The following is a 55,459-nucleotide window of genomic DNA, read 5'->3' as shown; positions in this document are numbered from 1 at the left end:
GCAGGGTGGGCCCGGCCGGCGCGCGCCGGGGGGGCCCCCCCGGGGGGGGGGGCCCCGGGCCACCTGTAAGCATCGGCCGACTCAGAAGTCAGGCGTCAGCGGTCCCGGACTAGGCGGGGACGATGTTCTCCGCCTGCGGGCCCTTCTGGCCCTGCGTGACGTCGAACGTCACCTTCTGGCCTTCCTGCAGCTCGCGGAAGCCCTGGGTGGCGATGTTCGAGTAGTGGGCGAAGACGTCAGCGCCGCCGCCGTCCTGCTCGATGAAGCCGAAACCCTTTTCCGCGTTGAACCACTTCACGGTGCCAGTAGCCATGTCAAATCTCCTTCGGGGCAAAGCTCGAGAGCCCACACTGTGTGGACTCGCGTCGCCGCAATGATTGCCCCATCCGGAAAATGCACCGGAAAAACTTTGGGAACCACAACTGCAACTGAAATCGACAGTAGCACGATGTGAGGCGCGGAGGGGGCGCACTATCTCACCCGGACCTGGGGAATAAGAAATTCTGGCGGCAACGTGAGCCAAATTCTGCGCCGGCGGAAACAGATATTCGCGCCTGCCCGCGCGCCCCCCCATGCCCCACCGTGCCTGACCGCACCCCACCGGGCCTGACCCCGGCACGGCCGGGCTCACCCGGACGGCGCGGTGCGCTGGTGGGTACGCGTGCCCGGTGATGGCGTGGGAGGACAGACCCCGCCTCGGGAGGCTCACGTCATGAACCGTCCATCGTCGTCCTGTCTCCTCGCGTCCGCCCTGACCGCGGGCATGCTGCTGTCGACGGCCGGGTGCGGCGACAGTGGTGGCGGTTCCGGTCGTACGGACGTCTCCGCGTCCGCCGCGGCCAAAGAGGTGCCCGCCGCCTCTCCCACCGTGTCCGCCGGTCCCACGCTGAACGAGGTCCAGGCCCGCTCCGCGCTGATCACCAACACCGACCTGGGGTCGGAGTGGGACGAGACGCAGGGCGCGGCGACCTGGCGGGACGCGCTGCTCAAGAGCAAGGTCGACGCCTCCGCCTTCGTCACGGACAAGGGGGACGCCGCCGACTGCCAGCGGCTCCTCGACGGCCTGTACGCCGAGGACCTGCTGGGCAAGCCGAAGGGGGCCCAGGCGGTCACCGGCTTCGACGACAGCGACAACGAGGCGCAGATGCGCTACCAGGTCGCCACCTACGGGCGGTCCGAGCTGGACGCGAAGCTGGCGTGGCTGAAGACGCTGCCGACGAAGTGCGACCAGTTCACGGCCGTCGACAACACGGGCGGCCGGCAGACCGTGCAGGTCATCAGCGCCTCGCTGCCCGGCGTGGGTGACGCCCGTGAGGGGCTGCAGATGACCATGAACGGTGAACTGGACGGCGAGCCCACGACGTTGACCCTGGACATCGCCGCCGTACGGGTCGGCGACAGCGCCGCCTCCCTCACCAACGGCGGGCTCGGCGGCGCCGACTCCAACTCCACCCAACAGGCCGTCGAGGCAGGTGCCCAACGCCTGACGGACGTCCTTGCGGGCAAGACTCCCCCGCCCACCGCCACCCCGTGACAGGGGCCTGGCCCGTCAGCCCGTCCGGCATTTCCGGCGTCTCCGGCGTCTCCGGCGTCTCCGGCGTTCGAGGACGAGACCTCAGCCCCCCGACGGCGCCCCAGGCGTCGGCGCCGTCCCCGCGATCTCGATCACGGAGCCGAGCCGCAGCCGCTCGTACAGCCACTTCGCGTCGGTCGGGCGCAGACCGATCCATCCGGTGGTGCGGTCGTAGTGGCCGGGCGCCTTCTCGTCGTACGAGAGGGCGGCGATGTAGTTCGCCGTCCCGTCGGCGGCGCCGAGTTCGATGACCCAGGACACCTTGAGGCGGTAGTCGTTCTTGATGCCGGCCTCGCTGCCGGGCATCGTCTTGGCGGACTCCTTCGCGGTGACCGTCATCCGGCCCGTCCCCGTGGGCGTCCGCTCGGCGCCGGAGGAGAGCGGCAGTTCGCGCCCCGCGACGGAGATCACCCGCCGGGACAGGTCGACCGAGGCGTCAGGTGTCGCCGGAAGGCTGGGCGCGCCGGTGGGGCTCGCGGCCGGGGCGGGGCGCCGGTCCGAGCCGTCCCCGCCGAGGTGCACCGCGACGACCAGGGCGAGTGCCGCCGCGGCCGAGGCGCCGGCCACGGTCATGGTCGTACGGCGGCGACGTCGACGGCGTACCGCCCTGGCGCGGATCTCCGCACCGGACAGCGCCGGGAGGGCCTCGCCCTCGGCGGCCAACTCCCGGAGATCCGAGGTGAGTTCATCGGACACGGCCGCCCTCCTTCTCGCCCTGGTCCGCGGAATCCGGCCCCGCCGCCGAGTCCGGCGCGGCTGCCGCGCCCGGCACATGCGCCGCGTCCGGCGCAACTGTCGCTTCCGGCGCAACCGTCGCTTCGGGCGCATCCGCCGAGAGCACCCGTGCCAGTGCCGCCCGGCCACGGGACAGGCGGGCCTTGACCGTGCCCACGGGGGCACCGGTTTCGGAGGCTACCTGCTCGACACTCAGGTCGCACAGATGGTGCAGGACCAGCGCCATCCGCTGCGCCTCGGGCAGCGTGCGCAGCGCGGCGACCAGGGCGGTGCGCTCGGGGCCGGGGCCCGGCGTGTGCTCGGGCGGCGGAGTGTGCCGTACGAGCTCCAGCCAGCGGCGCGCCCGGCGCCAGCGGCTCACCGCGAGCCGCATCGCCACCGTGCGTATCCACGCCTCGGGCGCACCCTCGGCGAGGAACTCCCGCCGCCGGTCCCAGGCGCGTACGAACGCCTCCTGGACGACGTCCTGCGCCTCGCCGTGGTCCCCGGTGAAGGCGTAGAGCTGGCCGGTCAGCCGGGGGAACGCGGTCGCGTAGAACGCGTCGAACTCTTCCTCGGTCATGCCCGGTCAAGCCCCCCGCCGGAGTTTCCGGATTTTCCGCGGCCCGGTGCAACCCGGCCGTCCGTGCCATGCGTACAGGTCCCGTACGCCGCACATCGAAACACACCACAGGGGGACCATGATGACCACGGGGAGCATGGGGACGGGGAGCAAGAGGGGTCGGCTCAGGCGGGCTTGGGGCGCGGCGGCCGTGTGCGCACTCGCGCTGGCGCTGGCGGGCTGCTCGGCGAAGGCCGTCGCCGACGGGAGCGGTGGTACGGGGACGGGGACCGGCCCGGCGGGGCACGGGGGCGGCGCGGGGCGGACCTCCACCGGTACGGCCCGTCCAGAGCCGAAGCCCACGTCCACGCCCCTCAAGTCCCTGACGGGCGCGCGCGTCAACATCGCCGACGGGCAGACCGTGGGCGTCGGCATGCCCATATCCGTGACCTTCGACCACGTGATACCGACCGCCGAACGTCCTGACGTCGAGCGGCAGTTGAAGGTCACGGCGGATGCCGAGGGTTCCTGGAGCTGGGTCAGGGACCGAAATCTGCTCGACGGGCAGCGCGTCGACTTCCGGCCGCGGGCGTACTGGAAGCCCGGCACGCGGGTCACCGTCCGGGCCGGCGCCGGGATCACCCGCCACTTCACGGTGGGCCGCTCGCTGGTCGCCACGGTCGACGTCCGCACCCACACCATGACCGTGAAGAAGGCCGGTTCGACACGCCATGTCCCGGTCACCGCGGGCGCCCCGGGCATGGACACCTGGAACGGCACCATGGTCGTCTCCGACAAGGCGACCAAGGTGTTCATGAACTCGCGGACAGTCGGCTACGGCGACGCGTACGCCGGCTATTACTACTACGCCGTGCACCTCACCACCTCGGGCACGTACCTCCACCAGAACCCGAAGGCGAACACCTACGCCGGGCACCAGAACGTCACCCACGGGTGCGTCGGTCTCGCCACCGACGGCACGGCGAAGGCCTTCTACGACGAGGTCATCCCCGGCGACGTCGTCACGGTCGTCGGCTCCAAGGAGACGGTGGCCGTCGGCAACGGATACGGCGACTGGAACCTGAGCTGGGAGCAGTGGCGGGCGGGCAGCGCGCTCGACTGATGTGACACCCGGGAAAGAAAACCGGCCGCCGGTGTCATCCGGCGTACCCCCGCCGGGAGTTTGAAGGGGTGGAGAGGCGCCCTCCCATCCGTTCACCCAGTCGCCACTCATTCCATTCATTCCATCCCGTTCGTACGTCGCAAGGAGTTGTCCGTTCAATGACACGGATACGGATCCAGAAGTACGTGGCCGCGACCGCGGTCGCCGTCGCGCTGGTCGGGGCGCCGACGGTGTCGTACGCCGCCTCACAGGGGAAGGCGGCGCACGGCACCCTCCAGCGGGTCGCGGCCGAGAAGGCCCCTTCGGCCCGGATCGTCGCCCCCGGCGAGCACGTGAAGGTCCCCGGCGGTGCCGAGATCTGGCTCACGGAGGAGGGCAAGCACTGGACGACGCCCGACAACCCCGAGCCGCAGTTCCGCAGTGTGGTGGACGGGAACATCGACCGCGGCATGCCCGGTGTGTCGCTGCAGACGGAGGGCGTGGCCGGCCACTACTTCCTCTCCGGCCTGTACTACGGCGGCAAGGGCACCGCCTCCCGCGTCGAGGTGCAGACGAAGGACGGTGTCGTGCACGGCAAGCTTCTCGAGCTGCCGGGCAAGCCCGGCTGGGGCGTCTGGTACGCCACCGCCGAGGTGCCGACGACGGGGGACGACGGCGGCCTCGACTACTTCGGCAGCGTCACCGTCCACGACACCAAGGGCAAGATCTACGCCCGGCTGAAGCTGAACTGAGCGGGTGAGTGGGGGAGCCGGGGGATCGGGGATCTCGGGATCGCGAAGTCGGGCCGCTCAGGTCCGGCGTCCGGCTCACAGCTCCCGGGCCCCGGCCCTCCCGGCCCCTCCCGGCCCTGCAGCGCCCCATCCCCCCATCCCCCCGTATCCCCGACCACGTACCCGACCCGAGGGACCGCCGGACGTGCCGCTCCACCCCACCGACGCCTCCCAAGTCCCGTCCGACAGCGGGGACTTCGCCGCGTACGCCACCGCGGCCTGGCCCCGCCTGGTCCGCACCGCGCACATGCTCACCGGTGACTTCCACGAGGCCGAGGATCTCGTCCAGACCACACTGGCCAAGGTCTACGCCCGCTGGCGGCGGATCCCGCACGACGACGTCGACTTCTACGTACGGCGCTCGCTGGTCAACAACAACCTCAGCCGGGTGCGCAAAAGACGGGTCGCGCATCTGCTGATGCCGTTCGTGCCCGAGCGGGTGCACCAGCGCGAGCCCGGGCACGCGGAGGCCGTGGAGCAGCGGGCGGCCCTGGACCAGGCGCTGGCCGCGTTGTCGGCGCGGCAGCGGGCCGTGATGGTGCTGCGCTACTGGGAGGACCTGGGCGAGGCCGAGATCGCCGAAGTGCTCGGCTGCTCGGTCGGCACGGTGAAGACGCATGCCCGGCGCGGCCTGGAGGCGCTGCGCGCCCATCCCCTGTTCGCCGGCCGCCACCCCGTTTCCGGAGCCCGCCCATGAACCACCCGTTCCGTTCCCCGCGCCCCCCGGCCGAGGCCGAGCGGCTGCGCGAGGTGTTCGCCGAGGCCGCGTACGACGTCACGCCCTCCGCGGTGCCGCTGGCCGCCATCGAGCGTGAGGGCCGCCGGCGCGGGCGGCGCCGCACGACCGCCGTGCTGGGGGCCGCCTGCGGGGCGCTGCTGGTGCCGCTGGCCGTGGTGGTCCTCCGCGACGGCGCGCCCGCGGCGCCCTCGGAACCGAGCGACCGCGTGAAACCACCCGCCGCGAGCACCGGCACCCCGAGCCCCTCCCCCTCCCCCTCTCCTTCGGGGAGGGTGCGGGTCGTCACACCCGGCGAACGGGTGCAGGTCGCTCCCGGCACCAAGATCTGGCTGGCGGAGGACGGCAAGCACTGGCTGGAGCCGGGGGCACCCGAAGCCCAGTTCCGCAGCGTGACCGACGGCAATCTCGACCTGAGCGCACCCGGCGTCGGCCTCCAGGAGTCCGGTCAGCAGGACGGCACGTCCTTCCTCTCCGGCATCTTCCACGGCCCGGGCAAGCCGGCACGCGTCGAGGTCCGGACCCGCGCCGGCAACCTGAACGGCACCGCTCTCACCCTCCCCGGCAACCCCGACTGGGGCGTCTGGTACGCACTGGTGAAGGTCCCGCACTCCGCGGCGCCGGGCACCACCTCGACCAGCGTCACCAGGAAGGTCACGGTGTACGACGCGGCGGGCGGCGTGCTCGCGAGCCAGGAGTTCGGACCGTGAGAAGCGGGGCGGGAACCCGGGAGCGGCCCGGCCTCCGACGGCCCGGGAAGCCCGGCCCCCGGCGGCCGGTCCGTCCACGGACCCCTCACCCGCGAGGGGCCGGGAACCTCCAGCCCGCCGAGCCCGGGATCCCCGAGTCGGAGCGGGATCGAGACCATCAAGCCCTACCGCCCGCCGAAATAGGGCTCATACTGAACTCACGATGACGAAATCCTCCGCGCCCCGGCGCCACCTGCCCACCAGCCCCTTCGCCGCCCCGGTCGTCCCCGTGGCCAAGGAGTTCAGCCTCGGAGACCGCGTCTCCCACGACCAGTACGGCCTGGGCACGATCGTCGGCGTCGAAGAGGGCATCGCGATGCTCGTCGACTTCGGCGCCCGCCAGGTCCGCGTCCTCAGCCCCTACACCCGGATGGACCGACTCTGATCCGCGCTTTGTGACAAAGCCGCGCACCCGGCCACCTCACCCTGCGGCAGCGGCCCTCACAGGTTGCCGGGTCTGCGGTGTGCGGCGGTCCAGGTGAAGGACCACCTGCGTGTGGAAGCGGTGGACGGAGTCGTCGACGCTTCGGATGAAGCCGGTCTCGGTGTTGCCGCGGGTGTTTCCCATGCCTCGGAAGAGGGACAGCCGGAAGCCTGTGATCTGGGCGCCGTTCTTGGGGAGGATGTCAGCCGGTTCGGGGCGCAGGCGTTCCAGGGTGCCGCGCGGGCCACCTGGCTCACCCGCGACGAGGGTCTCGACGTGCAGATCGGCCGGGGCGTCGTCGAGCTGTCGGACGAGCCGCTTGGCCCAGGTGAGCGGATAGCCCTGATCGGGTGCCGCGATCTCGATGGACGTACGCAGCTTGCCCGTGCGCAGGTCCGCGCAGAGCGCGAGGACGCCGGGCGTTCCCTCGATGCGCAGCTCGGCGTCCAGCTTTCCGTCCCGGCACAGCTGGTCCGCCAGGGCCGCACGCCGCGCCCGAGGGTCCGTACCTCGCTTGGCCCGCTGGACGGGGAGCACCTTCTCACCCAGTTCGCCGCCCAGCCGTAGGCACACCTGCCGCACGAGCCGTTCCCAGCTTTCGACGACGTCCGCGGCCCGCGGGTCGCCCTGGCACAGCGTTTCGTCATCAATGCCGTTGCGCACGGGCACCCAGGCAGGGCCCATGTTCTGGAAGCCGTGGCACCCGGAGTTCTCGTGCTGGAGGTAGTGCAGCAGCTCCTGCAGCAGCCAGGCGTGCGCGGCGTTGGCCAGGCCCTCGTGGCGGATCAACATCTGCGCCTGGTGTGTCACTTCGGCCCAGGACAGATGCCAGCGGGCCACCTTGTGCTTCCGTCGGCCGTCTGTCTTCACCTCGACGAGCGGACTTCCGTCGAGCTCCACATCGTTGGACAGGGTGATCACGGCCTCGTAGCCCCGCCGGGCGGCGATGTCGACGTACGCCTGCACCTGGTCCGGCTTGAGAGAGTTCCCGTTCGTCTTCGTTTCCACGAGCGCGGTCCACAGCTTGCCGGCGCGCTCGACGCGGATCACACCGTCCGGCCGCCTCGGGGAGTCACCGTTCGGCAGCGAGACTTCGGTGAAGGTCTCCATACGACCAGCCGGTGCCCCGAAGGCCGCCGTCAGCCTGCGGCCGAACTCCGGCACCTGCGCCATCACCGACAGCAGCACCGAGGTGGCCCGCGTCTCCCGCTCTCGGTCGCTCTTCAGCGCAGAGGCAGGGAAGAGCCGGGCCATGCGCCAGGAGTCGTTGTCGGCGAGGGACTTCTTGGCCACCTTGGGCAGCGTGACCTTCTTCTTCGCGGTACGGGGGCGGGGAACGGCCTTTGCGGATATGGCCTCCACCGGTGCGGGAACCGTATGCGCTACGACGACCGGCTCAGGGACTTCGGCGTACACCGCGTCGCCCGCCGGCTCCCCCGCCTCCGGCCGGGGGTCCGCGTCGTCGTCGATGTCGACGCCGAAATCGGTGGCCAGACCGGCCAGGCCGGATTCGTATCCCTGACCGATCGCGCGGAACTTCCAGTCCCCTCCTCGTCTGTAGAACTCACCGAAGAGGAGCGCGCCGACCCCACCCGCGTCGTCGATGGAGTACCGCAGCAGGCTCTCCCCGGAGCCGTCCGCGAGCGTCAGCCGCAGGTCGGTGAGGTCTCCGAATCCGGCCCCCTCGTACCGGCTGGCCGCCACGACGATCTGCTCGACCCTCGGCGGAATCGCGGTGAGGTCGAAAGTGATCCGGTCCTCGTTGCCGTCGGCCGTCGGCGCCTTGCCCAAGAGCTGCACGCTCCCGTCGGGCGCGACCGGGTTGTTGTAGAAGTAGAAGTCGGCGTCTGTGCGCACTTTGCCATCGGCACCCAGCAACAACACGGAGACATCCGCGTCGCCCACTCCCGTCGGACTGCTCCAGCTCAGGCTCACCATCACAGAGCCGACGTCCGCGCTCAGGGACGCCAGACCGACATTGGCGCCCTTGATCATCTCGTGCATGAGGCCCCCCAGATGCACAGCCGCGCAGGAGCCCCCGGCGGCCTGTTCTCGTAGCGATGTGTGACGCGCCCCACACCCCGGCGCATCACGGGAACCTTAGCGCCCACCTCGGGACATCGGCGGCGGTTCGTCACTGCCGTTGTCCGTACCACGCAACGATCCGCTCCTCGCGGACCTCTGGACGAGCCACCTCGCGCGCACCACGCGAGGCCCCTCGATCGGCCCACAGAGTCACGGGGGACGGGGAGGAGTAGTCATCCGGCGCTTCCGGTCCGGGCCGGGCCTTGCCGCTCGGCATGCCGTGCCGCGTCGGCCCTAACGCCTCTCGTACGGGTTCGCCGGCTGCTTCACCGTCTTCACCCCCGTCGCGTCCAGCACGGGCGGCCATGCCTCCTCCGAGCCCAGCTTGCCCTTGGGGTGCCAGGTGCCGGTGACGGTGACCCAGGTGTCGTTCACGGGGGCGTCGGCGCCCTTGACCTGGATCTTGTACGTACTCGCGTCGGCCGCGCAGCACGTGATGAGGAGCCGGGCCAGGTACCAGGTCCCGTTGGCGCCCCGGGTGACGAATCCCGTCATCCGGACCGTGCGCCCCTTCAACGACCTGCCGCTGTCGTAGATCGCGCGGGAGGTGAACTGGCCGAGGGTCAGGTCCACCGGATCCCCGGCGGGCAGCGCCGGAAAGGTCCCGACCCCCTGTGCGGCCCGCTGCGCCGCCTCCCGCCCGGCGCTGTACGAGCCGAGCGCCGGGGGTGGGAAGAGCAGCAGGGCTGCGGCGGGGACGGCTAGGAGCCATGCCATGCGCGGGGTACGGGCGTGGTCGTGGTTGGGGTTGTGGTTGGGGTTGTGGTTGTGGTTGGGGGTGTGATCCGGATCGTCGCCCCCCTCGTGTTCCCCGTCGTACGTCCCTGTCGTTGCGGTGGTCTCGGTGGGGGGCTCGGTGGTCGTTGTGGTCCTCGCGCGTACGGCGGCCAGCAGGCCCAGGACGACCAGCGCCAGCCCGGAGACGACCAGGTACACCCGCAGGCCCGCCTGCACATAGCGCAGGTACAGGTCGCTGAAGAGGGAGATCCGCAGCACCGCCGCCCCGCTCAGCAGGAGCAGCAGCGCGGCTCCGTATCGCCTCACAGGAGCCACCACCCGATCAGCGAACTGCTCAGCAGGGCCACCACCCAGGTCACGGACGAGAAGCGCGCCGCGAAGGCCTTGCCGAAGGTGCCGGCCTGGAGCGCGATCAGCTTGAGGTCGACCATCGGTCCGACCACCATGAACGCCAGTCGCGCCGTCGGGGAGAAGCCCGTCAGGGACGCGGCGACGAAGGCGTCGGCCTCGCTGCACACGCACAGCACGACGGCGAGGACGGCGAGAAGCAGGACCGACAGCCAGGTCGAGCCGGTGAAGACGTCGAGGACCGAGCGGGGCACGACGATGTTGAACGTCGCCGCCGCGGCCGCCCCGAGCACCAGGAACCCGCCCGCGTGCAGGAAGTCGTGCTGGAGTCCGGCGCGAAAGCCGTCCCAGCGGGAGCCGGTGGAGGAACCGGTGGAGGCGGTGGAGGCGGTGGAGGAATCGGTGGAGCCGGAGGCGGCGGCACGGTTCGGCGGGGTCCGGAGCCATGCGTCGTGGCCGAAGCGGACCCACAGCCAGCCCATCACGACGGCCGTCGCGAGGGAGGCGGCGAGGCGGGCGACCACCATCATCGGCTGCCCCGGGAAGGCGATGGACGTGGCGACCAGCACGACCGGGTTGATCGCGGGTGCGGAGAGCAGGAAGGCGAGGGCGGCGGCCGGGGTGACCCCGCGCCGCATCAGGCTCCGGGCGACGGGGACGGAGGCGCACTCGCAGCCGGGGAGTACGACGCCGGCCGCTCCGGCGACGGGGACGGCGAGCGCCGGGTTGCGGGGGAGGATCTTGGTGAAGACCCGTTCGGGGACGAAGGCGCCGATCGCCGCCGAGACCAGGGTGCCGAGGAGGAGGAAGGGGACGCCCTGGACGGCGACGGCCGTGAAGACCGTCCACCAGGCCGCCATCGCGGGGGTGGCGATGTCGAGGGCGAGCGTCGGGCCGAGGACGGAGACGACGGTGGCGATGGCGATCAGGGCGAGAGTGCCGAGCACCAGGTGAACGAGGGTGCGGGCGGCGATGCGGGCCCCGTCGGCGAGACCGCGCCGGGGCGCCGGGTACTCCTGGTTCTCCACGCGCGCCCGTCCCGCCTGACCTCGTGTGCACTCCCTGTACGCGTCCGGAGGTTAGCGACGGGTGCTGTGCGGGGGCGCGGAAACGGCAAAGAGGGGGCTGTGCGGGCGGGGGCGGCCCGAGGGGTTGGTACCCGTCCCGCAGTCCGTCCCGCAATCCGTCCCGCAATCCGTCCCGCAATCCGTCCCGTACCCGGGGGCGCCGCCCCGGCCCCCCTCTCCTCAGCCGCCGGAGGGGCTGAAACAGGGCGCGATCAGAGCGGAGGCTGGGCCGGGGCGGGGCCCAGGGTCGTCGTGCCGGGCGCCGTGCGGTGGCCCAGTCCCGTGCGGTACGCGTCGAGCGCGGCCTCCACCCGTCCCGTACGGCGAAGAAGGTCACCCAGCAGCCGGCACAGGTCGGCAAGATCCCCCGCCGCCCCGGCCCGCTCCAGCAGGCTCAGCGCCCGCACGTAGTGCTCCTCGGCGGCCTCCGTGTCCCGCGCGTCCTCGGCGATGATGCCGAGCAGGCGGTGCGCACCGGCCGAGTGGATGGCCCCGCGCTCGGGACTCAGATCGCCGAGCACCCCACGGAGCAGCCCGGCGGCCTCGTCGGACTTGCCGCGCCGGTGCAGCACATCGGCCAGTTCGACCGCGACCTGGCTGGTGTAGAGGGCGGCCCGCTTGGCGGAGAGCATGGTCTGCGCCTCGCGCAACTCGCCCTCGGCACGCTCCAGTTCGCCGTTCTGGACGTACAAGTACCCGCGCATCCAGTGGCAGTTGGCCAGCTCGGTGCGGATCTGGAGCTGGCGGTAGAGCTCGGCGGCCTTGGCGAGGGAGACGTCGGCCTCGGCGACGCGCCCCTCGGCGATCATCGTCCGCGCCACCGAACGGTGCATCCGGGCCACCAGCGCCGGGTCGCCGACCTGGGGTGCGAGGGCGAGCGCGAACTCGGCCGCCTGGGCGGCCCGGGCGTGCGCGCCCATGTCCATGTAGGGCCCTATGACCCCGGTGTACAACAGCAGGAGCGCGTCCGGGTCGTGCAGCCCCGTCCGATTGAGTTCGTCGAGGGTGGTCTCGAACAGGTAGCAGGCGTAACGGAGTTCACCGGCGAGGTAGTGGGAGACGGCGCGTCCCCGGATCGCGGGTACGCGTTGCGGTAAGGGTGCGTCGCCCATCCTCCGCTCGGATTCCTCGAAGCGCTCACGCGCCGTGGCGAGGTCGCCCGTCTCCAGGGCGCATTCGCCGAGCCCGAGGAGGGACGCGGCCTGCTCGGCGGCCAGCCCGTGCGCGTCCGCCTCCGCCAGCAGCCCGGTGTACTGCTCCGCCGCGACCTCGGCCTCCCCGGTGGCGAGCGTGCGCTGGGCGTCGGTCAGGCGCAGCCGTAGTTCGGTGGCGAGGTGGGCGGGGCGGCCGGTGGTGATCTCCTCGTAGGCCACCCCGAGCCGCTCGGCGATGTGCCGCAGCGCGGGCTCGGAGGCCCGGACCCGCCCCGCCTCCACGGTGGAGATGTACGCGGGCGTGTACACGGGTTCCGCCAGTTGCCGCTGGGTCAGCCCGCGTGCCGTACGAAGCTGTTGCACCCTGCGCCCGATGATCTCCGGGTCGTCACGCTCCGCCATGGATTAAGCATGCCATTAAGTCGACTTACATTCAGTCAACTCCCGACTATGATCCAACTCTCCTTGACCCTCTTGCTCTTGGGCGCCGGGAGCCCCTACGTTAAGCGGCGGATTAAGCTCGCTTAATACTGCGCTGTTGTTGCGAGGTCGCCGTGCTCCGACGTGTTTTCGCGCGCTACTCCAGAGGGTTCGGCGCGGCCGTCATCGCGGTCGCCGCCCTGGTGACGGCGGCCAACGCGGGCCCGGCACGGGCCGAACAGCCCCACCCCGCCTCGCAGGCCCAGTACGCCGACGATTCCGCGCCCGCGTCCACCCCCTGACCGGCAGGCGCGGGCATACCCTGACCGGGTGACCTCTGCCGCCGCTCGTGTCGCCCTCGACCTCACCGCCGACCTTCCGGTTCCGGCCCTGGAGGAGCTCTACCGGGATCTGCATCGGCACCCGGAGCTTTCCCTGCGGGAGAACCGCACGGCGGGGGTTCTCGCCGGGCGGCTGCGGAAGGCCGGGTACGACACCGCCGACGGGGTGGGCGGTACGGGGGTGGTCGGCGTCCTTCGGAACGGGGACGGGCCGACGGTTCTTCTCCGGGCCGACATGGACGCGCTCCCGGTCCAGGAGGAGACCGGGCTGCCGTACGCCTCCGAGACATCCGGCGTCATGCACGCCTGCGGTCACGATCTGCACGTCACCTGGCTGGCCGGTGCCGCCGACGCGCTCGCGGCCGGGCGCGACACCTGGTCCGGCACGCTGGTCGTCCTCGGGCAGCCCGCCGAGGAGACGGGCGAGGGGGCGGCCGGGATGCTCGCGGACCGCCTCTACGAGCGGTTTCCGCGGCCCGACGTCCTGCTCGCGCAGCACGCCGTGCCCGGTCCCGCCGGGCTCTACGCGCACTCTCCCGGGCTGATCATGTCCGCCTCCACCGACATCGACATCGTCGTGCACGGGCGCGGCGGGCACGGCTCGCGTCCGGAGACGACCGTCGACCCGGTGGTGACGGCGGCGTACATCGTGACCCGGCTGCAGACCGTGGTGAGCCGGGAGATCGCGGCACGCGAGTCGGCGGTCCTGACCGTGGGGAGGATCGAGGCGGGATCGCGGCACAACATCATTCCGTCCGAGGCCCGCCTCGCCCTCAACCTCCGTACGCAGTCCGAAGAGGTGCGGGAGCGGATGATCGCCGCCGTGCGCCGCATCGCGGTCGGCGAGTGCGCGGCCGCCGGCTGCCCGCGCGAGCCCGGGATCACCGTCGGCAGCAGCTTCCCGATGACCGTCAACGACCCCGACACCGACCGCCGTATCGCCGCCGTGCACGGCGAGGTCTTCGGCGCCGGGACGGTCCTCGACCCCGGTCCGGCCATGGGCAGCGAGGACTTCCCGCGCCTCGCGGAGGGCGGACTGCCGTACTCCTACTGGTTCGTGACGAGCACTCCGGCCGATGTCTGGAGCGCGGCCTCGGGCGACGACCTCCTGGAGCGGCTCATGGCCGTGCCCAGTAATCACAGTCCGCACTTCGCGCCCGACCTGTCCACGGTCGCGCCGGGCGTACGGACGCTGGTGTCGGGGGCGCTGGCCTCGCTGTCGGTGGAGTGAGTCTCAGCCCTGCGTCTGGAGCTGGAGCCGGCGCAGCTGCTGCTGGATGTGGTCCAGCGCGCCTTCCCGGCGGCCGGGTACCCGCAGCCTCAAGTCGGCCAGTGCGGAGCCGAGTTCACGGGCCCGCTCCGGATCGTCGACGCGGCCCCACTGGTGGTGGGCGCGGTCCACTGCCGACTCCACGGCCGGGGCGTCGGCGGCCTGCCGCGCGCCGAGGCGGGCGCTCGCGATCGCCAGCCAGGTACGGCAGCTGAGCTCCGCGTCCCCGGCGAACATCGCCAGGTCCGCGCGCACCTCCATCCAGTGCAGCACCTGCTCGGAGCCGGGCCCGTACGTCCGCAGCGCCTCCCGTTCCCGCCGACCGGCCAGCTCGGCGGCCTCACCGTGCCGTCCGGCCTGCACGGCGGTCGAGATGGCCTCGTGCGGGTCCATGGAATCCACGCGATCCAAGGAAGGCTCGGAAAGCTCGGAGTCCGCGGGATACAAGTCCGCGGGATACATGGGATACACGGGATCCACCGAGGTCAAAGGCGCCGCGGGCGGCTGGACGGGCAGCGGCGGTGGCGCCGGGAACCCCATGGTGGGCGCCAGCACCAGGTCCCTGATTCCGCCGTCGCCCGACACCCGGGTCAGCGCCTGCTGGTGAAGCTGCGCAGGCGGCGGCCGGTAACCGCTGCGGAGGATGGTGGCGACGGCGCGCATGTACGCCGGTGACGCCACCGTACGGCGCGGCGGGGGCGGGGCGATCCGCCCGTACAGGGCGGTGGCCGGACCCGCCGTCAGCGGGCGGGCGATGAGCTGGTCCCAGGTTTCCGCGTCGGTGTGCAGGTCGACGAAGAGGGTGGTCGTGCCCGGCGGCCGCAGCCGGAGTTCCTCGGTGATCCAGTGCCAGGGGAAGGCGGTGTAGCGGACCGTCGCCGGGGTGGTACGGGCGAGGGCCAGGTGAGGCAGGTGCTGGCGGCGGTCCCGTTGCAGCTGGCCTGTCACGAACATCGTGAGCGGGCCGGGGGCCGTGGCCGCCGCGCGCAGGCGGGTGAGCACCGCCTGGGGCTCCAGCGGGTCGGCCAGTTCGACGACGTTCGCGGTGTCGGTGCCCGACAGTACGGCGGGCGACACCGCCGCCAGGACGGGGAGCACGGACGCCGCGTCCACCAGACACCCCTTGCCCACCGGCGAGGCCGCGAGGAGCAGCACGGTTCCGGGCATAGGTTCCCTCCCCATCGATCACGTACGGCAGCACCGTAACCGCTGCGGGTGCAAAGGGGGGACGCGAGGACCGCAGACGGCCGCCCGTCGCCGGACGGTCCCGGCCGTCTCGGGCGCTATCGGCGTCGTACGGCGAAGATCGTCGTGTCGTCGGCCAAGTGCCCCCCGCTGTGCCGCAGCGTGCCGTCCCGGACGAGTCCCACGAGCAGGCGAGGGTCGACGATGCGCGGGTCCCTGGCCAGGGCGCGGGCGAGTCTGTCGCGCAGCGGGAAGAAGGCGCCGGTGGCGTCGCGGGCCTCCGTCACACCGTCGGTGACCAGCAGCAGCGTCTCGCCGGGGGCCAGCGGGACGCGCAGCACGGGCGGCGACCCGTACCCCAACTCGCTGAGCCCGAGCGGCAGTCCCTCGCCGGGCGGCAGCACGCGCACGCCGTCGGGGGCGACCACGAGCGGCGGCTCATGGCCGAAGTTGACGACCTCGACGGTGTCCTGGGTGCTCGCGGTGCCCGCGGTGTCCGCGGTGTCCGGGGATGTGGCCGGGAAGCCGATCAGGACTCCGGTGGCGAAGCGGTCGCCGTGGTCCCGCCCGAGCTCCGCGCTGTAGCGCAGGTGCCGCTGCATCCGGATCTCCAGACGGTCGGCGACGGTGTGCAGGAGGGGTTCGTGGTACGCCGTCTCGCGGAACGTGCCGAGCAGCGCCGCCGCCGTCTCCACCGCGGCGAGCCCCTTGCCCTGGACGTCGCCGAGCAGGACGCGGGTGCCGTGCAGGCCCGGCTGGATGTCGTAGAAGTCGCCGCCGACCCGGGCCTCGCTGTCGGCGGCCAGATACACGGCCGCGTGGTCGAGGTCGCCCCAGCCGGGCGCCAGCGGGCGCAGCACGGTGCGCCGGGTGGTCTCGGCGATGTCCTGCATGTGCAGCATGCGCTGCTCGCCGCGGACCCGGACCGCGCAGGCGAGGACGGCGAGGACGCCGCCGATGGCGACGAGGATGAAGTCGGGCAGGCCCGTCTGGTACTGGTGCGGCCAGGAGGTGTCCACGGTGACGTAGGTGATCAGCGACAGCACCGCGAGCGCCGCCGTGCCCCACACCCCGCAGATCGCCGCCGCGATACCGGGCACGAGCACGATCCAGGAGATGATCCGGAACTCGCCCGAGGTGTTCCAGTCGAGCACCGCGATGACGACGAGCAGGAGCAGCGGCGGCAGCCATGCCACGCTGCGGCCACGCACCCGCAGCAGCTGCTGCCGCTGCACGGCGTCCGGCCGCTCGTCGGGCGGCGGCGGGGCGAGTAAGGGTCTTCGGGTACCCACCTCGCCGTACCGCCTCGTCCTCGTGCGCTTCAGTACGCGACCGACATCCGGGCCCGTGGGTGGGCGTCCTTCTCCAGCTCGTCGACGAAGGCGATCGCGTAGTCCTCGGCGCTGATCCGGCTGTTGCCGCGGTCGTCGGTGAGCATCCGGTCGCCGCCGATACGGAACGTGCCCGTACGCTCGCCCGGGGCGATCTCCGCGGCGGGTGAGACGTAGGTCCAGTCCAGGCCGTCCTCACCGTTGTCACCGTCGCCGCCGAGCGAGCGGTAGAAGGCGAGGACGTCGCGGTGGGCGAGGGCCTCCGGGAGGTAGGCGTCGGGGAAGCCGGGCTGGTCGGTCGCCGTCTGGCCGGGCGCGACCTCCAGGCTGCCCGCGCCGCCGACGACCAGCAGCCGCCGCACTCCGGCCTGCCGTACGCCCTCCACCAGCCCCTCGTTGAGCGCCAGGAACCGCCCGCGGGGATCCTTGCCGTCGCGCGGCGGCACGCAGGCCGACGCCACCGCGTCCGCGCCTGCCGCCAGCTCCGCCACCTTCGCGGCGTCCGAGGCGTCCCCGGCCGTCGCGACGACCCCGGGGACCGGGGACTGACCGGACCGGCTCACCGCGATGACCTGGTGTCCGCGCGCCGACGCCTCTGTGGCGATACGGGTGCCGACCATGCCGGTGGCGCCGAAGAGAACGAGCTTCATGAAACTCAGCGAAACACGGGGTCAGAGCCGCCGCATCCCGACTTGCCAGGCGTGCCGGCGAGGTGTGCTCTGGAAGGCGGAGGGGGCGAGGAGAGAGGAGTGCTCCCATGGCTCATGCGGCACCGGCGTCACCCGCCCCGAGGACACCAGGGACCAACGAGACCGATGTCTTCGACGCGCGCACCCACGCCATCGCGAGGTGGGCGGTGCCCGTCGTCGGCGGGCTCATCTACGGCTACTGGGCCGCGGCCATCAACCGCAGCGGCGGCCCGATCACGGGCTGGAACATCCTGTTCGGTTTCGTGTGCGCCATCGTCGTCGCGGCGTTCTACATCGGCATACGCATGATGGCGCCGCTGATGAGGCGCGAACTGCACGCGCTGCTGTGGACCGCGTTCGCGGGCATCACGTTCGGATTCCTGTACAGCCAGACCGGCGCGACCGTCCTGCGGTCCACGGTCATGGCGCTGGCGGTCGCGGCGGGCGTGTTCGCGGTGGCCTTCTACCGCTACTACACGCACGAGGACGCGGAGGGGCATCCCGCTCCGCACTAGGTGCGTCGTCCCGAGAGACCAGGTGTGTCGTCCGGAGAGGTCGCTGACGCGGCCGGAGCCGACGCGCCGGGCGCCGGGGCGTGAACCATGGCGCACGGGGTCCCGGCATCACGCCGGGACCCCGTGCGTCTCCCTCACTCACCTACCCCCTGGGACGCGAGTCCCAGGAGCTGGAAGCGCCGCTCCTCGGGCTCCGGCTCCACGGGCCGAAGAGGAGGGCCGGAGTGGTGCGCCTCTCGGCCTCCTTGTCCTCAGAACCAGGAAACACCCGTTCGGGCGAGGCCTCCACCGGAGCGGGCGAGAGCCCGGTGCCGACCAGGTCCCCGTTCGGCTTGTCATATGCGCCCATTTGCAGTCAAACCGCTCGCACAAGGCGGCCTTTGGGCCTTGCCTGGGGGAGTGTCCCCACGTGTCAGGAGCGCTCTGTCGGCCGTACTGATCGTCCTCGCCTGCCTGCTCACGCCGCTCGGCGCGCTGTCGACCTGGGCGATGTACGGGATCGGCGACTCCGGGCGGTACGAGGAGACGATGGCGCCGCTCGCCACCGACGCCGACGTACGCGACGCGATCGCGGCCAACGTCACCGACGGGATCCTGCGCGAAGTCCACGTACGGCCCCGGCTCCAGGGACCGGTGAACCACTTCGTACGGGACGCGGTGCGCTCGTTCACCGAGACCGAGGCGTACCGCACGGCGTGGGAGGCCGCCAACATGGCCGCGCACGACGCCGTGATGCGGGCGCTGCGCGACGACAGCGAGGGGCCGGTGACCGTCGACCTCGCACCCGTCACCGAGCGGGTGAAGCGTGAACTCACCCATGGCCACATGCCGTTGGCGAACCGGATCCCCGTCGAGCACACCGAGTTCACGGTGCTGGAGGCGGAGGATCTGGCGCGGTTCCGGAAGGGGTTCCACGTGCTCGAAGTCGCTGGTTTCTGGCTGCCCGTCGCCGCGGTCGTCTTCGCCCTCACGGGCATCCTCGTCGCGGTGTGCCGCCGCCGCGCCGTGCTGGCGACCGGGCTCGGCACCGCGCTGGGCGCGGCCCTCCTCGGCGTCGCGATCGCCGTGGGGCGCCGGCTCACCCTCGCCGACCTGCCGCCCGACGTGTCCCGCACGGCCGCGGGCGCGGTGTACGACGCCCTCACGGACACCCTCCGGCTGGTCTCCTGGCTGCTGTTGGCCCTGGGCCTCGCGGTGGCTGTGACCGCCCTGGTCACGGGCGTGTACGCGCGATACCGGCGAGCGTCCGAAGCGCTCGCGCAAGCTCCGGCGGAGGAGTCGACGCGAGTCCGAGCCTGACACAGTCCCGCGTCCGCGTGCCGGGCGCCGGGACGGTGAAGGCGGAACCCGGCGTGATCGCCATCCCCCGCTCGGCCGCCGCCGCGACGAAGGGGTCCGCCCGCCAGCGGGACGGCAGCTCCCACCAGGCGTGATACCCACGCGGATCGGAGTGCACGATGTACTCGCCGAGATGTTCGGCGACCAGCAGCTGCCGGGCCGCCGCGTCCGCCCGCTTGGCGTGCACCAGGTGCTCCACCGTGCCGTCGGCGATCCAGCGCACCGCCGCCTCCAGGGCGAAGCGGCTCGCGGTCCACCCGCCCGAGCGCAGCGCGGCGGACACGCGCTCGACCCGCTCCTGCGGGGCGACGAGAAAGCCGACCGTGAGTCCCGGGGCGACGCGCTTGGAGAGGCCGTCGACGACGTACGTGCGCTCGGGGGCGTACGCGGCGAGCGGGTCGAGCGGGCCGTCGTGGAGGAAGGACCAGATGCGGTCCTCGACGACCGGGAGGTCCATGTCCCGTACGACAGCGGCCAGTTGGCGTCTGCGGCGGTCCCCCATCGTCACCGACGTCGGGTTGTGCAGGGTCGGCTGGACGTACACGGCGGAGAGCGGCGTCGAGCGGTGGGCGGCCGCGACCGCCTCCGGGCGCAGCCCGTCCGCGTCCATGCGCAGCGGGACCAGCGTGATGCCCAGACGCGTCGCGATCTCTTTGACCAGGGGATACGTCAGGGACTCGATGCCGAGGCGGCCTCCGGGCCGTACGAGGGAGGCGAGCGCGGCGGCGATGGCCTGCCGGGCGTTGCCCGCGAAGGCCAGCCGGGACGGCTCGGGGCGCCAGCGCGGGGTGGCGAGGAGGGAGGCAGCGGCCTCGCGGGCGGCGGGCGTGCCGGTGGCGGGCGCGGGGCGCAGCGCCTCCGTGAGGACGTCGGGGCGCAGCAGCGGGGCCAGGGCGGCGGCGAGGAGCTCCGACTGGCCGGGCGCGGAAGGGTAGTTGAGCTCCAGGTTGACCGACGCGGTGGTCGCCGGTTCGGCGAGCGCGCGGCCCGAGGCGGGCGGCGCGGCCCGGACGAAGGTGCCGCGCCCGACCTCGCCGACGACCAGTCCGCGCCGCACCAGCTCGCCGTACACCCGCCCCGCCGTCGATCCGGCGATCCCGCGGCGGCGCGCGAACACCCGCTGCGGGGGCAGCCGTTCACCGGGCCTGAGCCGCCCGGCGGCGATGTCGTCGGCGATCCGGTCGGCGATCCGCCGGTAGTCCTTCATCCCTGGTCCTTCATCCCTCGTCCTTCATCCCTCGTCCTTCACCCCTGGCCCTCGGCCCCTGGTCCTCCACCGCATTCCCCCTTCCCCCTTCCCCCTTCCCGCGCCCCGGAACGGGATTGCACCGAGGGCAAGGATCTTATTGCACCGAGGAGTTGGGCGTGCCTAGGGTCGTGGCCATGGCACCCTTCCTCGCATACGAGGACCGAGGGGGCGCCGGCTCGACGGCGCTGCCCCTCGTCCTGATCCACGGCCACCCCTTCGACCACACCATGTGGGCTCCGCAGATCACCGCGTTCGCCGCAGGGCGGCGCGTGATCGCCCCGGATCTGCGCGGCTACGGCGCGTCCCCCGTGATCCCCGGGGTCACTCCCCTGTCGGCCTTCGCGGAGGACGTCGCGGCGCTGCTGGACGAGCTGGGCGTGGCGGAATTCGTCCTGGCCGGGCTCTCCATGGGCGGCCAGATCGTCATGGAGTGCTACCGGCAGTTCCCCGCGCGGATCCGGGGGCTGGTCCTCGCGGACACCTTCGCGTCGGCCGAGACACCGGAGGGCAAGAAGGTCCGGAACGAGATGGCGGACCGGCTGCTGCGCGAGGGGATGCGCGGGTACGCCGACGAGGTGCTGCACAAGATGGTGGCGCCGTACGCGGACGCGGAGGTCGCGGCGCACGTGCACCGCATGATGACCTCGACGCCCCCCGAGGGCGCGGCGGCCGCCCTGCGGGGCCGGGCGGAACGCCCCGACTACCGCGACCTGCTGACCCGGGTCACCGTCCCCGCCCTAGTCGTCGTGGGCGCCGACGACGAGTACACCCCCGTCGCCGACGCGGCGGCGCTGCACGCGGCGCTCCCCGACTCCACGCTCCACGTCGTCGAGTCGGCGGCCCACATGCCGAACCTGGAGCGGGCGGAGGAGTTCAACGGGGTGCTGGCGGACTTCCTGGCCGGGCTCGAAAGCCGTCCCTGACCCGGAAGGCCCCCATGACCGGGAAGTCCCCTTGCCCGGGAGGCCCTCATGCCCCGGAAGTCCCCCGGCCCGGGAAGCCTTCATGCCCCGGAAGCCGCCAGGCCCAGGAAGCCCTCCATCACCCGGAAGCCCCCATGATCCGGTGGACGGGGCAACCCTCCGCCGCCGCACCCCGTCTTTGAGGGAGGATTCGGGCACCCCCACGGACGGGCGGACGAGCGGAGGGCCGGGCCTTGGACACTGCGGCGGCCGAGTGGACGAGCTCGGAGAGACCGGTCGGGGGGCGCCGGCACACCGGGCGGTCGGTCGCGCCCTGGGCGGCCGGGCTTTCGCTGGCCGGGGTGAGTGTCGTCGTCGGGTGCCGGGCGGCCGACACCGACGGGATCACGCCCGTACCGCAGCTACTGGCCTTTCTGCCGTGGCTGCTGGTGCCCACGGGGTTCGGACTGCTGCTGGCGCTGCTCGCGCGGTGGCGGGTCGGCATGGTGTGGGGAGTGGCCGTGCTGGGCTGCGTCGCCTGGTTCGTCGAGCCGTACGGGAAGACCGGCGAGCCCGGCGGAACTCCCCTCGCCGAGCTGCGGGTCATGACCTCCAACGTGGAGTTCGGACGGGGGACGGACGCGCTGATCCCCGTCGTACGGCGGGAGAAGCCCGACATCCTGTTCGTGGAGGAGTGCGAGTACGGGTGTTCGCGGGCGCTGCGGGACGCCTTCGGGGGGAGCGGCGGGGCCTATCCGTACCGGGAGGCCGTCGAGGGCGCCGGGTCCGACGGGTCCGTCATCATGAGCCGGTTCCCGCTGAAGGCGGCCGACGGCGTGCGCGGGACCATGGGCATGCCGGGAGCCGTCGCCGACGTGCGCGGACACGCCGTGCGGCTGCAACTCGCCCATCCCATGCCCCCGCTCCCCGGACAGCTCGACGTCTGGCGGCGCGAACTCGGCGAGCTGCGCGACTACGCCGCGGCGAGCGAGGACCCCACGATCCTCGCCGGGGACTTCAACGCCTCCCAGGACCACGCGGCGTTCCGCCGCATCCTCGACACCGGTCTGCGCGACGGCGCCCGCCTCGCCGGGGACCCGCGCACCCCGAGCTGGCCCGCACGGACCACCCCCACGCTGGGCGCGCAGATCGACCATGTCCTCGTCTCCGCGGACCTCTCCGCGGACGGGGCGACGTTCCCGCGCGTCACGGGCACCGACCACCGCGCCCTCGTCGTCGATCTCACGCTCCACCAGCGCACATGAGGCAGGAATGCGACGAGGGCGGCCCCGCCGGGTGAGCCGGGGCCGCCCCGCACGACAGCCATACTTGGGGACATGCCCAGAGAGTTCCCCATCGGCCTCACGCCTCCCGACTGGCTGGTCAGGAACCTCCAACCGCAGCGGGCGTCCGTCAACTGGGCCGCCGTCGCCCGTGCCGCCGTCGCCCTGGCCCTCCCGCTCGCCATCGGCCTCGCCGCCGGACAGCCGGCCTACGGCGCGCTCGGCTCCATGGGCGCCCTGTCCGGGGTCATCAGTGACACCGCGGACGCCTACCGCATGCGGATCCTCAACATCGCCGTACCGCAGCTGTTCGGCGCGGTCGGCGTCACGATCGGCGCGCTCGCCCTCGGGCGCGGCTGGCTCACCGTCGCCGCCGTCACCGCGGTCGCGCTGGTCTCCGGGATGATCTCGACGATCGGCGCCGTGGCCTCCGTGTCCGGACTGCTGCTGCTCCTGAACTGCTCGATCGGCACCGGACTTCCGCTGCCCGGGCAGTGGTGGCTGGCGCCGCTGCTGATGTCCGGCGGCGGGCTCCTCGTCCTCGCCCTGGCGCTGCTCGCCTGGCCGCTGCGGTCGGGGGTGCCGGAGCGGGCCGCCGTCGCGAGCACCTACCGGACGGTCGCCGACCTGCTCGCCGCGAGCGGCACCGACGCCTACGACGACCTGCGCTTCACCGTCACCGAGTCCCTCAACCAGTCGTACGACCTCGTCCTCGCCCGGCGCGCCTTCCACCACGGCCGCAGCCCCGACCTCGTCCGGCTGCTCGCCCAGCTGAACGCCCTCACACCCGTCGTCGAGGCCGCCCCCGCCGCCCACCACTACGGCGAACCGATGGCCGCCGCGATCCCCGCCGCCGTACGCCGTCTCGCCGACGCCGTGGAGACCGGCTGCACGGGACCGACAGGGCTCCACCTGCCCACCCCCGTCAACGAGACCGCGCGCGCCGTCGACCACGCCCTGCGGCACGCCGCCGACGTCGTGACCGACCAGGCACCGGACCCGCACATCCTCGACGACCGCCTCGGCCGGCCCGCCGGCCTGCGCGTCCGCGCCGCCCGCGCCGCCCGCAACGTCGCGCTGTCCGCCGCCTCCTGGCGCTACGGCCTTCGGCTGGCCCTGTGCATCGGCCTCGCCCAGGTACTGGTCTCGACCCTCCCGGTGCCCCGCTCGTACTGGGTAACCCTCACCATCACCTTCGTGATGAAGCCCGACTTCGGGTCGGTGTTCTCCCGGGCGCTGCTGCGCGCGCTGGGCACGGTCGTCGGGCTCGTCGTCGCCGCCGCGGTCCTCACCGTCGTGCCGCCCGGCTGGTGGGACGTGTCCGTCCTGCTCCTCCTCGGGCCGCTCATCCCGGCGTTCACCCCGCGCGGCTACGGCTATCAGACCGCCGCCATCACCCCGGTGATCCTGCTGCTCTCCGACGTCCTCAACAACCAGGGCACCGGGCTGCTCGTCCCGCGCCTGGTCGACTCCCTCATCGGCTGCGCGATCGCCCTCGTCGCCGGGTATCTGCTGTGGCCGGAGAGCTGGCACAGCCGCGTCGGCGACCGGCTCGCGGACACCGTCGCGGACACCGCCGGTTATGTGGAGCTGGCGTTCGCGGACGGCGCCGACCCGGCCGCCCGCGCCCGCCGAAGGCGCCGCCTCTACCGCGACCTCTCCGCCATCCGCACCGAGTTCCAGCGCGCCCTGACCGAACCGCCGCACACCGGGCGCCGCGCCGCCGCCTGGTGGCCGCTCGTGGTCGCCGCCGAACGGATCGTGGACGCGACCACCGCGGCCCGCGTCCGCGTCAAACAGGGCGCACCCGGGCCGTCCGCCGCCGAGGTCGCCCACGTCGCCCTCCAGCTCCGGGAGCTGGCCGAGGGCCTGCGCGAGACCGAAGTCCTCGTCGCCGTCCGCACGGATCTCACCGGCCCCTCGGGCAGCGTGCTCGAACCGCTCCGCCAGGAGGTCGCGGCGGCACGGGCGATCGCGTCACCGCACTGATCCCGCGTACGAAAGGCGGGGGCACCCCTCGGTACAAGGCGCGCCCCCGCCGTCGTACGTACTCCGTCTCCGTACCGCTAGACCCCCACGTCGCAGCCGTCCGTGCGCCACACCGCGACCACGGCCGGGCGGACGATCTTCCCGGGCCCGTCGGGCCAGACGCTCGCCGGCTTCTCGACGGAGGCGCCGTCGATCTCACCCGGGTGCTGGACGGCGACGAGCACGCGCCGGTCCTGGACGATCGGCCCGCAGGTCTCCGCGCCGGTCGGCACGGTCAGGAACTGCTTGAGCTCACCCCGCCGCTCGCCCTTGGTCGCGACGCCGAACAGACCGTCGTGCGAGCCGAGTTGGTTGCCGTCGGTGGAGATCCACAGGTTGCCGTGCGGGTCGAAGGCCACATTGTCCGGGCAGGAGATCGGGCTGACCTTGTCCTTCGGGAAGCCCGCGAAGTAGGTGGCCGGGTCGTTCGGGTCGCCCGCGACCAGGAAGAGCGACCAGCCGAAGGCGGTGGCCTCGGCGCGGCCGCGGGCCTCGGTCAGCTCCAGGATGTGCCCGTGCTTGTTGGAGTTGCGCGGGTTGGCCTCGTCGGCGGCGGCGAATCCGGTCCTGCCGCGGTTGGTGTTGTTGGTGAGCACGACATAGACCTTGCCGGTGTGCGGCGAGGGCTGGATGTCCTCGGGCCGGTCCATCTTGGTCGCGCCGACCTTGTCACCGGCGAGCCGGGTGAAGACGAAGACCTCGTCGGCCGTCATCCCGTCGACGTGCGACACGGCGCCGTCGGCGGTCGCGGTGGCCAGCGGGATCCACTCCCCGCTCCCGTCGAACGCGCCGTCGGCCGGCAGCTTCCCGCTGCCGTCGATGTCGGTGGCCGGGGAGTCGCCGGTCAGCCGGGCGACGTACAGCGTGCCCTCGTCGAGAAGCGAGAGATTGTGCTCGCGGACGGCCCTGCTCGCCCCCTTCTTCATGCGCTTGCTGCCGACGAACTTGTAGAAGTAGTCGAAACGCTCGTCGTCGCCGGTGTAGACGACCGGACGGCCGTCCTCCGTCAGCCGGACGGTCGCGGCCTCGTGCTTGAAGCGGCCGAGCGCGGTGTGCTTGCGGGGCGTCGAGGCCGGGTCGTACGGGTCGAACTCGACGACGTACCCGAAGCGGTGCACCTCGTTGGGCTCCTGGGCGACGTCGAACCGCCGGTCGAAACGCTCCCACTTGCGCTCGGTGGCGCCCGTCCCGATCCCGTACCGCTTGTCCGTGGCTCGGCTGCTGTTGGCGAAGTACTGGTTGAAGTTCTCCTCGCCGTGGAGGGTGGTCCCCCACGGTGTGGTCCCGCCCGAGCAGTTGTTGAGGGTGCCGAGGACCTTGCGCCCGGTCGGATCGGCGGAGGTCTTCAGCAGATCCGAGCCGGCGGCGGGGCCGGTGAGCCGGAACTCGGTGGTGGCGGTGACGCGACGGTTGAGGGGATGGCGGGGGACGGCGGTGAGCCTGCCGGTGCGGTGGTCGCCCTCGACGACGACGGCGGACAGACCATGCGCGGCCCAGGCGACCTCGACCTGGTCACGGGTGGGGTTCTCGGCGTCGTAGCCACGGAACATCAGGATCTCGTCGGTGTACTCGTGGTTGGCGACGAGAAGCTGCCGGCCGCGCTCACCGGGCAGCGGGAGGAGTGCGAGGAAGTCGTTGTTGTAGCCGAACTGGCCCGCCTGGGCCTCGCCGGTCTGGTTCTCCGGGTCGAAGGCGGGGGCACCGCGGAGGATGGGCTCGCCCCATCGGACGACGACGTTCTGTCCGTATCCGGGAGGGATGACGACGGCGTCGGTGGTGTTCGGAGCGACGGGCGCGAAGCGCAGCCCGCGCGCGCCCTTGGTGGTGGCGGCGGTGCGAGCGCCGGACGCCTCGGCGGCTGCCGCCTCGGCGGCGCCGGTGCCGACGACCGCCGCGCCCGTCGCCGTGGCCACCGTCACGACGGCCGCGGCGCGCATCATCGAGCGGCGGCTGAGCGCGCCGGCGATGACGTCGCCGACGTACGTGTTGTCGCTGGTGTTGGGCACCTCGTCGAAGCAGGCGTCACCACAGCGGAACCGACAGGTCAGGGCGGAGCGCCCGCCGGGATGTGTTCCTGTCGTTCCCGGCGTTCCGATCAACGGCAGCAGTTTGCGCACTTTACTCTCCCCATACGATCCCTTGGTGTGAGCGTGACGCTAGGGGGACGTGCGTGCAGGAAGGCTGCACTCCGGTTAACGAAGAGTGAACCCGAGGGAGCGGTAGGGGTGTTGACACGACGGCGTCACGGGCCCCCGCCCCTGCCCAAGATCACTGGCGACGGCCGCTAACCTTACGTGTCCGTCCTGGCCAGGGATTGACGGGCATCAACTCACGCGAAGGGTTGCGCACATGGGCATTCTCACTCTCCTGCGGAATGCGTTCGGCCGCTCACGCAAGGGTCGTGACGCCGACGCGGAGACCTCGCGAGAGGCGACGTCCCCGACGGTTCCGTCCCCGTCCACCGAGCCGGCCCCCTCCGAGGAGGCCGAGCTGACCCCCGCACGGGAGGCCGAGCTGACCCCCGCACGGAAGGCCGAACCCGAGACCAAGCCGAAGATTCCGTCCCCTTCGTCCGAGCCGAAGTCGTCGGTCGTGGACGAGCTGGTGTCGGCCGCCTTCGACAACGTGACGGTCCCGAAGCAGACAGCACCGACGGAGCCGGCGGCGAAGGCCGAGCCTGAGCCGGTGGCCGAGGCTGAGCCGGTGGCCGAGGCCCAGCCCGAGCCGGATCTCGCGGCGGAGGCCGAGCCTGAGCCGGTGGCGAAGGCCGAGCCCGAGCCGGTGGCGGAGCCCGCGGCCGAGGTCGAGCCTGAGCCTGTGGCCGAGCCCGAGCCGGTGGCGGAGGCCGAGCCCGTGGTGGAGCCGGTCGCCGCTGAGGAGCCCGAGCCGGTCGCCGCAAAGGCGGACCAGCCGGTCGCCGCTGAGGCGGACCAGCCGGTCACCGCGGAGGCGGACGAGTCGGCAGCCGCCGACGGCGATCAGGCCCCACAGGGGCCACCCGCACCCGACGACGAAAGCAGCACGGGCGGTGCGGGCGGGAAAGACGACCAGGCCGAAGGCGAAGCCGAGGCCGCACCGGAGCCCGCACCGGCACCCGCACCGGAGCCCGACGCCGCACCCGAGGCAGAGGCCGAGCCCGACGCAGAGGCAGAGGCAGACGTGGAGGCGGACACCCCCGTCAAGCCCGCCGTCCCCCTCACCCGCGTGAAGTCCCGAGCCCCAGGCCTGGTAACGGCGTACAAGGAAGCGGGTACCGCGCTCAAGACGCGGGACCTCACCGGCACCCGCGCCAAGACCTACCTCGTCCTCGACCGCTCCGCCAGCATGCGCCCGTACTACAAGGACGGCTCCGCCCAGGCCCTCGGCGAGCAGGCCCTCGCCCTCGCCGCCCACCTCGACCCGGAGTCGACCGTCCACGTCGTCTTCTTCTCCACGGAGCTGGACGGCACCGGCGAGCTCACCCTCACCGAGTACGAGAACAAGATCGACGACCTGCACGCGGGGCTCGGCCGTATGGGCCGTACCAGCTACCACGCCGCCGTCGAAGAGATCCTCACCCACCACCAGAAGTCCGGCACCACGGACCCGGCGTTGGTGATCTTCCAGACGGACGGCGCCCCCGACGCCAAGACCCCCGCCACCCAGTCCCTCACGGACGCGGCGAAGGACCACCCGGGCGTCTTCTTCTCCTTCGTCGCCTTCGGCGAGCACGACAACAAGGCCTTCGACTACCTCCGCAAACTGAAGACCGACAACACCGCCTTCTTCCACGCGGGCCCGACCCCGCGCGAGCTGACGGACGCCGAGGTCTACGAGGGCGTGCTGGAGAACTGGCGCCCCTGACCCCCAGCCGCCACCCGCCACACCCATGGCAGACCGGGCCGCTCCCTTCCCACCCATCAGAACGGGAAGCGGGCGGCCCACCCATGTCGGCTACGATTTCAAGGTTCACCGACGACGACCCGCCGACCCGAAAACCGACGATCGTCACCCCACGTAGCGACTTGGGAGCAGCCCGCGATGGCTCGACACCTCATCACCAGCGCCCTTCCGTACATCAACGGGATCAAGCACCTGGGCAACATGGTGGGGTCCATGCTCCCGGCGGACGTGTACTCCCGGTACCTCCGCCAGCGCGGCCACGACGTCCTCTACATCTGCGCGACGGACGAGCACGGCACCCCCGCCGAGCTGGCGGCGAAGGAGCAGGGCCTGCCGGTCGACGCGTTCTGCGCACAGGCGCACGACGCGCAGAAGGCGGTGTACGACGGTTTCGAGCTGGCCTTCGACTACTTCGGCCGCAGCTCCAGCCCGCAGAACCGCGAGATCACCCAGCACTTCGCCCGCCGCCTGAACGAGAACGGCTTCATCGAGGAGCGAGCCATCCGCCAGGTGTACTCGCCTGCCGACGGCCGCTTCCTCCCGGACCGCTATGTGGAGGGCACCTGCCCCCACTGCGGCTACGACAAGGCGCGCGGCGACCAGTGCGAGAACTGCACCCGCGTCCTCGACCCGACCGACCTGATCAACCCGCGCTCGGCCATCTCCGGCTCGACGGACCTGGAGGTCCGCGAGACGAAGCACCTCTTCCTCCTCCAGTCGAAGCTCCAGCACGAGGTCGAGGAGTGGGTGGCCCGGCACGAGGAGGAGTGGCCGCAGCTCGCCTCCTCCATCGCCCGCAAGTGGCTGACCGAGGGCCTGCACGACCGCGCGATCACCCGTGACCTGGACTGGGGCGTCCCGGTCCCGGCCGACACCTGGCCGGAGCTGGCCGCCGAGGGCAAGGTCTTCTACGTCTGGTTCGACGCCCCGATCGAGTACATCGGCGCGACGAAGGAGTGGTCGGACCAGGACCCGGAGAACCGCGACTGGAAGTCCTGGTGGTACGAAGCCGATGACACCGTGCGCTACACGGAGTTCATGGCGAAGGACAACGTGCCCTTCCACACCGTGATGTTCCCGGCCACTGAGCTGGGCGTGCGCGAGCCCTGGAAGAAGGTCGACTACGTCAAGGCCTTCAACTGGCTGACGTACTACGGCGGGAAGTTCTCCACGTCCCAGAAGCGCGGCGTCTTCACCGACCACGCGCTGGACATCCTGCCCGCGGACTACTGGCGCTACTTCCTGATCGCCAACGCCCCCGAGTCGGACGACTCGTCCTTCACCTGGGAGCACTTCACGGCCACGGTGAACAAGGACCTGGCCGACACCCTCGGCAACTTCGTCAACCGCGTCCTGTCCTTCTCCAAGAAGCGCTTCGGGGAAGAGGTCCCGGCGGGCGCGGAGGCCGGCGAGGCGGAGGCGAAGCTCGGCGAGGAGATCGCGAGCCTGCTGGCCGAGTACGAGACCCAGATGGAGGCCCTCCAGTTCCGCAAGGCGGCGGCCGCCCTGCGCGCCCTGTGGTCGGCGGGCAACTCCTACCTGGAGGAGAAGGCCCCCTGGCTGGAGATCAAGACCAACCCCGAGGGCGCGGCCCTGACCCTGCGTACGGCGATGAACCTGATCCACCTCTACTCGGTGGTCTCGGAGCCCTTCATCCCGGCGTCGTCCCGAGCGATGCGCTCGGCGTTCGCGCTGCCGGACGACACGGCGACGTGGGTCACGCCGGCCGAGGCGAAGTCCCTGAACTCGGTCCCCGCCGGTACCCCCTTCACGGTCCCCCCGGTTCTCTTCGCCAAGATCACGGACGAGGACCTGGAGACGTACAAGGAGCGCTTCGGCGGCGCCCCGGAGTAGCGGCAGCCACGCAACCGAGGGCCGGGAACGAGCAGGTCCACGCCGCGTACCTGCTGATACGCGACACCATCCTGTTCACCGACCGCCGCCTGATCCTCGTCGACAAGCAGGGCATCACGGGCAAGAAGGTGGAGTACCACTCCATCCCGTACCGCAGCATCACCCACTTCTCTGTGGAGACCGCCGGCACCTTCGACCTCGACGCCGAGCTCAAGATCTGGATCTCCGGCACCGCGGCCCCCGCCGAGAAGACCTTCACCAAGGGCGTCGGCATCTACGAAGTCCAGGCGATCCTCACACAGTTCGTGGCGAAGTAGCGCCGCGCGCCGCGACCCGGCGCGTTCCGGCTCCATCTGCGACGACGCGGCACCCTCCCCGCGATGACCCCGCCAACCCCTGCTAGCATCCGCACACTTGTGCGAGGGTGGGGACCCTCGCGGGGAGGGAAACTTCACGTGGGCAGAGACGCCCTGAGACGGGGCGGGCCGACCGCCCTCGTCTCCGCACTCGTGGTCGCCGTCGCGGCCGGATCCATCACCTTGTTCTCCGGTACGCAGGACGGCGGCGGCGCCGCGCGGGCCGCCACCACGGCAGCCACGGCCGATTCCGCGGCCGGGGCCACGGAGATCGTCCTGGACGATCCGCGAACCGCGAACATCCGCAGCGACCGGCTGCTCGCCGCGGGCGAGACCGGCTTCCTGCACCGGCAGGGCGGTGTCGCGGGGCTGCTCTGGACGGACTACGACGACGGAACGACCGTCACGGTCGAGGGCCCGTCCGGGGTTTACAAGCCGACCACCACCACCTGCTGGGACATCTCGATGCGCTGCGCCTCGGGCATGTACGGGCAGTCCGCCGACACCGTGGCCCTGCCGGACCGTACCTACGGCGACCCGGTGTCGCTGTGGAGCCCGGACGGCAGTGCGCTCAGGACCGTCGACCTGCGGCAGTCGGCCGACTACATGGGCACGTACGGCAACACGCTCGTCACGACCGAGTGGAACGGCGTCGTCGACGGCCAACAGCTGGACGGCTACTGGCTGCACCTCGTCGACTTCGTCGACGGCAAGCAGCGCGACCGCGTGGTGAGCGGCTACCCGACCGGCGGGTCCAGGGGCTCGGGCGTCCCGCGCACTGGTGACGAGAACGGCTTCCTGCTGTCGTACGGCGTCGACGACCCGAACAGCGACGTCGACACGTACACCGTCAGCTACCTCGACTTCGCCACCGGTCAGCTCACCCCGGTCTTCACCGGCCTGGACGCCGCGCCGGAGCTGGTCCTCACCGACGACCGCGTCGGCTGGTACACGGTCGGCTCCGGTCTGCACGTCAAGCCCCGCACCGACTTCACCGCCGCGGAGACAGTGGTCGTGCCCGAGGTGACGACCGTCGACGCCCCTGTCCCGGTCCTCGTCGGCGACTGGGTCGTACTGACCGCACCCGACGCCGTCACCGCCGTCTCGCTGACCGACGGCTCCACCCGCAGACTCCTGAGCCGCTCGTTCGGCACCCCGCTGGCCACCCCCGAGGGCGGCGCCCTCATCACGGGCGGCACGAACACGAGCGATTGGTGGATCCACCGGATCACCGCCGGCACGGACGGCACCCCGCAGCTGAAGAAGCTGTACAAGGTCGCGCCGTACGAGAACCCCAAGACCGGTCTGGCGCTCAGCCGCGGCAGCCTGCGCATCGCGGAGGAGAACCCCAGCAGCACCCTGGACACCACCTCGCTGCGCACGCTCACCACCGACGGCGGAACCGAACTGACCGTGTCCGCCGCCACGGACGGATCCTCGATCGGCCCGGTGTGCCCGTACCCGGGAGCCGACTGCTCGGCGATGTGGGGCAACTACGACGGCAAGCCCCGGGACGTCCACCTGGAGACGTTCTACGACGGCGACGAAGGCGGCACCGGGCTGAGCCACGCGGACCGGCTGGCCCGTATCGGCGACGGCGCGGGCGTGGCCGACCTGGAGTTCGGCACCGAGGGCGGCGCGATCGTCGACGTCTCCGACGACTACGCCGTCTACAACTCCGGTGGCTCGACCCCCATGCAGTACGTCGGCGAGTTCGGCCAGGGCCAGAAGCTGAAGCGCTCCATCCGCGCCGCCGCCCTGAACGGCACCATCCTCTGGAGCGCCACCTCCACCGCCGGCCGGCTCACCTCGTACAGCCTCACCACCGACAAGGCCCTCGCCACCGTGACGGTCCCGAATCTCGCCTGCGTACCGAGCGAGCTGCAGGCGGCGGGCCGCTGGGTGTACTGGGCGTGCGGCACGAGCTCGGCGGGCGTGTACGACACCAAGGCGCGTACGTCCGTGGCCGTCACCCCCGGTGACGTTCTCCTCGGCGACGGCTTCACTGTCCGCCACGACCACGACGCCGACCGGCTGGTCCTGACCGAGGCGGCCACTGGCACCACCCGCGTGATCGCCTCCGGCCTGCCCGACAGCGGGCTCGCCGTCGACCGCCGCTACCGCTGGACGGTCGACGAGTACACGGGTCTGGTCGCGTGGTTCGACACGTACGAGCAGACGCACGTCGCCACCACCGGCGTCACCCCGTCCGCGGTGACGGCCTTCGAGACGGCGGCCGGCGGCTACGTGGACCCGAACGTGCCCTTCGAGGGCCGGTGGCTGCTGTCCCGCCCAGTCACCTCCTGGTCCCTGACCTTCACCTCGATCCAGAGCGGCGCGAACGGCAAGGCCACCCGCACCATGACGGGCGGCGCCTCCTCGGCGTGGACGTCGGCGAACTGGAACGGCAAGACGGCGAGCGGGAGTTACTTCCCCAACGGCCACTTCACCTGGACCCTCAAGGCGACGGGCCTCGGCACCTCCACCGCGACCACGGTGGCCACCGGCAAGGGCTTCCTCACCCGGGGGGCCGCCGTACGCCACGACTTCACCAGCCCCGACGGCCCGGACGGCCGCGGCGACCTGCTGACCCTGAACTCCTCCGGCGGCCTCACCTTCCAGAGCGGCACCGGCACGGGCAAGTTCAACTCGAAGTACACCGGCACCGGCTGGTCCACCACCGTCACGGCGGTCCCCTTCGGCGACCTGAGCGGCGACCGCTGCAACGACGTCCTGGTGCGCTACAGCAGCGGGGCGCTCCGCCTGTACAAGCCGGGCTGCGGCAAGGCGGTCACGCCGTCGACGTCCTACACGACCCTCGCCACCAGCGGCTGGACCCAGTACAACGCGCTCACCTCGCCCGGTGACGTGAGCGGCGACGGCCGCCCGGACCTCATCGCGCGGGGCGCGTCGACCGGGACCGTCTACCTCTACAAGGGCACGAGCGAGGGCAAGCTCGCCGCCCGCGTGAAGCTCTACGACAACTGGAAGGGCTACAAGAAGATCGTCGGCGTCGGGGACATCACGGGCGACGGCAAGGCCGACCTGCTCGCCCAGGACACCGCGAACACCCTCTACCGATACGACGGCAAGGGCGACGGCACCTTCGCCGCCCGCGTGAAGCTGTTCACCAACTGGGGTGGCTCCTACAACGCCGTCGTCGGCGTCGGCGACATCACCGACGACGGCAAGGCCGACCTGGTCTCCCGGGACACCAACGGCAACCTGTACCGCAACAGCGGGGACGGCAAGGGGTCGTTCGGTTCGCGTACGACGATCGCGACGGGGTGGGGCGGATACAAGTCCCTCTCCTGAGGGACCTCACCTGCTGTAGGGCGCCCGGGACTGCACGTCCCGGGCGCCCTCGTCGTCGTACGGGCAACCACGACGCCGCGGCCGACGCCGGCACGAACACTTCCCGGGCCCTCTCGGCAGCCGGTCCGAGGGTGGCCCCCGCTTCTGGCATGTCCCCGCTCACCCGTATGGTTTCCGCCATGGCAGTCCCAGTCCCCGAGGTCATTCCGATCGCCTACGAGCCGAAGCACCGCACCGAGACCATCGGCCGGTACGCGGACGGTCAGTTCCTGGCGTCGATCACGTACGCCTTCCCCGAAGGGTTCCGTCCCGACGACGGCTGGGAAGAGCACAAGCGCCTCTACACGGTGCTCCACACCTTCGACGCCGAGGGGCGCTACCGCGACTCGGAGGTCTGGTGTGCCGGCACCTGGGCCGAGCAGCAGCGCGACCCGCACGGCGACAACTCGGTGCTCTCCCGCGCCCGCGTCCACCTGGCGAAGCTCCTGCGCAGCCTCCCCCGCCGCTCCTACACGGAGATCGCGATCCGTCCCTTCCAACTCACCGTCGACGGCGTGCTGTTCGGCCTGGTTACGGGAGAGGACGACGGCGAGGCCTGGGCCGAGCTCTACCCGGACCGCCTCGGCTTCGCCGAGCCGTGGGACGGCACGTACGACACCTGAGCAACCCTTCACAGTCGGCAACTCGCCCACTCTGGTGGAGAGTTGTCCGCTCCAAAGTTTGATGGATCTCGGCGCGGACGATCTTCGCGTATCGTCCGCCCTGCTCCACGTCGTTGCCCTCGACGGCGCCAGGAGCGTCGGTCCGCGTCGTTGCCGTCATCCCTCCTCCACGGCCGGCCCACGGGGGCCGGTGTCCCCCACGGTGGGAAGGTCGCCGATACGGGCGGCGTGAACGTTCCTTCCCGTCTCGAAGGAGTGAACGTTCTAAATCGCCCGGACGCCCCGGCCCTTGATCCACCTAGGTTGCCCACATGGTCACATCAGCTCACGAGGCCTCGCACCGGATCTTCCAGGAGCGACCGGAGATCCTCACGCCTGTCTTCGGAATCCTGGGCATCCCGCTGCCCGAGAAGGCAACAGTGGACGTACTCACTCCCGACGCAACGGAGTTACGCCCCCTCGAACGCCGAGTTGACAGTGTGCTGCGGATCGGCCCGTCCGACGGAGACGGTTTCCTGCTCGCCATCGAGGCGCAGGGCCGTCGGGACGCGGACAAGGAGTCGAGCTGGGCGTACTACGTGTCGTACCTCTGGGCGAAATACCGCCTCCCGGTACTGCTGCTCGTCGTCTGCCAGGACCGGGGCACGGCGAAGTGGGCGGCGGGTCCCTTCTCCTGCGGGGCTCGGGGCTGGACCGCACAGACCACAAACCCCCTGGTCGTCGGGCCGGACAACCTACCGGTGATCACGGAACGGAGGGTCGTGGCGGAGAACGTCGCGATGGCGGCCTTTTCCGCTGTCGTACACGGCCGCAGCACGGAGGGCACAGCCATACTGGATCCACTGGCCCGCGTGCTCCAGTCAATGGACGGGGAGTCCGCCGAGTACTACTACGAGTTTGTGGAAGTCGGTCTGGGGGCCACCCCCGCCGGAGACAAGTGGAGGGAAATCTTGAGTTTCGTCAGCTACTTCCCCGGCCGGGGCACCGTTCGCGAGACGGCGTACCTCGAAGGCAAGGCCGAAGGAAAGGCCGAAGGAAAGGCCGAAGGCAAGGCCGAAGATCGGGCCTCGCTGATTCTGCGTGTGCTGGACAAGCACGGCATCCCCGTCTCCGAGGACACCCGCGACCGCATCACCTCCTGCACCGACCTCGACACCCTCGCCCTCTGGTTCGACCGCGCGCTGACGGCCACCACTGCCGAGGCCTTGTTCGCCGAGGAGCCGGAAACCGACCAGGACCAGGCCTGACCCTCACCGGGACGCAGCGTCGAGGCATGGCGAAAGGGCCCGGAGCCAGTGGAGTTCCGGGCCCTTCGTGCGTACGGGGCGCTACGACGCCGACGCCGAGGCCGACGCGGTCGGCTGGGTGTCCGTGCTGTCGTGGGTCTCGTCCGGGGCGACGCCCATCGTCAGGTGGGCGTGGACGCCCTTGGCGATGTGCTTCTTGTCGTACGTGAGGTGGAGGAGACCGCCCTCGTGGCCGTTCTGGGGGTAGATCGTGTCCTCGGTGAGGGTCGTACGGGTGGTGGCGTTCGTGGAGTACGGGGACACCTCCGCCGAAGCCAGGACCGCCTTCTCGGCGAAGAAGAGCTGGCCGGTGTGGCAGGTGTGGCCGCCCTCGTAGCCGGCGGAGGTCCACTCGCCGTCCACGTGGACCTTCACATGGATGTGCACGCAGCGGCCCTGGTACCAGCCCGGGAAGACCGTCTGGAAGGTGACGTAGCCGTGCTTGTCGGTCTTCCCGGTGCCGCGCAGGTAGCGCTCGTCGTCGGTGGGCTCCGAGTGGCCCCCACCGGTGCCGCCGGAGGGCGCGCCGGACGGGGGCTCGCCCGTGGGCGTGCCCGAGGGGGCGTCGGAGGGCGAGCCGGACGGCGGGGTGCCACCGCCACCGCCGCTGCCCATCGCCTCGTAGCCGGAGTACACGCCCAGCGCCGTGCAGTGCCAGATGTCGACGGCCGCGTCCTTCACGGGCTTGCAGGTGTCCGCGTCGATCACCTTGAGCTTGAGGGTCAGGGGGATGCCCTCCTGGTCCTCGGTGATGTCCTGGCGGATCTTGTCCGCGTCGATGTAGTACGGGCCCTCGGTGGTCTCCGAGGTGAGCTTGTAACACGTCTCGGCGCTCGACGTCGATGACGCTGACGATGACGTCGAGGTGTCCGTGCTCGTCTCGCCCGCGAACGCGCTCACGGCGATACCGCCGCCCACGCCCACGGCCGCGACGGCCGCTCCACCTGCGACGACGACCTTGCGTCGGGTCATGTTCCGTTTGTGTGCCGGTCCTTGGGTCTCAGTCATGGGCCGGACGGTAGGGACGGCACCTGTGACGGACGTGGGTAAGGACTGTGGTTTTGCGTGCTCACGCACAAGTGGCTCGGAACCGGCGTAGGTTCCGAGCCACTCCCACGTACAGGGCCTACTTCGGCTGCGGCTTCCGTACGGAGATGTGCAGCTCCCGCAGACGCGTCTCGTCGAGCTCCGTCGGCGCGCCCATCATCAGGTCCTGCGCGTTGCCGTTGAGCGGGAACGCGATGGTCTCGCGGATGTTCGGCTCGTCCGCGAGCAGCATGACGATGCGGTCGACGCCCGGGGCGATGCCGCCGTGCGGCGGGGCGCCGAAGCGGAAGGCGCGCAGCATGCCGGCGAACTGCTCCTCGACCGTCTCACGGTCGTAGCCCGCGATCTCGAAGGCCTTGAGCATGATCTCGGGCTCGTGGTTCCGGATCGCGCCGGAGGACAGCTCGACGCCGTTGCAGACGATGTCGTACTGCCAGCCCAGGATGTCCAGCGGGTCCTGGGTCTCCAGGGCCTCCAGGCCGCCCTGCGGCATCGAGAACGGGTTGTGCGAGAAGTCGATCTTCCCGGTGTCCTCGTCCTTCTCGTACATCGGGAAGTCGACGATCCAGCAGAAGCGGAAGACGTTCTCCTCGAAGTGGCCGGCACGCTTGGCGGCCTCGACCCGCACCGCGCCCATGATCTTCGAGACCTCGTCGAACTCGCCCGCGCCGAAGAACACCGCGTGGCCGGGGGCCAGCGACAGACGCTTGGTCAGCTCCGCGACGTTCTCCTCCGTCAGGAACTTCGCGATCGGGCCCGTCAGCGAGCCGTCCTCGGCGACCCGGACCCAGGCCAGGCCCTTCGCGCCGAGCGTGACCGCGAAGTCACCGAGCTGGTCGAAGAACTTCCGGGGCTGCGACGCCACGTCCGGCACCGGCAGCGCGCGGACGTGCTTGCCCGCGAACGCCTTGAACTCCGAGCCCTCGAAGACGTCGGTGATGTCGACGAGCTCCAGCTTGGCGCGCAGGTCCGGCTTGTCGGAGCCGTACTTCAGCATCGCCTCGCGGAACGGGATGCGCGGGAAGGGGGACGTCACGTGACGGCCGTTCCCGAACTCCTCGAACAGCTCGGTCATGAGCTTCTCGATGGGCTGGAAGACGTCTTCCTGCTCCACGAAGCTCATCTCGACGTCGAGCTGGTAGAACTCGCCCGGCGAGCGGTCCGCCCGCGCGTCCTCGTCGCGGAAGCAGGGCGCGATCTGGAAGTAGCGGTCGAAGCCGGAGATCATCAGCAGCTGCTTGAACTGCTGCGGGGCCTGCGGGAGGGCGTAGAACTTGCCCGGGTTCAGGCGGGAGGGGACCACGAAGTCACGCGCGCCCTCGGGGGAGGTCGCGGACAGGATCGGGGTCGCCATCTCGTTGAAGCCCAGCGCCGTCATCTTGTGACGGATCGCGGAGATCACAGCCGTACGCAGCATGATGTTGCGGTGCATGCGCTCCCGGCGCAGGTCGAGGAAGCGGTACTCCAGGCGCCGCTCCTCGTTGACCCCGTCCTCGGCGTTGATCGTGAAGGGGAGCGGCTGGGCGGCGCCCAGGAGCTCCACCTCGCTCACCTCGACCTCGATCTCGCCGGTGGGCAGGTCCGGGTTCACGTTCTCCGCGCCGCGCGAGACGACCTTGCCGTCGACGCGGACCGTCGACTCCTTGGAGACCTTGTCGAGGGCCTCGTAGGCGGGCGTGCCGGGGCGTGCGACCAGCTGCGTGATGCCGTAGTGGTCGCGCAGATCGATGAAGAGGATGCCACCCAGGTCTCGGCGATTGTGCAGCCAGCCGCTCAGCCGGACGTCGCTTTCGACGTCAGAGGCGCGGAGCTCGCCGCAGGTGTGGGACCTGTACCGATGCATCGTCGTTCATCCAGTCTTCGCGGATTGGGGTCTGATGATCCGGATCTGCTCACCCGGGTCTGTTTCACGTGAAACGCCGGGGCCGAGGCCCGGACCCCCCAAGGGTACCGGCCACCCCAAGATCGCAACCCCCCATACTCTCGGTGGCAGCTACCGATCACCTCTTCTTACAGTGGGGCCATGCGCACTGGTGAGCCCCTGCCCGCCGTGGGGGACGTCCTGGCCGCCCTCGCCACCGGCCTGTGGCGCTGGAACAACGCGACGGGCCTGGTCACGCTCGATGCCGAGGCCGCCCGACTCATCGGTCTGCCCGCGGAGCCGGCCACGCTCACCGAGGCGGGCGCGCGCTCCCATTTCCATCCCGTCGACTGGAACGAGATCGACGGCGTCGTGCAGCTCGCCGTCGCCGAGGGCACCCTCGCCGAGGCCCGGATGCGGATCATGGACGAGCACGGCCGGGTGATCCGCACCGTCCGCAGCCGCTCCAAGCCGATCGTCGACCCGGAGAGCGGCCAGTACGAGCTGATCGGCACCCTCCAGGAGGTCAGCGAGCAGCCGCCGGGCGCCGCCGCGCGCACCCCCGTCACCGGGGACTGGCGCCGCTCGCGCGAGGCGTTCCTGCTGGACGCGGGCCGGGCACTGGCCGAGGCACGCTCCACGACGGAGGTGCTGCGGGTCGCGGCAGGCCTCTCGATGCCCGGGTTCTCGCCGGACGGGCTCGCCGTCTTCGGCGCGGAGGGCGACCGGCTGACGATCATCGGCCACCACGGGCACCAGCCGGGGGCCGAGGGCCCTTTCTCGCACATGTCCCTGGCCACGGACTACCCGGCCGCGGAAGTCGTCCGTACGGGCCGTGCCGTCTATCTCTCCTCCCCCGAGGAGTACAAAGAGCGCTACCCGGCCTCCTGGCCGCTGGCCCAGACCTTCGGCCGGCAGTCCTGGGCGTTCCTGCCGCTCACCGTCGCGGGCCGCACCATGGGCGCGTGGATGGCGGCCTTCACGTACCCCGTCAGCTTCACCCCCGATGAGCGCTCGGTCCTCACCACCGTCGCCCGCATGCTCGCGCAGGCCCTTTCGCGCGCCGGGGCCGCCGAGACCGAGCGGGAGCTGACCGACGGCCTCCAGCGCTCGATGATGCCCACCCTGGGCCCTCGCATACCGGGCATGAACGTCGCCGCCCGCTATGTGCCGACCGGCGGTGGCCTCCAGGTCGGCGGCGACTGGTACGACATGATCCCGCTGCCCACCGGCCGCTTCGCCCTGGTCATCGGCGACGTCCAGGGGCATGACGTCCGCGCCGCCGGGCTGATGGGCCAGCTCCGCATCGCGCTGCGCGCCTACGCCTCCGAGGGCCACCGCCCGGACGCGGTGCTGTCCCGGGCCTCGCGCTTCCTGTACGGGATCACGGAGTCGGTGACGTACGGGTCGAGCGGCGCAGACCAGGACGCCGGCCATGGCGAGAGCGGCGACCTCCGCTTCGCGACCTGCCTGTACGTGGAGGTCGACCCGGCGACCGGGACGCTCGACATCGCCCGCGCCGGGCATCCGGACCCCGCGATACGCATGGCGGACGGGACGGTGCTGATGCGGCCGACGGCGGGCGGGCTGCCCCTCGGCATCGACCCGGACGCCGACTATCCGACGACCCGGCTCGTCCTGGAGCCCGCCGAGACCATGCTGATCTGCACCGACGGGCTCATCGAGACCGGCGGCCACGACCTCGACACCGGCTGGCGGCGCATCCGCAAGATCCTCGAATCCCACGCCGGCGACATGGAGACGCTGGCCGACGCCCTGGTCCAGGCCGTGCACGGGCCCTCCTCGCACCACACCACCGGACCGCTCGCCGACCGGCGCGAGGACGACATAGCCGTCCTGCTGCTGTGTCGGCAGGGTCCGGGCTGCGGCTGCGGAGACCCGGTCACGACCGTACGGCCGACCGTGCGCCGCACGATGCTGACCGTGGCGCAGGCCGAGCCCGAGCGGATCGCGGGCGGCCGCCAGCAACTGCGCGAGCTGCTGCACGACTGGGCCTCCGAGGACCAGCTGGACTCCGCGGTCCTCCTCGTCTCCGAGATCGTCACCAACGTCCTCGTGCACACCGACGCCGACGCGCTGCTCGTGGCCGAGGTGACCGGCGAGCCGGGCAAGCGGCGGATGCGGGTGGAGGTCACCGACGCCAGCGACGACCTGCCGCACCGGCGCCACCCCGGCGAACTCGCCTCCTCCGGACGCGGCCTGGTCCTCGTCGAACTCCTCGCCGACTCCTGGGGCGTCGACCCGCGGGGCGAGGGCAAGAGCATCTGGTTCGAGTTCTACGAGCCGGCCGAACCCTCCGCCGAGGGGTAACGCGTGCGCAGCTCGGAGACGACCCCGAACGCGGCTGCCGTGAGGGGGACGGCGAGCAGCATGCCCAGGATGCCCGCGACGGACGCGCCCGCCGTGATCGCCAGCATGACCGCCGCCGGATGCATCTGCACGGTCCGGCTCTGGATCGCCGGCTGGAGCACATGCCCCTCCAGGACCTGCACGGCGAGCACGACCCCCAGCGCCCACAGCGCGATGACGAACCCCCGGTCCGCGAGCGCGACGAGCACCGCCACCGCGCCCGAGAGGAACGCGCCGAGATAGGGGATGTACGCCCCGACGAAGACGAGCGCGCCGAGCCCGAGCGCGCCCGGCACCCGCAGGATGAGCAGCCCGACGGTGATGCACAGGGCGTCGATGAGCGCGATGAGCGTCGTCCCGCGCATGAACCCCTCGACGGCCTCGAAGGCCCGGCGGGCCATGGCCTCGACGGTGTCGGCGGTGCCGCGTGGCGCGAGCGATCTGAGCATGCCGGCCGCCCGGTGCGAGTCCCGCAGAAAGAAGAAGACGAGCAGCAGCGCCAGTACGGCCATGGCGATGGACTCGCCCACGACGCTCACGCCACTGATGACGTTGGACGCGGCCGTACCGCCGAACTTGGTCAGCAGGTCCTTGGAGTTGGTGGCGAGGTCGTCCAGCGACGTGCCCGCCGCCCCGAAGTGCTCGGCGACGGACTTCGCGGCCTGTTTGAGCGAGGAGACGATCTCGTGGCCGGTGTCGATGAGCGCGGCGACCACGATGTAGACGGCGCCCCCGACCACCACGACCACGGCGACACAGGTGAGTCCGGCCGCGAGCGACGGGTTGACCCTCACCTTCACCAGCTGCCGGTACAGCGGCCCGAGCAGCGCGGTCCCGAGCAGCGCGAGCAGCACCGGCACCACCGCGGTACGGAACTCCCCGCACAGCCGGATCCCGACCCACACGACGCCGGCGACGAGCAGGACCACGACGCACCACGCGGCCAGCCGTCGGGCACCTTCGGGAAGTAGCTGCACGCTTCCAGCCCAACACGCGCCGGACGGACCGTCCTGTGGGGAGGGCCCGCCCGGGTGACGCAGCGTCAGAGATCCGCTGTACGGGCCGCGGTCCGGACCGTGAGGCCGGCTCGGCTCAGGCGGTGGTGCGGGCTCGGCTCAGGCCGGACACCGGGCTGGAGGCCGGACGCCGGCTCGGTTCAGGCAGTGGTGTCGGCTCAGCTCAGGCCGGACACCGGCTCGGAGGCCGGACGCCGGCTCGGTTCAGGCGGTGGCGCTGGTGATGACGGCGAACGGCGCACCGAACGGGTCCAGGAACATGGCGAGGCGTCCGACGCCCTCGGCGTCGACGGCGGGGATGATGACCGTGGCTCCCAGTTCCTGGGCCCTGGCCACCACGGCGTCACAGTCCTCGACCTCGAAGTACGGGTGCCATTCGGAGGTCGACCCCCGCTGCACGTTCTCTTCCGGGAGCTGCATGATGCCGCCGTGCATGGTCGTCTCGCCGCCGCCCGCGGGCCCGGCGATGGCGTAGACGATGTCCGGGCCCATGGGCATGTCGCGTGTCTCCCACGACAGGACCGTGCGGTAGAAGTCCTTCGCCGCCGCGGCGTTCGTGGTGTAGAGCTCGATCCAGCTGACGGTGCCCGGCTCGTTGACGACCTCCAGACCGTCCATGTCCCGGGGTTCCCACACCGCGAACTCGGCGCCCGTGGGGTCCGTGAAGCCGGCCATCCGCCCCTCGGTGAACACGTCCGAGGGCGGGAAGCGGACCGAGCCGCCGGCCTGTTCCACCGCTTTCGCGGTGGCGTCGGCGTCCTGGGTACGGAAGTAGACCGTCCAGGCGGACGACGCCCCCTCCTCGGTCAGCGGGCCGACGGCGGCCAGGGTCTTGCCGTCCTTCTGCAGAAAGCCGTAGCCCCCGGCCTCCGGTCCCGCGGACTGGAACCGCCAGCCGAACGTGCCCTCGTAGAAGGCGACGGCCGCGTCGATGTCCGGTGTCCCGAGGTCGAGCCAGTTCAGGCCGCCCGGAACATTCGTCGAGGTGAGCATGGGGCGCTCCTAGCAGGTGAGTTGCGGTGGCCCGGACGAACCGGGATGCGGTGGCCCGGAGCGACCGGGGTGCAGCGCCCCGGACGAACCGGGATGCGGTGACCCCGCCGACACGTCTGCCCGACAAGCTACCGGTCGAGCCCCGGGCGGGCATGCCGAACAGCACGCGCGCATGGAAGGGCCCCGTCCGCGGCGACGGACGGGGCCTCCCGTACTCAGTCACACCTCACACGGCGCGGGCCTGCGGCACCGCCGCCCGCCTCCTTACAGGCCGCCCTCGGACATCCCGTGCACGGCGGGAATGGTCCCGAGCCGGCCCTTCTGGAAGTCCTCGAAGGCCTGCTGGAGCTCCTCGCGGGTGTTCATCACGAAGGGCCCGTAGTGGGCCATGGGCTCACGGATCGGCTGGCCGCCGAGCAGCACGACCTCCAGGTCCGGCGTGTGCGAGTCCTGCTGCTCGTCCGCGCGGACGGTCAGCGAGGAGCCGGCGCCGAAGACGGCGGTCTGGCCGGTGTGGACCGGACGACGGTCCGTACCGACGCTGCCGCGCCCGGCGAGGACGTAGGCGAGACCGTTGAAGTCCTCCCGCCACGGGAGCGTGATCTCGGCGCCGGGCGCCAGGGTCGCGTGGACCATGGTGATCGGCGTGTGCGTTATGCCCGGACCCTGGTGACCATCGAGCTCACCGGCGATGACGCGCAGCAGCGCGCCGCCGTCCGGGGTGCTCAGCAGCTGGACCGTGCCACCGCGGATGTCCTGGTACCTCGGGGCCATCATCTTGTCCTTGGCCGGGAGGTTCACCCACAGCTGGAGGCCGTGGAAGAGGCCACCGGACATGACGAGCGCCTCCGGCGGCGCCTCGATGTGCAGCAGGCCCGAGCCCGCGGTCATCCACTGGGTGTCACCGTTGGTGATCGTGCCGCCACCACCGTTGGAGTCCTGGTGGTCGAAGATCCCGTCGATGATGTACGTCACCGTCTCGAAGCCGCGGTGCGGGTGCCAAGGGGTGCCCTTGGGCTCTCCCGGCGCGTACTCCACCTCGCCCATCTGGTCCATCATGATGAACGGGTCCAGGTACTTGTAGTTGATCCCGGCGAACGCACGGCGCACCGGGAAGCCCTCGCCCTCGAAGCCGCTCGGCGCGGTCGTCACGGCGAGAACGGGACGGGCCACGGCGTCGGCCGGTGCCACCACACGGGGCAGGGCCAACGGGTTCTCGACGGTCACTGCAGGCATGTCCGTACCTCCTTGTGCACTGAGTTTAGTTGAGCATTGAACTTTCTGCCACCCGTAACGACGGACGCCCGGAGGGAATTCCCTCCGGGCGTCCGGGATGTCGTACGAGGGCGAAGGCCTATCCGTACATACGGCGCATCGCGAAGTCCACCATCTGCTCCACGGCCTTCGCGTCGAAGACCATCCGGTGTTCGCCCTCCATGTCGAGGACGAAGCCGTAGCCGGTCGGCAGCAGGTCGATCACCTCGGCGCCGGTGATCACGAAGTACTTGGACTCCTTGCCGGCGTAGCGGCGCAGCTCCTTGAGCGAGGTGAACATGGGGATCACCGGCTGCTGGGTGTTGTGCAGCGCGAGGAAGCCGGGGTTGTCACCGCGCGGGCAGTACACCTTGGACGTCGCGAAGACCTGCTGGAAGTCCTCCGCGGACATCGACCCCGTGGTGAACGCGCGGACGGCGTCCGCGAGGGACGGCGGCGACGGCTCCGGGTAGAGCGGCGCCTGCTGGCCGTAACCGCCGGGCATCTGGCCGCCCGGCATCTGCCCGGGCATCTGCTGCTGGGGCTGGGCGTACCCCTGCTGTGCGCCCGCGTTCTGGTCGTAGCCGTACATGCCCCAAAGAGTAGTGGGCCACATATGGACCATCAGGGGTTGATTCTTATTACTGACGGGTAGCATCATCGGAACTACTTGTTGGTACGTGAACTAGATGCGAGGAGCCAGTGCCTCGCCGATCCCTTAACGGAGCCGTCGCCATGGGGCACTACAAGTCGAATCTCCGCGACATCGAGTTCAACCTCTTCGAGGTGCTCGGGCGCGACAAGCTGTACGGCACCGGCCCGTTCGCGGAGATGGACACGGACACCGCCAAGAGCATCCTGGAGGAGCTGACCCGCCTCTCGGAGAACGAGCTGGCCGCGTCCTTCGCGGACGCCGACCGCAACCCCCCGGTCTTCGACCCGGAGACCAACACCGCGCCCGTACCCGCGTCCTTCAAGAAGTCGTACAAGGCCTTCATGGACTCCGAGTACTGGCGGCTCGGTCTGCCCGAGGAGATCGGCGGCACCACCGCCCCGCCGTCCCTGATCTGGTCGTACGCGGAGCTGATCCTCGGCTCGAACCCGGCGGTCTGGATGTACTCGTCCGGCCCCGCCTTCGCCGGCATCCTCTACGACGAGGGCAACGAGGTCCAGAAGAAGATCGCCCAGATCGCGGTCGAGAAGACCTGGGGTTCGACCATGGTCCTCACCGAGCCCGACGCGGGTTCGGACGTGGGCGCCGGCCGCACCAAGGCGATCCAGCAGGAGGACGGCTCCTGGCACATCGAGGGCGTGAAGCGCTTCATCACCTCCGGTGAGCACGACATGGAGGAGAACATCCTTCACTACGTGCTGGCCAGGCCCGAGGGTGCCGGCCCCGGCACCAAGGGGCTGTCCCTCTTCCTCGTCCCGAAGTACCTCTTCGACTTCGAGACCGGCGAGCTGGGCGAGCGCAACGGCGCCTACGCCACCAACGTCGAGCACAAGATGGGCCTCAAGGCCTCCAACACCTGCGAGATGACCTTCGGCGACCGCCACCCCGCCAAGGGCTGGCTGATCGGCGACAAGCACGACGGCATCCGCCAGATGTTCCGGATCATCGAGTTCGCCCGGATGATGGTCGGCACGAAGGCCATCTCCACGCTGTCCACGGGCTACCTGAACGCCCTGGAGTACGCCAAGGAGCGCGTCCAGGGCCCCGACCTCGCGAACTTCATGGACAAGGCCGCGCCCAAGGTCACCATCACGCACCACCCGGACGTGCGCCGCTCGCTGATGACGCAGAAGGCGTACGCGGAGGGCATGCGCGCCCTGGTGCTGCACACGGCGGCCGTCCAGGACGAGATCGCCGTGAAGACGGCCGCGGGCGAGGACGTCAGCGACCTGCACGCGCTCAACGACCTGCTCCTGCCGATCGTGAAGGGCTACGGCTCCGAGAAGGGCTACGAGCAGCTCGCGCAGTCGCTGCAGACCTTCGGCGGCTCCGGGTTCCTCCAGGAGTACCCGATCGAGCAGTACATCCGCGACGCCAAGATCGACACCCTGTACGAGGGCACCACCGCGATCCAGGGCCAGGACTTCTTCTTCCGGAAGATCGTCCGCAACCAGGGCGCCGCGCTGAACTCCCTCGCCGAGGACATCAAGACGTTCCTGGCGCTCGGCACCGGCGGCGAGGAGCTGTCCGGCGCCCGCGAGCAGCTCGCCAAGGCCGCTGTCGAGCTGGAGGCCATCGTCGGCCTGATGCTCACGGACCTCGCGGCGACCGAGCAGGACGTCAAGAACATTTACAAGGTCGGTCTGAACACGACCCGGCTGCTGATGGCCTCCGGTGACGTGGTCGTCGGTTACCTGCTGCTGCGCGGTGCGGCCGTGGCCGCCGAGAAGCTGGAGACGGCCTCCGCCAAGGACAAGCCCTTCTACACCGGCAAGATCGCGGCCGCGAAGTTCTTCGCCGCGAACGTCCTGCCGGGCGTCACGGGCGCGCGCAAGCTCGCCGAGGGCGTTGACCTGGGCCTGATGGAGCTGGACGAGGCGGCGTTCTAACCCCTCCACGGGGCCTCCAGAGCCCCTTCGAGGGACACTCGAAAGCGGAGTCACACCGAACCAGAACTGTCCTTCCGGTCAGGTGTCCGCCCTTCACATCCCCCTTACGAGGGCCCGCTCCCATCCATGGGGAGCGGGCCTTTAGGCGTCGTTAAGGTGAACCCATGCGCGCACCCTCCCGCTTCGATCGCGGCCACACCGACGACCTCATGTCCTTCCTGGCGGCGAGCCCGACGCCGTACCACGCGGTGGCGAACGCCGCCGAGCGGCTGGAGAAGGCCGGGTTCCGTCAGGTCGCCGAGACCGACGCCTGGGAGGGCACGACCGGCGGCAAGTACGTACTGCGCGGGGGTGCGATCGTCGCCTGGTACGTGCCTCGGGGTGCCGAGGCGCACACCCCGTTCCGGATCGTGGGCGCCCACACCGACTCCCCGAACCTCCGGGTGAAGCCGCTGCCGGACAGCGGTGCGCACGGCTGGCGGCAGGTGGCCGTGGAGATCTACGGCGGACCGCTGCTGAACTCCTGGCTGGACCGCGATCTGGGCCTCGCCGGACGCCTGTCGCTGCGGGACGGCTCGACCCGTCTGGTGAACATCGACCGCGCCCTGCTGCGCGTCCCCCAGCTCGCCGTCCACCTGGACCGTTCCGTCAGCACCGAAGGGCTCAAGCTCGACAAGCAGCGGCACCTCCAGCCCATCTGGGGGCTCGGCGATCCCCGTGAGGGCGATCTGATCGCCTTCCTGGAGGAGGAGCTGGGGCTGGCCGCCGGCGAGGTCACCGGCTGGGACCTGATGACCCACTCCGTCGAACGGCCCTCCTACCTGGGGCGGGACAAGGAACTCCTGGCCGGCCCGCGCATGGACAACCTGCTCTCCCTGCACGCGGGGACGGCGGCGCTGGTCGCGGTGGCCACGGGCGACGACGCCGGACTCCCGTACATCCCCGTGCTCGCCGCCTTCGACCACGAGGAGAACGGCTCGCAGAGCGACACCGGCGCCGACGGGCCGCTGCTCGGCAACGTCCTGGAGCGCTCGGTGTTCGCGCGCGGCGGCTCGTACGAGGACCGGGCCCGCGCCTTCGCCGGCACGGTCTGTCTGTCCTCCGACACCGGCCACGCCGTCCACCCCAACTACGCCGAGCGGCACGACCCGACGCACCACCCGCGCGCCAACGGCGGCCCCATCCTCAAGGTGAACGTCAACAACCGCTACGCCACGGACGGTTCGGGCCGCGCCGTCTTCGCCGCCGCCTGCGCGAAGGCCGGCGTGCCCTTCCAGTCCTTCGTCTCCAACAACTCCATGCCCTGCGGCACCACCATCGGCCCCATCACCGCGGCCCGCCACGGCATCAAGACCGTCGACATCGGCGTGGCCATCCTCTCGATGCACAGCGCCCGCGAACTCTGTGGCGCCGACGACCCGTTCCTGCTGGCCAACGCGCTGGTGGCGTTTCTGGAGGGATAGCCCCCGCATGTCCGGGGCCCGGCAGGGTACCCGGGTCGGGCCCGGCACAACGCCGAGTTGCTACTACAAGGAGGCGACACCCATGGGCCTGGGCGGATGCATCATCCTGATCGCCGCAGGGGCGATCCTCACGTTCGCGACCGACTGGAACATGCAGGGGGTCAACCTCCACCTGGTCGGCGTGATCTTCATGATCGTCGGACTGATCGGTGTGGCGACGTTCAGCTCCATCGCCCGACGCAGGCGGGTGGTCGTGCCGTCCGCCCCGGTGGTCGAAGAGGAGCGACACCACCGGGGCGGGTACAGCGACGGATACGGCGCGTAAGAGCCGGAGCGGCGGCTACGGCGCGTAGAACCGGAGCGATGGCTACGGCGTAAAACCGGACGGCCGCGAACCGGACCGGCAGGGAAGCCCGAACGCGGCGCGAAAGCCCGTACGCGCCGACGCCGTACGTCAGTCGTCCATCCCCTGCCTCGGTCGTCCACTCCCTGCCTCAGTCGTCCATCCCCGCGAGGACCAGCGGCAGTCGGTCCGTGCCGCCCTCGGTGAGGCGGACCGGCACGCCCCAGTCCTGCTGGTGGACGTGGCAGGCCGGGTACTCGTCGGCCGAGGCCGCGCCGGGGCCGCTGTCGGATGCCGTGTCGCAGGACGCGGCCATCGCGGAGACGTGCAGGACGCCCTCCGTGACGGCCGGGTTCAGCTCCAGGGCGCGGGAGAGATCGGTTCCCGCGCCCTCGCCCTTGAGGAGCAGCTCGGGCGGGGTGGAGGAGACCAGCAGCCGGCTGGCGGGGCCGTATCGCGTGTCCAGCTTCTGCCCGGCCGGGGCCTGGAAGATCACGTCCAACTTGAGGCCACCTGGGGCGACTTCGGTGGCGGCCCGCCGGGTGCGGTGGGCGACCGACTCGACCCGTACCGCCTCCTCGGGCAGGCGCAGCCGGGTCAGCCGGTGGCGGGCCGACTCGACGACCACGATGTCGTCGCCGACGAGCACCGCGTCACTGGGTTCGCGCAAGTCCGTGGCCAGCGTGGTCACTTCGTCCGTCGCCGGATCGTAGCGGCGCAGGGCGTGGTTGTACGTGTCGCTGATCGCGACCGAGCCGTCGGGCAGGGCGGTGACGCCCAGCGGGTGCTGGAGCAGGGCCTGTTCGGCGGCGCCGTCGCGGTGCCCGAAGTCGAAGAGCCCGGTGCCGACGGCGGTGTGCACGGCGCCCTCACGGTCCACCCAGCGCAGGGCACTCGTCTCGGAGTCGGCGAGCCAGAGCCGGTCATTCCGTCCCTTCGTCACCCGCTGACTCCTCCCCAGCACCGTCTCTCGTCGCCCAGACGATCCGGCAGCGCTCGTCGCCATCGAACCTCACGCCCACCCTGCCTCGCCGGATTTCCACTCGATCGATTGCGAGGCCAAGGCGTTCACGTCGTCCGGCCCCATCGTCGGCTTCCCAAGCTTCACGTAGCAGGCCCGCATCCAGGAGAGGAGAGATGTCCACGGAAGGGGTCGGCATCCGCAGTAGGTCCGCGCGCAGCCCCTCGATCCGGGTACGAAGTCGTCCTGCGAGACGGTTGTACCGGTCGATCGCGTCTGCGCCGGTGAACTCGCCACGGACGTACCTGGCCTCCTCCAGGTCCGCCAGACGGGCCCCCTCGTCCGCGATCTCCGCCTCGATCGCGTCCCGCTTCGCGAAGACCTCCGGGTCCTCCCTCTGCACCCAGCGATCGGCGATCACGGCGAGCAGCGGGTCCTGGGGCTCCAGGGACGGCAGGCGTGAGAGGAACGCCCGGGTCACGTAGTCGTCGATGCTCTCCACCCGAGCGGAGACACCGGAGCACCCTCGCCCCATCCGGTGGCTGGAGCACTGGTACGACGTGCCGGCCTTGCTCATCCGGGCCCCACAGAGCCCACAGCGCGCTATCCCGGTGAGCAGTGATTTCCCTTGCTTGTGGCCGTGCCGCTTCCCCGCCAGAGGGAACGTGCGCGCTTCGAGCTGGCGGAGGATGAGCTCCCTCTCCCCGACCGTGATGATGCCCTCGCCGATGCTCACGGTCTCAAGCGTCTGCGGGTCCCGATACGGGGAGACCCGGTTCATGTACTTGCGTGTCCCATCCGGCTGCTCCTCGTACTCGGTCTGCGGCATGAGACCGGCGAAGGCCGGTGAGCGAAGGAGTTGCATGATGCTGGACGAGTTCCACTCGCCTCCACGGGCGGACTCCACCCCGTGCTCGTTCAGCAGCCGGGCGATGTGGACGAGGGCCTTCCCCGACAGCGCTTCGTCGGCGATCAGGCGGGCGTAGACGGCGGTCTCGGGGTCGTGGACAAGCTTCTTCGCCTCCGGGTCCACCAGCAGCCCGTAAGGCGGCTGTCCGCCGATCCACTGGCCCCGCTGGCGTAGGTACCGCTTGGCGTTGCCGACGCGCATCCCAAGGTTGCCGGACTCGTTGCGCGCCAGTTCCGCCAGCATCGCGATGGTGACCCGGGCGCTGTCGTTCTTCGTGTCGAGTCCGTCCATGACGGAGACCAGCCGTCCGCCGACCCGGCCTATGTCGTCCAGCGCCTTGCCGACCTCGCCGATGCCCTTGCGGGACAGGCGGTCGAGCTTCCAGACGATCAGAACGCCCACGACGCCGGCCGTGGCTGCTGTGATCGCCGCATCGAACCCCTTGCGGCTGACGTTCTTTTAACCGGAACGTCCACGGTCGATGTGGACCTTGCGGACGGTCAGTCCGTTGCGCTCCGCCCATGCGCGGCAGTCTGCTTCCTGGCGATCGATCGCGGTCTTGCCCTCCCGGTCCAGGGACAGGCGCAAGTACAGGTCAGCAGTGGTGTGTTGGTGCACGTGCCCAACGCTAGCGAGAAGTGCTCACATTGGTTCAGGAAATCCAGAAATCCAGGACGATGATGCGTCCTCGCAGGTCGGCGAGGGTCAGCTCCTTGCCTCCGGTGTTCAGCCAGCCGCCCTTGCCGATCAGCTCGGGGGCGCGGACACGGGCGCGACGGGGTGTGGAGGCCGCGGCGGAGTCGTTCATGGATCAAGAGTGCCACCACGCACTGACACTCAGGCCAACGCGTGCCCCGTGGTGGCGTCCACGTGCTCCGGGACCTCGTCGTGGCGGTCGCCGACGGTGAGGGTGCCGGTGGGTTCGAAGAGGAGGATGGCGGCGCCGGCCGGGGCGTACGGCTTGTGCTCGGTGCCGCGCGGGACGGTGAAGACGGAGCCCTTGGGGAGGACGACGGTCCGCTCGCCGTCCGCCTCCCGGAGCGCGATCGTCAGCTCGCCCTCCAGGACCAGGAAGAACTCGTCGGTGTGGTCGTGCACGTGCCAGAGGTGTTCGCCCTCGACCTTCGCCACGCGTACGTCGTAGTCGTTGACGGCGGTGACGATGCGGGGGCTCCAGAGGTCGGAGAAGGAGGCGAGGGCGTCGGAGAGGGAAACGGGGTCGCTGCTGGGAGAGGCCTTCGGAGAGGTCCTCGCAGTGGCCTTCGGAGAGGTCTTCGGAGAGGTCATGCCGCCATCCTCGGGGTGGCCCGGCACCCGTACGAGTGCTAGAAATCGCATATGCCGCAAGGATCCTCTCAAGCCTTCCCTGGAGCGGGGGTGCGTGGAGCGCGTCCCCCCTCCCCCGGAGCGGGGGCGTATGGAGTGCGTCCCTCTCCTGGAAAGCGCCCGCATCCCGCCGGAGGGCGCCCGCATCGCGTCGTCCTCGTCGTCGACGAGAACTCGAACCCGTTCGAGATGAGCTGCGCCATCGAGGTCTTCGGGCTGCGCAGGCCGGAGCTCGGGCGGGAGCTGTACGACTTCCGGCTGTGCGCCGCGGGGCCGCGGACCCGGATGCGGGACGGGTTCTTCACGCTCACGGATGTCGCCGGGCTCGACGCGGCCGAGGAGGCGGACACGCTGATCGTGCCGAACCGGCCCGACACCGAGGCCCCTCGCTCCCGCGAGGTGCTGGACGCCGTACGCCGGGCGCACGCGCGGGGCGCCCGGCTCATCGGCTTCTGCTCCGGCGCGTTCACGATCGCGCAAGCCGGGCTGCTGGACGGGCGCCGGGCGGCCTGCCACTGGATGTGGGCGGAGTCCTTCCGAGCCCGTTTCCCGCGGGTCCACCTCGAACCGGACGTCCTGTTCGTGGACGACGGGGAGATTCTCACCGCGTCCGGCAGCGCGTCGGCGCTCGACCTCGGGCTGCACGTCGTACGGCGCGACCACGGTGTGGAGATCGCCAACGCCGTCTCCCGCCGGCTCGTCTTCGCCGCGCACCGCGACGGAGGTCAGCGCCAGTTCGTGGAACGGCCCGTGCCCGACGTACCGGACGAGTCCCTGGCACCGCTGCTGGCCTGGGCGCAGGAGCGGCTCGGCGCACCGCTCACCGTCGCGGACCTGGCGGCGCGGGCTGCCGTGAGCCCCGCCACGCTGCACCGGCGTTTCCGGGCGCAGCTCGGCACCACCCCTCTCGCGTGGCTCACCGGGGAGCGGGTCGCGCTCGCCTGCCGGCTCATCGAGCGCGGGGAGGAACGGCTGGACGTGGTGGCGGACCGCAGCGGTCTCGGGACCGCCGCGAACCTGCGGGCGCGGCTGCGGCAGGCGACCGGACTCAGCCCGTCGGCCTACCGACGGCGTTTCGGACCGCCCGCCGGGGAACCGGTGAGGGCATGAGATATCTCGTACGCGACCGGCTGCTGGGCTTCGGCGAGGACTACTGGATCGAGGACGACCGTGGCAACAAGGTCTTCCTCGTCGACGGCAAGGCCATGCGGCTGCGGGACACCTTCGAGCTCAAGGACACCCGCGGGCAGGTGCTGATCGACATCCACCAGAAGATGTTCGCCCTGCGCGACACGATGATCATCGAGCGCGACGGCGACCCCTTGGCGACCATCAAGCGCAAACGCCTGTCCCTGCTCCGCAACCACTACCGCGTGTCCCTGGTCGACGGCACCGAACTCGACGTCAGCGGCAAGATCCTCGACCGCGAGTTCGCCATCGACTACGACAACGCACTCCTCGCCCAGATCTCCCGCCGCTGGCTCCACATCCGCGAGACCTACGGCGTCGACGTCGTCCGCGAGGACACGGACCCCGCCCTGCTGATCGCGGTGGCGGTCTGCGTCATCCACTTGGCGGAGAAGGAACGGGGAGAGGACTGATACCGCCCTGGCCGCGGGCAGTCGTGCCGCTGGAGGCGCCGGTCTGCCCGTCGCGGTTGCGGTTGTTGCGGTTGCGGTTGTTGCGGTTGCGTCTGCGTCTGCGCGTACCGCTGGAGGGGGAGACCCGGCCCGTCGCAGACGCGGCCAGTCGCGCCGCTGGGCTGCACCGGTCCCAAAGAGAGCGGCACCCGTGCGGCGCCGGGCCCGCGACCCACCCCGCCGGCAACCCCTGCCCCGGGTATCAACGACGAGGGACGTCCAGCCCCAGCAGCCGGTCCTTCAGCGCCGGGAACTGTTCCCGCGTCACACCGACCTTCGCCGGGTCGAACTCCACGGTGAGCACCTCCTCCCCGGCCCCCGCCTCGGCGAGAACCTCCCCCCAGGGGTCCACCACGATCGAGTGCCCCGCCTGGGGAACTCCCGCATGGGTACCAGCCGTTCCACAAGCGAGCACGAACGCCTGGTTCTCCACAGCCCGTGCCTGCGCGAGCAGCGTCCAGTGCGAGCGCCGCCGCTCGGGCCACCCGGCCGGAATCACCAAGGTCTCGGCGCCCGCGTCGACGAGCCCCCGGAAGAGCTCGGGGAAGCGAAGGTCGTAGCAGGTGGCGACACCGATCACGGTCTCCGGCAGCCGGACCGTGACCAGCTCGGACCCGGCGCCCATCAGCACGGCCTCGCCCTTGTCGAAGCCGAAGCGATGGATCTTCCGGTAGGCGGCGGCGAGTTCACCGGAGGGCGAGAAGATGAGCGAGGTGTTGTACAGGGAGCCTTCACCCGAGGCCGACCCACTGCCGGACGAGGACGCCGATGCGGCTGGGGCTGGGGCTGCCGATGCGCCTGGGGCTGCGGATGCGGGTGCGGATGCGCCTGCGGCCCGCTCGGGAATCGACCCCGCGTGCAGCCACACCCCCGCGTCACTCGCCGCCTTGGCCATCGCCTCGTACGTGGGCCCCTCCAGCGGCTCGGCCTCCGCCCCGAACTCCTCGTACGCGAACGCGCCGGTCGTCCACAGCTCGGGCAGCACCACGAGATCGACTCCGGCTTGTTCTCGTACAAGAGCCGCCACCCGCCGCCGACGCGAATCGACCGATTCGGTGTCGTTTACGTCGATCTGGAGGAGAGAGGCGCGCACACTACCACCGTCCTGGCATTCGAGCCGTTCATACGGGCCTACGATCGTCACACGAAAGCACTGCCGGGGTGCCTCACAGCAGCGTAACTTAGCGTCCCAAGACACCCGCTGCCTGTGCACTGCCCGCGTCCAACCGCCCGAGGGGTCCCGTTCCGTGAGTCTGCATCCGAGCCTTCAGTCCTACGCCGACGCCTGGACCCACTCGATCGACGCGATATCCGAGCTGGTGCAGCCGCTTGTGGAGGGCGAGTGGAACCGGCGGACCCCGTGCCCCGGCTGGTCCGTCCGCGACCTCGTCTCGCACGTGATCGGGCTGGACTGCGAGATGCTCGGCGACCCGCGCCCGATCCACACGCTCCCCCGTGACCTGTACCACGTGACGAACGAGCACCAGCGGTACATGGAGATGCAGGTCGACGTACGCCGTCACCACACCGCTCCGGAGATGACCTCCGAGCTGGAGTACACGATCATCCGCCGCAACCGCCAGCTGCGGAACGAGTCGCGGCAACCCGACGCCAAGGTGCGCGGCCCCCTCGGCACCGAGATCACCCTCGAACAGGCCATGCGGAACCGCGCGTTCGACGTCTGGGTGCATGAGCAGGACCTTCGCGCCGCCCTCGGCCGGCCGGGCAACCTCGACTCCCCGGGCGCGTTCATCGTCCGTGACG

The 55,459-nt window shown here is 71.0% G+C and carries 48 protein-coding genes and 3 pseudogenes (1 of these 51 running past the window's edge); 26 read left to right on the top strand and 25 right to left on the bottom strand.

All coding sequences use genetic code 11. The annotated features are described in order from the left end of the window. Positions 1–109: 109 nt before the first annotated feature. Positions 110–313 (bottom strand): cold-shock protein, encoded by a 204-nt coding sequence (locus ACFVXA_RS30950; protein WP_010986199.1) that lies wholly within the window; start codon positions 311–313, stop codon positions 110–112. Positions 314–712: 399 nt separating this feature from the next. Here ACFVXA_RS30950 and ACFVXA_RS30945 point away from each other — a divergent pair, with 399 nt between their 5' ends. Then, the gene (locus ACFVXA_RS30945) at positions 713–1,534 is read left to right on the top strand and encodes a hypothetical protein (RefSeq protein WP_383744409.1); all 822 of its coding nucleotides are present in this window, start codon (positions 713–715) and stop codon (positions 1,532–1,534) included. Positions 1,535–1,615: 81 nt separating this feature from the next. Here the strand turns inward: ACFVXA_RS30945 and ACFVXA_RS30940 are convergent, their stop codons facing one another. Both ACFVXA_RS30940 and ACFVXA_RS30935 read right to left on the bottom strand, forming a co-directional pair. Next, complete coding sequence (locus ACFVXA_RS30940) at positions 1,616–2,269, bottom strand: L,D-transpeptidase (RefSeq protein ID WP_383908057.1); 654 nt, start codon at positions 2,267–2,269, stop codon at positions 1,616–1,618. After that, positions 2,259–2,870 carry a SigE family RNA polymerase sigma factor gene (locus ACFVXA_RS30935; protein WP_389751903.1) on the bottom strand — a complete coding sequence of 204 codons (612 nt, stop codon included), beginning with the start codon at positions 2,868–2,870 and terminating at the stop codon, positions 2,259–2,261. Before ACFVXA_RS30935 ends, ACFVXA_RS30940 begins: the two co-directional genes overlap by 11 nt. A gap of 190 nt (positions 2,871–3,060) precedes the next feature. Between ACFVXA_RS30935 and ACFVXA_RS30930 the strand changes: the two genes are divergently transcribed. From ACFVXA_RS30930 to ACFVXA_RS30910, 5 genes are all read left to right on the top strand, one after another. Further along, the gene (locus tag ACFVXA_RS30930; protein WP_384400848.1) at positions 3,061–3,972 is read left to right on the top strand and encodes a L,D-transpeptidase; all 912 of its coding nucleotides are present in this window, start codon (positions 3,061–3,063) and stop codon (positions 3,970–3,972) included. Between the two features lie 158 nt (positions 3,973–4,130). Further along, positions 4,131–4,703: a hypothetical protein gene (locus tag ACFVXA_RS30925; RefSeq protein ID WP_384400845.1), complete on the top strand. Its 573-nt coding sequence runs from the start codon at positions 4,131–4,133 to the stop codon at positions 4,701–4,703. A 184-nt stretch (positions 4,704–4,887) separates the two neighbouring features. Then, positions 4,888–5,439, top strand: coding sequence for a SigE family RNA polymerase sigma factor (locus ACFVXA_RS30920; RefSeq protein WP_383908048.1), 552 nt, complete (start codon positions 4,888–4,890; stop codon positions 5,437–5,439). Beyond that, a complete protein-coding gene (locus ACFVXA_RS30915) occupies positions 5,436–6,188 on the top strand; it encodes a hypothetical protein (RefSeq protein WP_390027833.1) in 753 nt (250 codons plus the stop codon). Before ACFVXA_RS30920 ends, ACFVXA_RS30915 begins: the two co-directional genes overlap by 4 nt. A 202-nt stretch (positions 6,189–6,390) precedes the next feature. After that, complete coding sequence (locus ACFVXA_RS30910; RefSeq protein ID WP_362022257.1) at positions 6,391–6,612, top strand: hypothetical protein; 222 nt, start codon at positions 6,391–6,393, stop codon at positions 6,610–6,612. A gap of 36 nt (positions 6,613–6,648) precedes the next feature. On the opposite strand, the gene ACFVXA_RS30905 is transcribed toward ACFVXA_RS30910, so the two are convergent. From ACFVXA_RS30905 to ACFVXA_RS30890, 4 genes are all read right to left on the bottom strand, one after another. After that, entirely contained in the window at positions 6,649–8,655 is a 2,007-nt protein-coding gene (locus ACFVXA_RS30905; RefSeq protein ID WP_389469587.1) for a TerD family protein, read from the bottom strand. A gap of 315 nt (positions 8,656–8,970) precedes the next feature. Further along, the gene (locus tag ACFVXA_RS30900; protein ID WP_390027831.1) at positions 8,971–9,780 is read right to left on the bottom strand and encodes a TIGR03943 family putative permease subunit; all 810 of its coding nucleotides are present in this window, start codon (positions 9,778–9,780) and stop codon (positions 8,971–8,973) included. After that, on the bottom strand, positions 9,777–10,850 hold the full coding sequence (locus tag ACFVXA_RS30895) for a permease (protein ID WP_390027829.1): 1,074 nt from the start codon (positions 10,848–10,850) through the stop codon (positions 9,777–9,779). The genes ACFVXA_RS30900 and ACFVXA_RS30895 overlap by 4 nt, the downstream gene beginning before the upstream one ends. A 251-nt stretch (positions 10,851–11,101) precedes the next feature. Beyond that, complete coding sequence (locus ACFVXA_RS30890) at positions 11,102–12,445, bottom strand: helix-turn-helix domain-containing protein (protein WP_383744434.1); 1,344 nt, start codon at positions 12,443–12,445, stop codon at positions 11,102–11,104. A 152-nt stretch (positions 12,446–12,597) separates the two neighbouring features. Between ACFVXA_RS30890 and ACFVXA_RS30885 the strand changes: the two genes are divergently transcribed. Both ACFVXA_RS30885 and ACFVXA_RS30880 read left to right on the top strand, forming a co-directional pair. Beyond that, complete coding sequence (locus ACFVXA_RS30885) at positions 12,598–12,765, top strand: hypothetical protein (RefSeq protein WP_362022272.1); 168 nt, start codon at positions 12,598–12,600, stop codon at positions 12,763–12,765. Positions 12,766–12,793: 28 nt separating this feature from the next. Next, positions 12,794–14,035: an amidohydrolase gene (locus tag ACFVXA_RS30880; protein WP_390027827.1), complete on the top strand. Its 1,242-nt coding sequence runs from the start codon at positions 12,794–12,796 to the stop codon at positions 14,033–14,035. A 3-nt stretch (positions 14,036–14,038) separates the two neighbouring features. Here ACFVXA_RS30880 and ACFVXA_RS30875 read toward each other — a convergent pair whose 3' ends face one another. The 3 genes from ACFVXA_RS30875 to ACFVXA_RS30865 all read right to left on the bottom strand — a co-directional run bounded on the left by ACFVXA_RS30875 (position 14,039) and on the right by ACFVXA_RS30865 (position 17,240). Continuing rightward, entirely contained in the window at positions 14,039–15,241 is a 1,203-nt protein-coding gene (locus tag ACFVXA_RS30875; RefSeq protein ID WP_383908032.1) for a hypothetical protein, read from the bottom strand. A gap of 116 nt (positions 15,242–15,357) precedes the next feature. After that, positions 15,358–16,551 (bottom strand): PP2C family protein-serine/threonine phosphatase, encoded by a 1,194-nt coding sequence (locus ACFVXA_RS30870; protein ID WP_384022197.1) that lies wholly within the window; start codon positions 16,549–16,551, stop codon positions 15,358–15,360. 29 nt (positions 16,552–16,580) lie between these two features. Beyond that, complete coding sequence (locus tag ACFVXA_RS30865; protein WP_362022283.1) at positions 16,581–17,240, bottom strand: NAD(P)H-binding protein; 660 nt, start codon at positions 17,238–17,240, stop codon at positions 16,581–16,583. A 107-nt stretch (positions 17,241–17,347) separates the two neighbouring features. On the opposite strand from ACFVXA_RS30865, the gene ACFVXA_RS30860 reads away from it, so the two are divergent. Both ACFVXA_RS30860 and ACFVXA_RS30855 read left to right on the top strand, forming a co-directional pair. Further along, entirely contained in the window at positions 17,348–17,794 is a 447-nt protein-coding gene (locus tag ACFVXA_RS30860; protein WP_384400827.1) for a hypothetical protein, read from the top strand. A gap of 399 nt (positions 17,795–18,193) precedes the next feature. Beyond that, positions 18,194–19,093: a hypothetical protein gene (locus ACFVXA_RS30855; protein WP_389751920.1), complete on the top strand. Its 900-nt coding sequence runs from the start codon at positions 18,194–18,196 to the stop codon at positions 19,091–19,093. On the opposite strand, the gene ACFVXA_RS30850 is transcribed toward ACFVXA_RS30855, so the two are convergent. After that, the gene (locus tag ACFVXA_RS30850) at positions 19,008–20,339 is read right to left on the bottom strand and encodes a PLP-dependent aminotransferase family protein (protein ID WP_362022291.1); all 1,332 of its coding nucleotides are present in this window, start codon (positions 20,337–20,339) and stop codon (positions 19,008–19,010) included. The two genes, ACFVXA_RS30855 and ACFVXA_RS30850, sit on opposite strands and share 86 nt — an antisense overlap. A 176-nt stretch (positions 20,340–20,515) precedes the next feature. On the opposite strand from ACFVXA_RS30850, the gene ACFVXA_RS30845 reads away from it, so the two are divergent. The 3 genes from ACFVXA_RS30845 to ACFVXA_RS30835 all read left to right on the top strand — a co-directional run bounded on the left by ACFVXA_RS30845 (position 20,516) and on the right by ACFVXA_RS30835 (position 24,555). Beyond that, positions 20,516–21,304, top strand: coding sequence for an alpha/beta fold hydrolase (locus tag ACFVXA_RS30845; protein WP_390027824.1), 789 nt, complete (start codon positions 20,516–20,518; stop codon positions 21,302–21,304). Positions 21,305–21,537: 233 nt separating this feature from the next. Continuing rightward, the gene (locus ACFVXA_RS30840; protein ID WP_390027821.1) at positions 21,538–22,548 is read left to right on the top strand and encodes an endonuclease/exonuclease/phosphatase family protein; all 1,011 of its coding nucleotides are present in this window, start codon (positions 21,538–21,540) and stop codon (positions 22,546–22,548) included. Positions 22,549–22,620: 72 nt separating this feature from the next. Beyond that, complete coding sequence (locus ACFVXA_RS30835; RefSeq protein ID WP_389751926.1) at positions 22,621–24,555, top strand: FUSC family protein; 1,935 nt, start codon at positions 22,621–22,623, stop codon at positions 24,553–24,555. Between the two features lie 77 nt (positions 24,556–24,632). Here the strand turns inward: ACFVXA_RS30835 and ACFVXA_RS30830 are convergent, their stop codons facing one another. Next, entirely contained in the window at positions 24,633–26,711 is a 2,079-nt protein-coding gene (locus ACFVXA_RS30830) for a PhoX family protein (protein ID WP_390027819.1), read from the bottom strand. Between the two features lie 232 nt (positions 26,712–26,943). Here ACFVXA_RS30830 and ACFVXA_RS30825 point away from each other — a divergent pair, with 232 nt between their 5' ends. The 6 genes and pseudogenes from ACFVXA_RS30825 to ACFVXA_RS30800 all read left to right on the top strand — a co-directional run bounded on the left by ACFVXA_RS30825 (position 26,944) and on the right by ACFVXA_RS30800 (position 35,910). Further along, positions 26,944–28,437 (top strand): VWA domain-containing protein, encoded by a 1,494-nt coding sequence (locus ACFVXA_RS30825; RefSeq protein WP_390027817.1) that lies wholly within the window; start codon positions 26,944–26,946, stop codon positions 28,435–28,437. A gap of 177 nt (positions 28,438–28,614) precedes the next feature. After that, a complete protein-coding gene (gene metG / locus ACFVXA_RS30820; protein WP_383744465.1) occupies positions 28,615–30,330 on the top strand; it encodes a methionine--tRNA ligase in 1,716 nt (571 codons plus the stop codon). 29 nt (positions 30,331–30,359) lie between these two features. Beyond that, positions 30,360–30,647 (top strand): annotated as a pseudogene (locus ACFVXA_RS30815) (PH domain-containing protein); the annotation flags it as partial. 138 nt (positions 30,648–30,785) lie between these two features. Beyond that, positions 30,786–34,001, top strand: a complete 3,216-nt coding sequence (locus tag ACFVXA_RS30810) for an FG-GAP repeat domain-containing protein (RefSeq protein WP_390027814.1) — start codon at positions 30,786–30,788, stop codon at positions 33,999–34,001. A gap of 179 nt (positions 34,002–34,180) precedes the next feature. After that, positions 34,181–34,663, top strand: a complete 483-nt coding sequence (locus ACFVXA_RS30805) for a hypothetical protein (protein WP_390027812.1) — start codon at positions 34,181–34,183, stop codon at positions 34,661–34,663. 311 nt (positions 34,664–34,974) lie between these two features. Continuing rightward, positions 34,975–35,910, top strand: coding sequence for a hypothetical protein (locus ACFVXA_RS30800; protein WP_384022177.1), 936 nt, complete (start codon positions 34,975–34,977; stop codon positions 35,908–35,910). 81 nt (positions 35,911–35,991) lie between these two features. Here the strand turns inward: ACFVXA_RS30800 and ACFVXA_RS30795 are convergent, their stop codons facing one another. Next, positions 35,992–36,921 carry an intradiol ring-cleavage dioxygenase gene (locus ACFVXA_RS30795; protein ID WP_389938311.1) on the bottom strand — a complete coding sequence of 310 codons (930 nt, stop codon included), beginning with the start codon at positions 36,919–36,921 and terminating at the stop codon, positions 35,992–35,994. Positions 36,922–37,075: 154 nt separating this feature from the next. Next, entirely contained in the window at positions 37,076–38,839 is a 1,764-nt protein-coding gene (gene aspS / locus ACFVXA_RS30790; RefSeq protein WP_384400799.1) for an aspartate--tRNA ligase, read from the bottom strand. 180 nt (positions 38,840–39,019) lie between these two features. On the opposite strand from aspS, the gene ACFVXA_RS30785 reads away from it, so the two are divergent. Then, on the top strand, positions 39,020–41,188 hold the full coding sequence (locus tag ACFVXA_RS30785; RefSeq protein ID WP_390027810.1) for a SpoIIE family protein phosphatase: 2,169 nt from the start codon (positions 39,020–39,022) through the stop codon (positions 41,186–41,188). Here the strand turns inward: ACFVXA_RS30785 and ACFVXA_RS30780 are convergent. The 4 genes from ACFVXA_RS30780 to ACFVXA_RS30765 all read right to left on the bottom strand — a co-directional run bounded on the left by ACFVXA_RS30780 (position 41,155) and on the right by ACFVXA_RS30765 (position 45,082). Beyond that, on the bottom strand, positions 41,155–42,204 hold the full coding sequence (locus tag ACFVXA_RS30780; protein WP_384400793.1) for an AI-2E family transporter: 1,050 nt from the start codon (positions 42,202–42,204) through the stop codon (positions 41,155–41,157). The two genes, ACFVXA_RS30785 and ACFVXA_RS30780, sit on opposite strands and share 34 nt — an antisense overlap. Positions 42,205–42,447: 243 nt before the next feature. Continuing rightward, complete coding sequence (locus ACFVXA_RS30775) at positions 42,448–43,236, bottom strand: VOC family protein (protein WP_390027807.1); 789 nt, start codon at positions 43,234–43,236, stop codon at positions 42,448–42,450. A gap of 264 nt (positions 43,237–43,500) precedes the next feature. Then, positions 43,501–44,472: a pirin family protein gene (locus ACFVXA_RS30770; protein WP_362022332.1), complete on the bottom strand. Its 972-nt coding sequence runs from the start codon at positions 44,470–44,472 to the stop codon at positions 43,501–43,503. A 118-nt stretch (positions 44,473–44,590) separates the two neighbouring features. After that, entirely contained in the window at positions 44,591–45,082 is a 492-nt protein-coding gene (locus ACFVXA_RS30765; protein ID WP_362022335.1) for an SseB family protein, read from the bottom strand. A 143-nt stretch (positions 45,083–45,225) separates the two neighbouring features. Between ACFVXA_RS30765 and ACFVXA_RS30760 the strand changes: the two genes are divergently transcribed. From ACFVXA_RS30760 to ACFVXA_RS30750, 3 genes are all read left to right on the top strand, one after another. Beyond that, positions 45,226–47,052 (top strand): acyl-CoA dehydrogenase, encoded by a 1,827-nt coding sequence (locus tag ACFVXA_RS30760; protein WP_389938314.1) that lies wholly within the window; start codon positions 45,226–45,228, stop codon positions 47,050–47,052. A gap of 164 nt (positions 47,053–47,216) precedes the next feature. Continuing rightward, positions 47,217–48,515 carry a M18 family aminopeptidase gene (locus ACFVXA_RS30755; RefSeq protein ID WP_362022341.1) on the top strand — a complete coding sequence of 433 codons (1,299 nt, stop codon included), beginning with the start codon at positions 47,217–47,219 and terminating at the stop codon, positions 48,513–48,515. A gap of 82 nt (positions 48,516–48,597) precedes the next feature. Next, positions 48,598–48,840: a DUF6458 family protein gene (locus ACFVXA_RS30750; protein WP_362022344.1), complete on the top strand. Its 243-nt coding sequence runs from the start codon at positions 48,598–48,600 to the stop codon at positions 48,838–48,840. Between the two features lie 169 nt (positions 48,841–49,009). Here the strand turns inward: ACFVXA_RS30750 and ACFVXA_RS30745 are convergent. The 6 genes and pseudogenes from ACFVXA_RS30745 to ACFVXA_RS30720 form a co-directional block, all read right to left on the bottom strand. Next, a pseudogene (locus tag ACFVXA_RS30745) lies at positions 49,010–49,783 on the bottom strand (alkyl hydroperoxide reductase); the annotation flags it as partial. Next, the gene (locus tag ACFVXA_RS30740; protein ID WP_390027837.1) at positions 49,782–50,600 is read right to left on the bottom strand and encodes a zinc ribbon domain-containing protein; all 819 of its coding nucleotides are present in this window, start codon (positions 50,598–50,600) and stop codon (positions 49,782–49,784) included. The pseudogene ACFVXA_RS30745 and the gene ACFVXA_RS30740, both read right to left, overlap by 2 nt. A gap of 21 nt (positions 50,601–50,621) precedes the next feature. Further along, positions 50,622–51,167: pseudogene (locus ACFVXA_RS30735) on the bottom strand (recombinase family protein); the annotation flags it as partial. Between the two features lie 21 nt (positions 51,168–51,188). Beyond that, positions 51,189–51,347: a recombinase family protein gene (locus tag ACFVXA_RS30730; RefSeq protein ID WP_390027804.1), complete on the bottom strand. Its 159-nt coding sequence runs from the start codon at positions 51,345–51,347 to the stop codon at positions 51,189–51,191. A 34-nt stretch (positions 51,348–51,381) separates the two neighbouring features. Continuing rightward, positions 51,382–51,537 carry a hypothetical protein gene (locus tag ACFVXA_RS30725; RefSeq protein ID WP_384400859.1) on the bottom strand — a complete coding sequence of 52 codons (156 nt, stop codon included), beginning with the start codon at positions 51,535–51,537 and terminating at the stop codon, positions 51,382–51,384. Between the two features lie 29 nt (positions 51,538–51,566). Continuing rightward, a complete protein-coding gene (locus tag ACFVXA_RS30720; RefSeq protein ID WP_384022159.1) occupies positions 51,567–52,016 on the bottom strand; it encodes a cupin domain-containing protein in 450 nt (149 codons plus the stop codon). Positions 52,017–52,067: 51 nt separating this feature from the next. On the opposite strand from ACFVXA_RS30720, the gene ACFVXA_RS30715 reads away from it, so the two are divergent. Together ACFVXA_RS30715 and ACFVXA_RS30710 are read left to right on the top strand one after the other, a co-directional pair. Further along, on the top strand, positions 52,068–53,165 hold the full coding sequence (locus ACFVXA_RS30715; protein WP_390027802.1) for a GlxA family transcriptional regulator: 1,098 nt from the start codon (positions 52,068–52,070) through the stop codon (positions 53,163–53,165). Further along, positions 53,162–53,656: an LURP-one-related/scramblase family protein gene (locus ACFVXA_RS30710; RefSeq protein ID WP_383744497.1), complete on the top strand. Its 495-nt coding sequence runs from the start codon at positions 53,162–53,164 to the stop codon at positions 53,654–53,656. Before ACFVXA_RS30715 ends, ACFVXA_RS30710 begins: the two co-directional genes overlap by 4 nt. Before the next feature lie 241 nt (positions 53,657–53,897). Here ACFVXA_RS30710 and ACFVXA_RS30705 read toward each other — a convergent pair whose 3' ends face one another. Then, entirely contained in the window at positions 53,898–54,788 is an 891-nt protein-coding gene (locus tag ACFVXA_RS30705; RefSeq protein ID WP_384400774.1) for a carbon-nitrogen family hydrolase, read from the bottom strand. Positions 54,789–54,942: 154 nt separating this feature from the next. On the opposite strand from ACFVXA_RS30705, the gene ACFVXA_RS30700 reads away from it, so the two are divergent. Continuing rightward, positions 54,943–55,459, top strand: partial view of a maleylpyruvate isomerase family mycothiol-dependent enzyme gene (locus tag ACFVXA_RS30700; protein WP_384400771.1) — the 5' portion only. It continues 308 nt past the right edge of the window; the window shows 517 of its 825 coding nt (coding positions 1–517); its start codon is at positions 54,943–54,945; the stop codon falls past the right edge of the window.

This window comes from Streptomyces sp. NPDC058246, from assembly GCF_042881985.1.
Classification (GTDB): Bacteria; Actinomycetota; Actinomycetes; order Streptomycetales; family Streptomycetaceae; genus Streptomyces.
The sequence above is the reverse complement of the archived record's forward strand: the minus strand, read 5'-3'. Positions and strand labels throughout refer to the sequence as shown.

What these genes read in the sequence shown, in the direction of transcription:
- ACFVXA_RS30950 (WP_010986199.1), bottom strand. Translation starts at nt 313, where the DNA reads ATGGCTACTGGCACCGTGAAGTGGTTCAACGCGGAAAAGGGTTTCGGC.
- ACFVXA_RS30945 (WP_383744409.1), top strand. Translation starts at nt 713, where the DNA reads ATGAACCGTCCATCGTCGTCCTGTCTCCTCGCGTCCGCCCTGACCGCG.
- ACFVXA_RS30935 (WP_389751903.1), bottom strand. Translation starts at nt 2,870, where the DNA reads ATGACCGAGGAAGAGTTCGACGCGTTCTACGCGACCGCGTTCCCCCGG.
- ACFVXA_RS30925 (WP_384400845.1), top strand. Translation starts at nt 4,131, where the DNA reads ATGACACGGATACGGATCCAGAAGTACGTGGCCGCGACCGCGGTCGCC.
- ACFVXA_RS30915 (WP_390027833.1), top strand. Translation starts at nt 5,436, where the DNA reads ATGAACCACCCGTTCCGTTCCCCGCGCCCCCCGGCCGAGGCCGAGCGG.
- ACFVXA_RS30910 (WP_362022257.1), top strand. Translation starts at nt 6,391, where the DNA reads ATGACGAAATCCTCCGCGCCCCGGCGCCACCTGCCCACCAGCCCCTTC.
- ACFVXA_RS30905 (WP_389469587.1), bottom strand. Translation starts at nt 8,655, where the DNA reads ATGCACGAGATGATCAAGGGCGCCAATGTCGGTCTGGCGTCCCTGAGC.
- ACFVXA_RS30890 (WP_383744434.1), bottom strand. Translation starts at nt 12,445, where the DNA reads ATGGCGGAGCGTGACGACCCGGAGATCATCGGGCGCAGGGTGCAACAG.
- ACFVXA_RS30875 (WP_383908032.1), bottom strand. Translation starts at nt 15,241, where the DNA reads ATGCCCGGAACCGTGCTGCTCCTCGCGGCCTCGCCGGTGGGCAAGGGG.
- ACFVXA_RS30865 (WP_362022283.1), bottom strand. Translation starts at nt 17,240, where the DNA reads ATGAAGCTCGTTCTCTTCGGCGCCACCGGCATGGTCGGCACCCGTATC.
- ACFVXA_RS30860 (WP_384400827.1), top strand. Translation starts at nt 17,348, where the DNA reads ATGGCTCATGCGGCACCGGCGTCACCCGCCCCGAGGACACCAGGGACC.
- ACFVXA_RS30850 (WP_362022291.1), bottom strand. Translation starts at nt 20,339, where the DNA reads ATGAAGGACTACCGGCGGATCGCCGACCGGATCGCCGACGACATCGCC.
- ACFVXA_RS30845 (WP_390027824.1), top strand. Translation starts at nt 20,516, where the DNA reads ATGGCACCCTTCCTCGCATACGAGGACCGAGGGGGCGCCGGCTCGACG.
- ACFVXA_RS30835 (WP_389751926.1), top strand. Translation starts at nt 22,621, where the DNA reads ATGCCCAGAGAGTTCCCCATCGGCCTCACGCCTCCCGACTGGCTGGTC.
- ACFVXA_RS30825 (WP_390027817.1), top strand. Translation starts at nt 26,944, where the DNA reads ATGGGCATTCTCACTCTCCTGCGGAATGCGTTCGGCCGCTCACGCAAG.
- metG (WP_383744465.1), top strand. Translation starts at nt 28,615, where the DNA reads ATGGCTCGACACCTCATCACCAGCGCCCTTCCGTACATCAACGGGATC.
- ACFVXA_RS30805 (WP_390027812.1), top strand. Translation starts at nt 34,181, where the DNA reads ATGGCAGTCCCAGTCCCCGAGGTCATTCCGATCGCCTACGAGCCGAAG.
- ACFVXA_RS30800 (WP_384022177.1), top strand. Translation starts at nt 34,975, where the DNA reads ATGGTCACATCAGCTCACGAGGCCTCGCACCGGATCTTCCAGGAGCGA.
- ACFVXA_RS30795 (WP_389938311.1), bottom strand. Translation starts at nt 36,921, where the DNA reads ATGACCCGACGCAAGGTCGTCGTCGCAGGTGGAGCGGCCGTCGCGGCC.
- aspS (WP_384400799.1), bottom strand. Translation starts at nt 38,839, where the DNA reads ATGCATCGGTACAGGTCCCACACCTGCGGCGAGCTCCGCGCCTCTGAC.
- ACFVXA_RS30785 (WP_390027810.1), top strand. Translation starts at nt 39,020, where the DNA reads ATGCGCACTGGTGAGCCCCTGCCCGCCGTGGGGGACGTCCTGGCCGCC.
- ACFVXA_RS30775 (WP_390027807.1), bottom strand. Translation starts at nt 43,236, where the DNA reads ATGCTCACCTCGACGAATGTTCCGGGCGGCCTGAACTGGCTCGACCTC.
- ACFVXA_RS30770 (WP_362022332.1), bottom strand. Translation starts at nt 44,472, where the DNA reads ATGCCTGCAGTGACCGTCGAGAACCCGTTGGCCCTGCCCCGTGTGGTG.
- ACFVXA_RS30765 (WP_362022335.1), bottom strand. Translation starts at nt 45,082, where the DNA reads ATGTACGGCTACGACCAGAACGCGGGCGCACAGCAGGGGTACGCCCAG.
- ACFVXA_RS30760 (WP_389938314.1), top strand. Translation starts at nt 45,226, where the DNA reads ATGGGGCACTACAAGTCGAATCTCCGCGACATCGAGTTCAACCTCTTC.
- ACFVXA_RS30755 (WP_362022341.1), top strand. Translation starts at nt 47,217, where the DNA reads ATGCGCGCACCCTCCCGCTTCGATCGCGGCCACACCGACGACCTCATG.
- ACFVXA_RS30750 (WP_362022344.1), top strand. Translation starts at nt 48,598, where the DNA reads ATGGGCCTGGGCGGATGCATCATCCTGATCGCCGCAGGGGCGATCCTC.
- ACFVXA_RS30740 (WP_390027837.1), bottom strand. Translation starts at nt 50,600, where the DNA reads ATGAACCGGGTCTCCCCGTATCGGGACCCGCAGACGCTTGAGACCGTG.
- ACFVXA_RS30725 (WP_384400859.1), bottom strand. Translation starts at nt 51,537, where the DNA reads ATGAACGACTCCGCCGCGGCCTCCACACCCCGTCGCGCCCGTGTCCGC.
- ACFVXA_RS30720 (WP_384022159.1), bottom strand. Translation starts at nt 52,016, where the DNA reads ATGACCTCTCCGAAGACCTCTCCGAAGGCCACTGCGAGGACCTCTCCG.
- ACFVXA_RS30715 (WP_390027802.1), top strand. Translation starts at nt 52,068, where the DNA reads ATGCCGCAAGGATCCTCTCAAGCCTTCCCTGGAGCGGGGGTGCGTGGA.
- ACFVXA_RS30710 (WP_383744497.1), top strand. Translation starts at nt 53,162, where the DNA reads ATGAGATATCTCGTACGCGACCGGCTGCTGGGCTTCGGCGAGGACTAC.